Annotated in this window: 55 protein-coding genes and 1 pseudogene (1 of these 56 running past the window's edge); 11 read left to right on the forward strand and 45 right to left on the reverse strand. The window is 64.8% G+C overall.

From position 1 onward, the window contains the following. The 12 genes and pseudogenes from O3684_RS05885 to O3684_RS05940 all read right to left on the reverse strand — a co-directional run. Positions 1 to 356, reverse strand: a pseudogene (locus tag O3684_RS05885) (hypothetical protein); the annotation flags it as partial. A gap of 411 nt (positions 357 to 767) precedes the next feature. Further along, positions 768 to 1,898 (reverse strand): hypothetical protein, encoded by a 1,131-nt coding sequence (locus O3684_RS05890; protein ID WP_500065726.1) that lies wholly within the window; start codon positions 1,896 to 1,898, stop codon positions 768 to 770. Positions 1,899 to 2,096: 198 nt separating this feature from the next. Further along, positions 2,097 to 3,233: a zinc ribbon domain-containing protein gene (locus tag O3684_RS05895; protein ID WP_500065607.1), complete on the reverse strand. Its 1,137-nt coding sequence runs from the start codon at positions 3,231 to 3,233 to the stop codon at positions 2,097 to 2,099. Between the two features lie 189 nt (positions 3,234 to 3,422). Next, entirely contained in the window at positions 3,423 to 3,614 is a 192-nt protein-coding gene (locus O3684_RS05900; RefSeq protein ID WP_500062415.1) for a hypothetical protein, read from the reverse strand. A gap of 78 nt (positions 3,615 to 3,692) precedes the next feature. Continuing rightward, complete coding sequence (gene thiL / locus O3684_RS05905; RefSeq protein WP_500065609.1) at positions 3,693 to 4,688, reverse strand: thiamine-phosphate kinase; 996 nt, start codon at positions 4,686 to 4,688, stop codon at positions 3,693 to 3,695. A 46-nt stretch (positions 4,689 to 4,734) separates the two neighbouring features. Then, positions 4,735 to 5,583 carry a TrmH family RNA methyltransferase gene (locus O3684_RS05910; protein ID WP_500065611.1) on the reverse strand — a complete coding sequence of 283 codons (849 nt, stop codon included), beginning with the start codon at positions 5,581 to 5,583 and terminating at the stop codon, positions 4,735 to 4,737. A 3-nt stretch (positions 5,584 to 5,586) separates the two neighbouring features. Further along, positions 5,587 to 5,967 carry a 50S ribosomal protein L20 gene (gene rplT, locus O3684_RS05915; protein WP_007587751.1) on the reverse strand — a complete coding sequence of 127 codons (381 nt, stop codon included), beginning with the start codon at positions 5,965 to 5,967 and terminating at the stop codon, positions 5,587 to 5,589. A 27-nt stretch (positions 5,968 to 5,994) separates the two neighbouring features. Then, positions 5,995 to 6,189 (reverse strand): 50S ribosomal protein L35, encoded by a 195-nt coding sequence (gene rpmI / locus O3684_RS05920; protein ID WP_005871559.1) that lies wholly within the window; start codon positions 6,187 to 6,189, stop codon positions 5,995 to 5,997. 36 nt (positions 6,190 to 6,225) lie between these two features. Continuing rightward, positions 6,226 to 6,891, reverse strand: coding sequence for a translation initiation factor IF-3 (infC, locus tag O3684_RS05925; protein ID WP_082157705.1), 666 nt, complete (start codon positions 6,889 to 6,891; stop codon positions 6,226 to 6,228). Positions 6,892 to 7,164: 273 nt separating this feature from the next. Continuing rightward, positions 7,165 to 7,932: an SseB family protein gene (locus O3684_RS05930; protein WP_500065613.1), complete on the reverse strand. Its 768-nt coding sequence runs from the start codon at positions 7,930 to 7,932 to the stop codon at positions 7,165 to 7,167. Beyond that, positions 7,929 to 8,654, reverse strand: a complete 726-nt coding sequence (locus O3684_RS05935) for a HisA/HisF-related TIM barrel protein (protein WP_500065615.1) — start codon at positions 8,652 to 8,654, stop codon at positions 7,929 to 7,931. The genes O3684_RS05930 and O3684_RS05935 overlap by 4 nt, the downstream gene beginning before the upstream one ends. Next, on the reverse strand, positions 8,651 to 9,298 hold the full coding sequence (locus O3684_RS05940; protein ID WP_500065617.1) for a hypothetical protein: 648 nt from the start codon (positions 9,296 to 9,298) through the stop codon (positions 8,651 to 8,653). The genes O3684_RS05935 and O3684_RS05940 overlap by 4 nt, the downstream gene beginning before the upstream one ends. Before the next feature lie 94 nt (positions 9,299 to 9,392). On the opposite strand from O3684_RS05940, the gene O3684_RS05945 reads away from it, so the two are divergent. Beyond that, positions 9,393 to 9,623: an RNA-binding S4 domain-containing protein gene (locus O3684_RS05945; protein WP_500065619.1), complete on the forward strand. Its 231-nt coding sequence runs from the start codon at positions 9,393 to 9,395 to the stop codon at positions 9,621 to 9,623. A 54-nt stretch (positions 9,624 to 9,677) separates the two neighbouring features. On the opposite strand, the gene dnaE is transcribed toward O3684_RS05945, so the two are convergent. From dnaE to mraZ, 19 genes are all read right to left on the reverse strand, one after another. After that, positions 9,678 to 13,220, reverse strand: coding sequence for a DNA polymerase III subunit alpha (gene dnaE / locus O3684_RS05950; RefSeq protein ID WP_500065621.1), 3,543 nt, complete (start codon positions 13,218 to 13,220; stop codon positions 9,678 to 9,680). Between the two features lie 129 nt (positions 13,221 to 13,349). Next, entirely contained in the window at positions 13,350 to 14,255 is a 906-nt protein-coding gene (locus tag O3684_RS05955; RefSeq protein WP_500065727.1) for an RluA family pseudouridine synthase, read from the reverse strand. An 8-nt stretch (positions 14,256 to 14,263) separates the two neighbouring features. Beyond that, entirely contained in the window at positions 14,264 to 14,767 is a 504-nt protein-coding gene (lspA, locus tag O3684_RS05960) for a signal peptidase II (protein WP_500062423.1), read from the reverse strand. 68 nt (positions 14,768 to 14,835) lie between these two features. Next, positions 14,836 to 15,414, reverse strand: coding sequence for a DivIVA domain-containing protein (locus O3684_RS05965; protein ID WP_500062424.1), 579 nt, complete (start codon positions 15,412 to 15,414; stop codon positions 14,836 to 14,838). Positions 15,415 to 15,586: 172 nt separating this feature from the next. Further along, a complete protein-coding gene (locus tag O3684_RS05970) occupies positions 15,587 to 15,898 on the reverse strand; it encodes a YggT family protein (protein WP_500065623.1) in 312 nt (103 codons plus the stop codon). An 8-nt stretch (positions 15,899 to 15,906) separates the two neighbouring features. Beyond that, positions 15,907 to 16,359: a cell division protein SepF gene (locus O3684_RS05975; RefSeq protein WP_500065625.1), complete on the reverse strand. Its 453-nt coding sequence runs from the start codon at positions 16,357 to 16,359 to the stop codon at positions 15,907 to 15,909. Positions 16,360 to 16,535: 176 nt separating this feature from the next. Further along, entirely contained in the window at positions 16,536 to 17,294 is a 759-nt protein-coding gene (locus tag O3684_RS05980) for a purine nucleoside phosphorylase YfiH/LACC1 family protein (protein WP_500065627.1), read from the reverse strand. Then, the gene (gene ftsZ / locus O3684_RS05985) at positions 17,294 to 18,547 is read right to left on the reverse strand and encodes a cell division protein FtsZ (RefSeq protein WP_500062428.1); all 1,254 of its coding nucleotides are present in this window, start codon (positions 18,545 to 18,547) and stop codon (positions 17,294 to 17,296) included. Before ftsZ ends, O3684_RS05980 begins: the two co-directional genes overlap by 1 nt. Before the next feature lie 127 nt (positions 18,548 to 18,674). Continuing rightward, positions 18,675 to 19,649: a cell division protein FtsQ/DivIB gene (locus O3684_RS05990; protein ID WP_500065629.1), complete on the reverse strand. Its 975-nt coding sequence runs from the start codon at positions 19,647 to 19,649 to the stop codon at positions 18,675 to 18,677. Continuing rightward, a complete protein-coding gene (murC, locus tag O3684_RS05995; RefSeq protein WP_500065631.1) occupies positions 19,646 to 21,037 on the reverse strand; it encodes a UDP-N-acetylmuramate--L-alanine ligase in 1,392 nt (463 codons plus the stop codon). The genes O3684_RS05990 and murC overlap by 4 nt, the downstream gene beginning before the upstream one ends. Next, on the reverse strand, positions 21,030 to 22,154 hold the full coding sequence (murG, locus tag O3684_RS06000; protein WP_500065633.1) for an undecaprenyldiphospho-muramoylpentapeptide beta-N-acetylglucosaminyltransferase: 1,125 nt from the start codon (positions 22,152 to 22,154) through the stop codon (positions 21,030 to 21,032). Before murG ends, murC begins: the two co-directional genes overlap by 8 nt. Before the next feature lie 32 nt (positions 22,155 to 22,186). After that, a complete protein-coding gene (locus O3684_RS06005; RefSeq protein WP_500065634.1) occupies positions 22,187 to 23,482 on the reverse strand; it encodes an FtsW/RodA/SpoVE family cell cycle protein in 1,296 nt (431 codons plus the stop codon). Continuing rightward, positions 23,430 to 24,875 carry a UDP-N-acetylmuramoyl-L-alanine--D-glutamate ligase gene (gene murD / locus O3684_RS06010; RefSeq protein WP_500065636.1) on the reverse strand — a complete coding sequence of 482 codons (1,446 nt, stop codon included), beginning with the start codon at positions 24,873 to 24,875 and terminating at the stop codon, positions 23,430 to 23,432. The genes O3684_RS06005 and murD overlap by 53 nt, the downstream gene beginning before the upstream one ends. After that, positions 24,872 to 25,957, reverse strand: a complete 1,086-nt coding sequence (gene mraY, locus O3684_RS06015) for a phospho-N-acetylmuramoyl-pentapeptide-transferase (protein WP_500065639.1) — start codon at positions 25,955 to 25,957, stop codon at positions 24,872 to 24,874. Before mraY ends, murD begins: the two co-directional genes overlap by 4 nt. After that, positions 25,954 to 27,351: a UDP-N-acetylmuramoyl-tripeptide--D-alanyl-D-alanine ligase gene (locus O3684_RS06020; protein ID WP_500065641.1), complete on the reverse strand. Its 1,398-nt coding sequence runs from the start codon at positions 27,349 to 27,351 to the stop codon at positions 25,954 to 25,956. Before O3684_RS06020 ends, mraY begins: the two co-directional genes overlap by 4 nt. 17 nt (positions 27,352 to 27,368) lie before the next feature. After that, positions 27,369 to 29,102, reverse strand: coding sequence for a peptidoglycan D,D-transpeptidase FtsI family protein (locus tag O3684_RS06025; RefSeq protein WP_500065643.1), 1,734 nt, complete (start codon positions 29,100 to 29,102; stop codon positions 27,369 to 27,371). A gap of 18 nt (positions 29,103 to 29,120) precedes the next feature. Beyond that, the gene (gene ftsL, locus O3684_RS06030) at positions 29,121 to 29,513 is read right to left on the reverse strand and encodes a cell division protein FtsL (RefSeq protein WP_016461898.1); all 393 of its coding nucleotides are present in this window, start codon (positions 29,511 to 29,513) and stop codon (positions 29,121 to 29,123) included. After that, positions 29,510 to 30,517: a 16S rRNA (cytosine(1402)-N(4))-methyltransferase RsmH gene (rsmH, locus tag O3684_RS06035; protein WP_500065645.1), complete on the reverse strand. Its 1,008-nt coding sequence runs from the start codon at positions 30,515 to 30,517 to the stop codon at positions 29,510 to 29,512. The genes ftsL and rsmH overlap by 4 nt, the downstream gene beginning before the upstream one ends. Positions 30,518 to 30,644: 127 nt before the next feature. Continuing rightward, complete coding sequence (gene mraZ, locus O3684_RS06040; protein ID WP_500062439.1) at positions 30,645 to 31,076, reverse strand: division/cell wall cluster transcriptional repressor MraZ; 432 nt, start codon at positions 31,074 to 31,076, stop codon at positions 30,645 to 30,647. Positions 31,077 to 31,835: 759 nt separating this feature from the next. Here mraZ and O3684_RS06045 point away from each other — a divergent pair. Both O3684_RS06045 and O3684_RS06050 read left to right on the forward strand, forming a co-directional pair. Beyond that, positions 31,836 to 32,708, forward strand: a complete 873-nt coding sequence (locus O3684_RS06045) for a DUF6318 family protein (protein ID WP_500065647.1) — start codon at positions 31,836 to 31,838, stop codon at positions 32,706 to 32,708. Between the two features lie 430 nt (positions 32,709 to 33,138). After that, positions 33,139 to 33,612 (forward strand): hypothetical protein, encoded by a 474-nt coding sequence (locus O3684_RS06050; RefSeq protein ID WP_500065649.1) that lies wholly within the window; start codon positions 33,139 to 33,141, stop codon positions 33,610 to 33,612. Between the two features lie 140 nt (positions 33,613 to 33,752). Here O3684_RS06050 and O3684_RS06055 read toward each other — a convergent pair whose 3' ends face one another. Then, complete coding sequence (locus tag O3684_RS06055; protein WP_500062442.1) at positions 33,753 to 34,169, reverse strand: DUF3040 domain-containing protein; 417 nt, start codon at positions 34,167 to 34,169, stop codon at positions 33,753 to 33,755. A gap of 68 nt (positions 34,170 to 34,237) precedes the next feature. Continuing rightward, the gene (dinB, locus tag O3684_RS06060; protein ID WP_500065651.1) at positions 34,238 to 35,584 is read right to left on the reverse strand and encodes a DNA polymerase IV; all 1,347 of its coding nucleotides are present in this window, start codon (positions 35,582 to 35,584) and stop codon (positions 34,238 to 34,240) included. 47 nt (positions 35,585 to 35,631) lie between these two features. Between dinB and O3684_RS06065 the strand changes: the two genes are divergently transcribed. Continuing rightward, positions 35,632 to 36,453: a spermidine synthase gene (locus O3684_RS06065; protein WP_500065653.1), complete on the forward strand. Its 822-nt coding sequence runs from the start codon at positions 35,632 to 35,634 to the stop codon at positions 36,451 to 36,453. Between the two features lie 72 nt (positions 36,454 to 36,525). Here the strand turns inward: O3684_RS06065 and O3684_RS06070 are convergent, their stop codons facing one another. After that, on the reverse strand, positions 36,526 to 37,602 hold the full coding sequence (locus tag O3684_RS06070) for a PAC2 family protein (RefSeq protein WP_500065654.1): 1,077 nt from the start codon (positions 37,600 to 37,602) through the stop codon (positions 36,526 to 36,528). 175 nt (positions 37,603 to 37,777) lie between these two features. On the opposite strand from O3684_RS06070, the gene O3684_RS06075 reads away from it, so the two are divergent. From O3684_RS06075 to O3684_RS06085, 3 genes are all read left to right on the forward strand, one after another. Next, the gene (locus tag O3684_RS06075) at positions 37,778 to 40,051 is read left to right on the forward strand and encodes a HelD family protein (RefSeq protein ID WP_500065656.1); all 2,274 of its coding nucleotides are present in this window, start codon (positions 37,778 to 37,780) and stop codon (positions 40,049 to 40,051) included. Positions 40,052 to 40,110: 59 nt separating this feature from the next. Further along, positions 40,111 to 41,316, forward strand: coding sequence for a phosphoglycerate dehydrogenase (serA, locus tag O3684_RS06080; protein WP_500065658.1), 1,206 nt, complete (start codon positions 40,111 to 40,113; stop codon positions 41,314 to 41,316). 84 nt (positions 41,317 to 41,400) lie between these two features. Beyond that, positions 41,401 to 43,464: an AMP-binding protein gene (locus O3684_RS06085; protein ID WP_500065659.1), complete on the forward strand. Its 2,064-nt coding sequence runs from the start codon at positions 41,401 to 41,403 to the stop codon at positions 43,462 to 43,464. 73 nt (positions 43,465 to 43,537) lie between these two features. Here O3684_RS06085 and nrdR read toward each other — a convergent pair whose 3' ends face one another. Together nrdR and O3684_RS06095 are read right to left on the reverse strand one after the other, a co-directional pair. After that, a complete protein-coding gene (gene nrdR / locus O3684_RS06090; protein WP_500065660.1) occupies positions 43,538 to 44,128 on the reverse strand; it encodes a transcriptional regulator NrdR in 591 nt (196 codons plus the stop codon). Between the two features lie 56 nt (positions 44,129 to 44,184). Then, entirely contained in the window at positions 44,185 to 44,649 is a 465-nt protein-coding gene (locus O3684_RS06095) for a LysM peptidoglycan-binding domain-containing protein (RefSeq protein ID WP_500065661.1), read from the reverse strand. A 187-nt stretch (positions 44,650 to 44,836) separates the two neighbouring features. Here O3684_RS06095 and lexA point away from each other — a divergent pair, with 187 nt between their 5' ends. Further along, complete coding sequence (lexA, locus tag O3684_RS06100; protein ID WP_500065663.1) at positions 44,837 to 45,517, forward strand: transcriptional repressor LexA; 681 nt, start codon at positions 44,837 to 44,839, stop codon at positions 45,515 to 45,517. Between the two features lie 64 nt (positions 45,518 to 45,581). Here lexA and O3684_RS06105 read toward each other — a convergent pair whose 3' ends face one another. The 3 genes from O3684_RS06105 to hflX all read right to left on the reverse strand — a co-directional run bounded on the left by O3684_RS06105 (position 45,582) and on the right by hflX (position 50,143). Next, positions 45,582 to 46,571, reverse strand: coding sequence for an L-lactate dehydrogenase (locus O3684_RS06105; protein WP_500062452.1), 990 nt, complete (start codon positions 46,569 to 46,571; stop codon positions 45,582 to 45,584). A gap of 96 nt (positions 46,572 to 46,667) precedes the next feature. Then, positions 46,668 to 48,614: an ATP-dependent DNA helicase gene (locus tag O3684_RS06110; protein WP_500065665.1), complete on the reverse strand. Its 1,947-nt coding sequence runs from the start codon at positions 48,612 to 48,614 to the stop codon at positions 46,668 to 46,670. Continuing rightward, positions 48,611 to 50,143 (reverse strand): GTPase HflX, encoded by a 1,533-nt coding sequence (gene hflX, locus O3684_RS06115; protein WP_500065667.1) that lies wholly within the window; start codon positions 50,141 to 50,143, stop codon positions 48,611 to 48,613. The genes O3684_RS06110 and hflX overlap by 4 nt, the downstream gene beginning before the upstream one ends. An 85-nt stretch (positions 50,144 to 50,228) precedes the next feature. Here hflX and O3684_RS06120 point away from each other — a divergent pair, with 85 nt between their 5' ends. Then, complete coding sequence (locus tag O3684_RS06120; protein WP_500065729.1) at positions 50,229 to 50,843, forward strand: class I SAM-dependent methyltransferase; 615 nt, start codon at positions 50,229 to 50,231, stop codon at positions 50,841 to 50,843. 69 nt (positions 50,844 to 50,912) lie between these two features. On the opposite strand, the gene dapF is transcribed toward O3684_RS06120, so the two are convergent. Both dapF and miaA read right to left on the reverse strand, forming a co-directional pair. Beyond that, a complete protein-coding gene (gene dapF / locus O3684_RS06125; RefSeq protein ID WP_500065669.1) occupies positions 50,913 to 51,836 on the reverse strand; it encodes a diaminopimelate epimerase in 924 nt (307 codons plus the stop codon). Positions 51,837 to 51,883: 47 nt separating this feature from the next. Further along, positions 51,884 to 52,873: a tRNA (adenosine(37)-N6)-dimethylallyltransferase MiaA gene (gene miaA / locus O3684_RS06130; protein WP_500065671.1), complete on the reverse strand. Its 990-nt coding sequence runs from the start codon at positions 52,871 to 52,873 to the stop codon at positions 51,884 to 51,886. A 60-nt stretch (positions 52,874 to 52,933) separates the two neighbouring features. On the opposite strand from miaA, the gene O3684_RS06135 reads away from it, so the two are divergent. Further along, positions 52,934 to 53,380 (forward strand): histidine kinase, encoded by a 447-nt coding sequence (locus O3684_RS06135; RefSeq protein WP_500065673.1) that lies wholly within the window; start codon positions 52,934 to 52,936, stop codon positions 53,378 to 53,380. Further along, a complete protein-coding gene (locus tag O3684_RS06140; RefSeq protein WP_016461921.1) occupies positions 53,373 to 53,915 on the forward strand; it encodes a YbjN domain-containing protein in 543 nt (180 codons plus the stop codon). Before O3684_RS06135 ends, O3684_RS06140 begins: the two co-directional genes overlap by 8 nt. A gap of 384 nt (positions 53,916 to 54,299) precedes the next feature. On the opposite strand, the gene miaB is transcribed toward O3684_RS06140, so the two are convergent. The 4 genes in view from miaB to recA are tightly spaced (at most 11 nt apart) and all read right to left on the reverse strand, a layout consistent with a single transcriptional unit that may run on beyond the window. Beyond that, the gene (miaB, locus tag O3684_RS06145) at positions 54,300 to 55,838 is read right to left on the reverse strand and encodes a tRNA (N6-isopentenyl adenosine(37)-C2)-methylthiotransferase MiaB (protein ID WP_500065676.1); all 1,539 of its coding nucleotides are present in this window, start codon (positions 55,836 to 55,838) and stop codon (positions 54,300 to 54,302) included. Positions 55,839 to 55,849: 11 nt separating this feature from the next. After that, entirely contained in the window at positions 55,850 to 56,362 is a 513-nt protein-coding gene (locus tag O3684_RS06150; protein WP_500065678.1) for a CinA family protein, read from the reverse strand. After that, complete coding sequence (locus tag O3684_RS06155; protein ID WP_500065680.1) at positions 56,350 to 56,976, reverse strand: regulatory protein RecX; 627 nt, start codon at positions 56,974 to 56,976, stop codon at positions 56,350 to 56,352. The genes O3684_RS06150 and O3684_RS06155 overlap by 13 nt, the downstream gene beginning before the upstream one ends. Before the next feature lie 3 nt (positions 56,977 to 56,979). Continuing rightward, positions 56,980 to 57,671: the 3' portion of a recombinase RecA gene (gene recA / locus O3684_RS06160; protein WP_500065682.1), read on the reverse strand. 400 nt of this gene lie beyond the right edge of the window; 692 of the gene's 1,092 nt are visible here — the last part of the coding sequence; the start codon falls outside the window, past its right edge; it ends in the stop codon at positions 56,980 to 56,982.

Genomic DNA, 57,671 nt, shown 5'->3' on the forward strand with positions numbered 1-57,671 from the left:
AAGGAACGGGTGAAACGCTCGCCGTCGAGGCGCATCGTCGCCGTCACGACGCGTTCCTTCGCGTGCTCCGCATCATCGGCAGTCACGTCCTCGACCTCGATGCGGGCCCTCGCCGAGGCCATGACCTGGTCAGAGAGGAATCCGCGCTGGTCATTGGGCAGACCGGGATCAACCATGGCAGTTGCTGCGCTCGCCTTCCCCTCGGCGAGCAGCTCGAGATACTGGCGGACCTGTGCCTCGGGAGTGCGCGTCCAGTTCGCGATCGCCAGGGCGACGCTTCCCGCAACCACGAGGACGACGAGTGCCACAACGCCGATCACGATGCCCTTAATGCGGCGGCGGCTCTTGGTGGACATCGGGGTGAAGGTCACGCCCGTCTGGGGCACGACGGGCGCCTGAACGGCCATGTACTGAGGGTTGGCGGGGGCATGGGGAGGGGTCAGGTTGGACGAGGGGCCCGGGGGTGGTGGCACCTGCGGATTAGGTTCAGGAGCGGCAGGTGGGACGCTCATCCCCTGCCTCACATCGTTAGCGTGCGGTTCCATCGCCTCTCCTCACTGTGCTGGCGTCGCCGATCTGCGCGTCTGGGATATAACGCAGGGACCAACGGATACGAACTCGACAATATCCCATAGCGTCATGGCACCTCAAGGACGCGCGCTCATCGCACCGGACACCGAGACCCAGTCGGCATCGGATAACAGACGTGTGGTGCCCGTCCACACCAGCGGACAAGCACCACACGGATAGTGTGCGACGGCCAACTATCAGAGGGCGAAGGACACCCTAAAGTCAGGCTTGCCGTCCTGATCGACCTTCAGGAGCCCGTTGCTGTCGAACTGCACATCGAGAACCAGCGCGGTATCCACGTCGCGCGTTCCCTCCATGTAGTACTTGTTCGAGTACGTTGCCGTGAAGGTGACGTGTCCTTGGAAAGCTCCCGGGTCGCTCGCCAGCGGCTCCATGGACGCGGGCATGGTCTTCACCGAGACCGCGGTGAGCGCATCGCTCTGAATCGCTAAGGGACACACGGAGTTCTGGTTGCCCGGGATGGATGCGCACGAGTCAATGACCTCCTTGCCAGCTTCGAGCGCCGCATCCTTCAGATTATTGTTGTAAGTAGCCACCAGGGACACGTCGCTCGCATCGCCGCCGGTATTGCCGCGATGGACGACATCGAGCACGGCAACGGTCTCGGGAGTGGCATCGACGTATTCGCTCGGCGCGACCGGCGTAAACGTGTATACGCCCGGATAGAAGAAGAACGTTGTCCCTTCCCCCATGAGTTGCTTCTTAGGGGCATCGGCGCTCACGTCGCCGACCGTAAATTGGGCGTATCCCTGAGCGTCGACACTCACCTCGGACACCAGAGCATCCTTGACCCTCCAGTTGCCCAGAACGCCCATCGTGGGCTTCGCTTTCGTCACTGTGAACTGGTGCGTGAAACGCTCACCGTTGACCTGCATAGTCGCGGTCACCGAGCGCGTGCTCGATTCATCGTTCTTATCGGCAACGACATCTTCGACGACCAAGCGAGACTGGGCCGAGGCCATGACGCCGTCAGTGAGGAAGGTTCGCTGATCGTTCGGAACGCCCGGATCGACCATCGCAGTTGCGGCGCTGGCATTACCTGCCGCCAACAGATCCAGATACTTGCGCACCTCGGCCTCGGGCGTGCGCGAACTATTGGCAACCTTGATCGCCACCACGCCAGCAATCACCACCACGAGGAGGACACCGACCACGATCCCAATCAGCTTCACACGCTTCTTACTCGCCGCAGACATCGGCGTGAAAGCCACCCCACCGTTGCCAGCAACCGCCGGGCTCGCCCCCGCCGGCCCCGCCGGCGGAACCGGAATCGGCGCATCCATCGACTCGTTCTTCTCAGTGCCCATCATGTGCTCCTCACACCCATTGACAATCCGTGACCGAGCCAGCAGCACACCCCGTGTGTCCGGACAATCGGCCATTTAGGCGTGCTCAGTATCACGCCACAGATGCCCACAGTCAAAGAGCGCTCACACTGCGGATAAACCGTGCCCGTCCGCTTCACGCGGACGGGCACTGCGCAGGAAGCTCACGAGGTGTGCGCGTTAGCGCGTAAAACCTACCGAGAAGTCGGGCTTCCCATCCTCATCCAAAATGAGCACGTCGTTGTCATCCAACTGCGCGATGATCTCTATCTTGGCTTCAACGTCGCGAGTACCCTCCATGTAGTACTTGTTCGAGTACGTTGCCGTGAAGGTGACAGCAGCCCGGAAGAATGTCGGCTGATCCGGAGATACCGGCCCGAGGGCCTTCGGCATGGCACCGGAGACCGCAGTGACCGCGTCGCTCTGAATTGCGAAGGGACACACGGCGTTCTGGTTGCCCGGGATGGACGCGCACGAGTCGACGACCTCCTTGCCAGCATCGAGCGCCGCCGCCGTGAGCTTCGTGTTGTAGGTGGCTGTCATCGAGACGGAGGTACCGTCTCCACTCCACGAATCACCGAGGATCGACACGGTTTCCGGGTTGGATTCGGCATACTCGCTCGGTGCGACCGGTGTGAACGTGTACACGCCCGGGTAGAAGAGGAAAGTCGCATCGTCGCCGTCCTGGCCCGTCCGATGGGCGTCGGCGCTCACGTCGCCGACGGTGAACTGGTTGTATCCTCGGGCGTCGACGCTCACCTTGGATACCAGAGCATCCTTGACCTGCCAGTTGTCCAAGACACCCATCGTGGGCTTCGTCTTCGTCACCGTAAACTCGTGAACGAAACGCTCACCGTTGACCTGCATGGTCGCGGTCACCGTACGCGTATCAGACTCGCTTTTCTTACCGTCGTTATCGCCCTCACCAACGCTGATGTCTTCAACAACCAGCAGCGACTGAGCTGACGACATCACCGAATCCGTCAAAAATACGCGCTCGTCGTTGGCTACGCCCGGGTCGACCATCGCAGTTGCGGCGCTGGCATTACCTGCCGCCAGCAGATCCAGATACTTGCGCACCTCGGCCTCGGGCGTCCGCGAACTATTGGCGACCTTGATCGCGACCACGCCAGCGATCACCAGCACGAGGAGGACACCGACGATGATCCCGATCAGTTTGATGCGTTTCTTACTCGCCGCGGACATCGGCGTGAAAGTCACCCCTCCATCGCCACCAGCCGCCGGGCTCGCCCCCGCGGGACCCGCCTGCGGAACCGGAATCGGCGCGTCCATCGGTTCATTTTTCTCTGTGCCCATCATGTGCTCCTCACACCCATTGACAATCCGTGACCGAGCCAGCGACACACCTCGTATGCCTGGACAACCGGTCATTCAGGCGTGCTCAGTATCACGCCACAGATGCCCATAGTCAAAGAGCGATCACACTACGGATATGGGGTGCCCGTGGGCAGACACGGACGGGCACCGGGTGTATAGGACCCTGTGTCAGTCGTCGCTATCAGTTTCCATCTCAACGACGGGCAGCGCCTTCGTCGGCGGCACGCAAGCATCACCGCGCAGCGCGGGCAGGGACAGTCCGGCGGTCGCTGGAATCTCCTCCGACGACTCCGCGAGTTTACGCGCCACGCGCGACATCGGTCGGGACGATGCCTCGTGGCCTTCGGTCGTTCGCTTCATCCTTACGCTCTTCCTCTCAGATTCCTGCGCTGAGCACGCCGCCATCCAGCGGCCCCACGCTCAGCGGCCCACATCACACTAGTCTACGGAATCCGTCTGGAAATGGTCCCACGCCCCGCGCAGGACCTCTCCATCGAACATTGCGCAGGGTTCCTCACCCGACTCACATGCGCGGGCTCGGCCGAGCACTCGGAATCCCTCCGGTAGCCGCGCGTCCTGCGGGAATACGGCGAGCATGCCGTGCTCCTCGCCTCCCTGGAGCACCCACCTCACCGGATCTGCTCGGCAGATCAGAGCCGGTGCCTGCAGGTGCCAGGCCTCCTCCTCGATCGCGGGCCGATCAAACTCAATGACGACTCCCGAGGCCTTGGCGATACGCGTGGCGTCCGCTGCCGGCCCATCTGACAGATCCATCATGGCCCGCGCGCCCGCAGCGGCGGCAGCCACGCCTGATCCGAGCGGAGGGGATGGCGCGCGGTAGGTCTCAACAAAGGGAGCCAGGTCACCGAGCTGCTCAACGCCTCGAGCCGACGGATCGACGTGTCCACCCTCCAAGAGATCGAGGCCGGCGTAGGAATAGCCGAGAGTACCGCTCACCGCCACGACATCTCCGGGGCGCGTGCCATCGCGTCGCACCACCGGCCCCGGACAATAGCCGAAGGCCGTAATCGAAATAACGAGCTTCTCCCCCGCGCTCAGGTCTCCACCGACGACGCCCGCGTCGGCCTGACGCGCGCGGTCCCCCAGGCCTCGTACGACGTCCAGGAATACGTCAGCGTCCATGTTCCGGGGAGCCACCACCGATGCGACCAGAGCTGAGGGCCGTCCGCCCATCGCATCAATATCCGCGAGATTCTGGGCGGCAACGCGGGCACCGACCTCGTAGCCGGTTGACCACGAGAGGTGAAAATGCTGGTCCTCCACCATGACATCCGTCGTCACGATAAACGAGCCTTCGGGAGCTGCGACCTCGGCGCAGTCGTCGCCGATGCCAATGATCGTGCGCTCGCCACGCGGGAAAGACTCGCGGAAATGGGACACCAACTGGGCCTCGGACAGGTCACCTAACTTCATGAAAGACAGCCTAGTCGCGTGCGCCTCGCTGCGCCGCGAGGGCAACTTACCTTTCCAGGCCTCGCACGGTCTGCGAGGCGAAGAGGCACGTCGCTGCCGCGCTGGCCACGTTCAAGGACTCCGCGTCCCCCGTCATCGGAATCGACACGAGCGCGTCGCACAGGCGCATCTCGTCCCCCGACAGGCCTCGCGCCTCGTTCCCAAACACCCAGGCGTGGGACTGAGACAGGCGGGAGCGAGCGGATACCCCTTGCACGAGGAGGTCAGACAAGCTCAGTGAACCCGCACCGCCGCTGGTGCCCAGGAGAGCAGCGCTACGGCCGTGAATGAGGGCGCGGGCTTCGGCAAAGGACGGAACAACGCACACGGGAATATGGAAAACAGAACCGGCACTCGAGCGCACGACCTTCGGACTCGCGGTATCCACCGTTCCCGCGACGGCCACGACACCAACCGCGCCGAACGCGTCCGCCGTGCGAATGATCGTACCGACGTTACCGGGATCGCGTCCCTGGGCAAGCACGACGATCGTCTCGCCCACGCTCGGCTCAGGCAGCTCTCGCGAGAGGGCATCCAACGAAGCAACCGCACAGATTCCCTGGGAATCCCCCGAGAGCACAGCCGATACCTCAGGAGTGACCGGGTGAACCCAGCGCGTCACGCGTCGGGCGGCCTCCACGACGTCCGCGTGGACCTCCCACGCGTCCTGCCGCACATACACGTCACGCACGCACGCGCCGCGGTGCGTGACAAGTTCGCGCACGGCCTGAGGCCCCTCGACGAGCATCAGGCCGCAGCGCGAACGCGCCGAGCGCCCGACCAGACCCGACACCCTGCGCACGCGATCGGCGCGGGGATTATCGAGAAGGGTCAGGCGCTCGGCGGAAGAGCTCACCTATCAGGCCTTGGGGGCGTTGATGTCGGCGGGCAGCGCGTCCTTGGCGACCTTCACCAGGGCGTTGAACGCGTTGATGTCGTTCACGGCCAGCTCGGCCAGCATGCGACGGTCGACCTCAACGCCGGCCAGGTTCAGGCCCTGGATGAGGCGGTTGTAGGTCAGGCCCTGGGCGCGGGACGCAGCGTTAATGCGCTGGATCCACAGACGACGGAAGTCGCCCTTCTTGGCCTTGCGGTCGCGGTAGGAGTAGACGAAGGAGTGAGTGACCTGCTCCTTGGCCTTACGGTACATGCGCGAGCGCTGGCCGCGGTAGCCGGAGGCCTGCTCGAGTACGGTACGACGCTTCTTCTTGGCGTTGACAGAACGCTTAACACGTGCCATTTTCTACTGTTCTCCTCTAACTCGAGCTCACTTGCCCAGCAGACGCTTGACGCGCTTGACGTCAGCGGTCTCCAGGACCTGGTCGGTCGCCAGACGACGGGTCTTGCGGCTGGACTTGTGCTCCAGCAGGTGGCGGGCGCCGGCCTGCTCGCGCATGATCTTGCCCGAGCCGGTCGTGCGGAAGCGCTTCTTAGCACCGGAATGAGTCTTGTTCTTCGGCATTTCTATTCCTTCGTTGTGAGGCGATGGGTATCGCCGTCAGTCCTGTTCGTCAGCCTTGTCGGCTGCCACTCGGGCCTGGTCCTTGCTGGCGCGCTCCGCGCGCTTGCCCCGGCGCTCAGCGCGCTCGGCCTCGCGGCGCTTGCGCTGCTCAGTCAGGGCGTCAGCCTTGCGCTTGGTGGGTGCCAGCACCATCGTCATGTTGCGCCCGTCCTGACGGGGCATCGACTCGACGGTGGCAAGCTCACCGATTTCCTCGGCGAGGCGCTGCAGGAGGCGAACGCCAGCCTCGGGGCGAGACTGCTCTCGACCGCGGAACATGATCATGACCTTGACCTTGTCGCCGGCGGACAGGAAGCGCTCCACGTGGCCCTTCTTGACACCGAAGTCATGATCGTCGATCTTCAGTCGGAAGCGGATTTCCTTCAGCTGCGTGTTCGCCTGGTTACGGCGAGCATCGCGGGCCTTCTGGGCGGCTTCGTACTTGTACTTGCCGTAATCCATGAGCTTTGCGACGGGCGGCTTAGCGTTCGGCGCAACCTCAACCAGGTCAAGTCCGGCCTCTTCGGCCAGACGCAGCGCGTCCTCAACTCGAACGACGCCGACCTGTTCACCTCCGGGTCCCACGAGGCGAACCTCGGGGACTCGAATACGCTCATTGATGCGAGTCTCGCTGATGAGCGGCTCCTTCCACAGAATCCTTATGCGCGAAACGAAAAGCCTCCGTTACGCGACGCGCACGGAGGCTTCCATAGGGTCAACACGCACGGGTGCTGACCGCCGAACCCGATCCCCTGCGCGACACCCTGATGGGCGGCATCCTCTCAGATGAGAGGCGGGTATCCAGGTGGGATTTCTCCGCTTGCGTTCCGGGCTTTCGCCCAGACGGTCATAGTTACTATACCAGAAATGGCGGGAGAGTGCCAGATCAGCGATCATTGCGCGCCTCACGCGTCGGTGGGCACTCGCCGAGTATGCTCAGCGCAGGACGGGAGCGATCTCCACTCGGTCCGCCGAGGCAATGAGGCGCGGGTTCGTCCCCACAGCGTTCAGAGCCGCAGACAGCTCAGCTTTCATCGATGAGGCCTCCTCCCCCCGCGCGAATCGCGCGCGGTCGACGGACACGACGACGCGCGTCAGTCCATCCCCCGCGTAGACGATGCCCAGGTCGACGATGGCACGGCATGCGGCGCTGGCCTCGGCGAGCAGGAGCTCACGCAGAGCCTCGTCACGCCATGCAGGCAGCCACTCATCCCCCTGCGCGAGGGCAGCGACGGCGGGGCGGGGCAGCAGCACGGCGTCAGTGCCCGGGTTGACGACGATGCGTCCACCGGTCTCGACGAGGGCGGTCAGCCCGATCGTGCGGAAGTCGAGGGCCATCGGACGGTCCCCCGGTCGGTGGGCGGACAGCGCATCGGCTGACGAATAGATGGCGAGGGCCTCACCCGCAGGGGTCTGTGCCCGCACGAAGTCAATCGGGTTGTGCCCGTTTTCTCCGGCGTGGATACCCGTCACGCGCGGGTCGGGTTCAACATCAATAGGCACGATCACGCGCTCGAAAACGAGCGCGTCAACGAGCGCCTCGAGCTGAGCTGCTCCCGCGTCGTTCCCCCGGCCCAACGCGAGCGCCCGGGTGGTACGGGGAAGCCCCTGCCCGACATCCGCGCGGTCGTGGCTCATCATCGACAGGCGCTGCGCCAGTCGATTCTTCTGTTCCTCCGTGAGGGAAGGCGGCGTGGGGGTCATGACTGCTCCTCGTATCCGGCGACGTCCAACGCGTCTGCCAGGGTAAATGCGCCCTGATAGAGTGCCTTTCCGACAATCGCACCCTCGATGCCGAGACTGCGCAACGCTTCGATGTCGGCCAGGGAGTTCACCCCACCGGAGGCGATGATGCGGGCGGGAGTGCGGTCCGCGACCCGGGCCAACAGGTCCCTGTTCGAGCCGTTCATCTGGCCATCTCGCGTCACGTCGGTGACGACCAGGCGAGCCACCCCCGCCTCGTTCAAGGCGTGCAGCGCCTCCCAGACGTTTCCGCCCTCGCTACTACCTCCGCGCGCGGCCAGGTGATCGCCGCGCACGTCCAGGCAGACGGCGACGCGCTCGCCGTAGGTATCAATCGCTTCGCACACGGCGTCAATGTTTCCGAGCGCCTGCGTCGCGATATTGACGCGCTCGGGTCCCATCGCTAAACCAGCCTCGATGGCGTCCCTGTTCGTGATGCCTCCCGACAGTTCGACACGCACAGGAACCTCATGGATGACTCGCGCGAGCAACTCAGAGTTCTCACCGCGATCAAACGCCAGGTCCAGGTCGACGAGGTGCACCCAGCGGGCCCCGGCCTCGTGAAAGGAGTGGGCGACATCGATCGGACTCCCCCACGATCCGTCGTCGATCGATCCCGAGGACAGTCGCACAGCCTGCCCGCCCGTCACGTCGATCGCTGGCAGCAGCTGAAGAACCGTCATGATTGCTTGCGTCGCAGCCAGCCGAAGGGGCCGCCACCCTGGCAGCTGCCATCGGCGGCCACGGAATCCTTGTAGTCGGCCGGCGTCGTGCGCCCCAGGAGCAGATCCTCCGTCGCCGCGGGCATGGCACCGAGCAGAAGGCCGGCGGGAATCGTCTCCTCCGGTTCTCCGCTCACGTAGCGCTGGGCGGAAATACGACCCGAGACCCCGGGCTCCACGCCGTCCCCCTCCACGAGCCAGCTCATGAGGGCAACTGCCCCATACTTCGACAGGTTCGACACCGCACGGGCGACTCGGTCCACGGCGTCGGGCATCGGGCGCTGGCCGGTGAGCAGCGCATCGAGCTCCTCCTCATCAGTCGGAGTCGTCTCAACACGCAGCCAGACGGCAGTCCACGGCTTGAGACGTACGATCGACTCGCGCACGCCCGACAGTGCGAGCAGCGAATGCAGCGCCTCCGGATAGGAAATCGGGGCGAGCACGAGGGCAACCGAGAGACGGCCGCCATCCAGGTGCAAAGACTCGTCGACGGGCGTATCGTCCGGGTCGAGGGGCGGCAGGGAATCGCCCGCATCGGGCGATGCACCCAGCGATGCAACCAGCGACTGGAACTCAGCATCGATATCGTCGTTGTGAGCGCTCACCGCTCCTCCTAACACTGTGTATCTCTCTCCAAGGATACTGTTGATCCACGAGCGCGCGCGTGATGCGCTCTCCCCTCAGCGAAAGGACCTCACGATGACCACCCCGACGATCCCCGTGCGCGGGGAGATCAAGCTCGGCCAATTCGTCAAGCTCGCCTCCCTCGCCGAGGACGGTGCCCAAGCCCGCGAACTCATTCAGGCCGGCGACGTGACCGTCAACGGCGAGGTAGAGACGCGCCGCGGCCACCACCTGAGCATCGGTGATCTCGTCGAGGTCGATGCCCCCTGGGGCCGGGCAGCCGCGGTCGTCGGGTCCGCCTCCTAGCCGCCGCAGCAAGCGGCGCGAGCCGAGTCCCATCGGGGCCCGGCTCGCATCATGTCAGGACGAGGTCACGACCCCGCCCGCGCCGACGACGGCCTTGATGTGGCTGAAGAAGGCGCTCGTTTGCTCGACGCGCAGCTTCGGATCCAGCTCGACAATTGTCGTGCGACCCGGTTCCGTCAGGTGCAGGCGCACCGGGGAACCACCCGGGTAGGACTCGAGAACGCCACGCAGATCGGTGAGGAGCTCGGGTGTGCACCGCGCGGCGGGCAGGCGCAGGTCGAGCGGCAGGTCCGCCCCACCCGACAGATCCAGGAGGGTCATCGACTGGCCATAGATGGTCATGCCCTCCTCACGCACGTTCACCTTGCCCTCGATCTGGACGATGATGTCCTGGGCGAGGTAGGTCTGAATCGACTCGTAGGAACGCGGGAAGAAGAGCACGTCCACGGAACCCGACAGGTCCTCGATCGTCGCAATCGCCCACGCGTTACCTTGCTTCGTCACCTTCGTCGTCACACCGGACACGAGGCCCGCGATCTTCACGATGCGATCCGCCATCGCCCCATCGGAGCCGACGACCTGAGCAATCTCGTAATCCTGGTGGCGAGCCAGCGCCGCCTCCACACCGCGCAGCGGGTGGTCCGAAACGTACAGGCCCAGCATCTCACGCTCGGCCGCCAGCTTCGTCTTGCGGTCGAACTCGGGCAGGTCCGGGATGTCGATCGTCAGGCCCGAGCCCGTGTCCTCGTCCTCCCCGAGCGCACCGAAGAGGTCGAACTGCCCGATCGCCTCGTTGCGCTTCACATCGATGATCGCGTCCACGGCCTCGTCGCAGCGCGCGAGGAGGGCGCGACGCGTGTGCCCCATCGAGTCGAACGCGCCCGCACGAATGAGGGACTGGATCGTACGCTTGTTGCACACCACCTGGGGCACCTTGTCCAGGAAATCCTGGAACGAGGAGAAACGCCCCTTCTTGGCACGAGTCTCCACGATCGCATCGACGACCGGGCCACCCACGTTCTGGATGGCGTTCAGGCCGAAGCGGATCGCCTCACCGTCAGGCGCAAAGTTACCCATCGACGCGTTCACGTCCGGGGGCAGGACCGTGATATCCATGTGGCGACACTCCGCCAGGTAGAGCGCACGGCGATCCTTGTTGTCCTTCGTCGAGGTCAGCAGGGCCGCCATGTACTCCGTCGGGTAGTTCGCCTTCAGGAACGCCGTCCAGTAGGAGACGAGGCCATAGGCCGCCGAGTGCGCCTTGTTGAAAGCGTACGCGGAGAAGGGAACGACGACGTCCCACAGGGCCTTGATCGACTCCTCGGAGTAGCCGTTATCGACCATGCCCTGGCGGAAGCCCTTGAACTGCTGGTCCAGGACCTCCTTCTTCTTCTTACCCATCGCCTTACGCAAGATGTCTGCCTGGCCCAGCGAGTAACCCGCCAGCTTCTGCGCGATCTGCATGACCTGCTCCTGGTACACGATCAGACCGAAGGTAGTTCCCAGGATGTCCTCGAGCGGCTCCGCCAGCTCCGGGTGGATAGGAGTAATCTCCTGACGCCCGTTCTTACGCAGCGCGTAGTTCGTGTGCGAGTTCGCACCCATCGGGCCCGGACGGTACAGGGCGCCGACGGCGGAGATGTCTTCGAAGTTGTCGGGCTTCATGAGCTTGAGGAGGTCGCGCATGCCACCACCATCGAGCTGGAAGACGCCGAGGGTCTCGCCTCGTCCCAGCAGCTCATACGTCTTCTTATCGTCGAAGGCCAGGTGATCGAGGTCCGGGTCCGGCTTGCCGTTGAGCGCGATGTTTTCAAGCGCATCCGACACAACCGTGAGGTTACGCAGGCCCAGGAAGTCCATCTTGAGCAGGCCCAGCGTCTCGCACGTCGGGTAGTCGAACTGCGTGATGATCGCGCCGTCCTGCGGGCGCTTCATAATCGGGATGATGTCGGTGAGCGTGTGGGAGCTCATGATGACCGCACACGCGTGCACGCCCCACTGGCGCGTGAGCCCCTCCAAGCCGAGCGCGTACTGGACGACCTCGTGCGTGTCGGGATTCTCCTCGTAGAACTTACGGAACTCCGAGGCCTCGGCGTAGCGCTTGTCCTTCTCGTCGAAGATGCCGTGGACCGTGATGTCCTTGCCCATGATCGCCGGGGGCAGAGCCTTGGTGAGCTGCTCGCCGACTTTGAAGTCCTTGCCCAGAATGCGCGCGGAGTCCTTCAGGGCCTGCTTGGTCTTAATCGTGCCGTAGGTGACGACCTGGCTAATGCGGTCCTCGCCGTACTTGCGCTTGACGTAGGCGATGACCTCGTCGCGCCTACGTTCGTCGAAGTCGACGTCGAAGTCAGGCATCGAGATTCGCTCGGGGTTGAGGAATCGCTCGAAAATCAGGCCGTGATCGAGGGGGTTCAGCTCGGTGATCTTCATGGCGTAGGCGACCATCGATCCGGCACCCGAGCCACGGCCCGGCCCCACGCGGATGCCCTGCGACTTCGCCCAGTTGATGTAGTCGGCGACGGTGAGGAAGTAGCCGGGGAATCCCATCGAAATAATGACGTCTTCCTCGTACTGGGCCTGCTTGCGCACGTCGTCCGGGATACCGTTCGGGAAGCGATCACGCAGGCCTCGTTCGACCTCCTTGATGAACCACGAGGTCTTATCCTCCCCCTCGGGGACCGGGAAGTCGGGCATGTAGTTCGCGCCCTCCTTCGTGGTCGTGAAATGCACGTCGCAGCGCTCCGCGATCTCGAGGGTCGAGTCGCAGGCACCGGGCAGTTCGCTCCACAGCGAACGCATCTCGTCCGACGAGCGGATGTAGTAGCCGTCGCCGTCGAACTTAAAGCGATCAGGATCGTTGATGCGCGAACCGGAGTTGATGCACAGGAGCGCGTCCTGGATCTTGCGGTCGTCGCGCTTGACGTAGTGCGCGTCGTTGGTGGCCACCAGGGGCGCGTTCATGAGCTTGGCGATCTCGAGGACCTGCTGGTGAGTGCGCCGCTCGATGTCGATGCCGTGGTCCATGACCTCGACGTAGAAGTTCTCCGCGCCGAAAATGTCGCGAAGCTCCGCGGCCTCAGCCACGGCCTCGTCCCACTGCCCCAGGCGCAGACGCGTCTGCACGGCACCCGAGGGGCAGCCCGTGAACACGATGAGGCCCTCGTGGAACTGGTTGAGCAGCTCCTTGTCGGCGCGCGGCCACTTGCCGAACTGGCCGTCCGTCGAGGCGTAGGACCCCAAGCGAAAGAGGTTGTGCATGCCCGTCGTGTTGTAGGCGATCAGGGTCAGGTGGTTGTAGGAGCCGCCGGCGCTCACGTCGTCGGCGCGCTGCCACGGCTCACCCCACAAAACCTTCTGGCGATCAAAACGCGAGGTTCCCGGCGTGACGTAGGCCTCCAGGCCGATGATCGGCTTCACGCCAGCGTTCTTGCAGTTCGTGTAGAAATCGAAGGCACCGAACAGGTAGCCATGATCCGTCAGGCCGATCGCCGGCTGCCCGAGGCGCGCAGCCTCCTGGGCCATCGCTTTCGTCTTCGCAGCTCCGTCGAGCATCGAGTACTCGGAGTGATTGTGAAGGTGCACGAAGGAATCAGCCATGCGTCGATTCTACTGTCCGAGGCCCGCGCGAGGACGACGGACGCCCCGCGTCAAGCGGTCGTTCATCTCACGGCGTGACCCGGCCGCGACGAGGCCGGGGCGCCCGGGCACTCATCCAGCCTCGACAGGTCAGTTGCGGGGGTGTCGCAGCTCCTCGAGCGCGGCCTCGAGATCGGCCGGGTACGGACTGGACACACTCATCGGCATCCCCGTGCGCGGGTGAGTGAAGCCGAGGCGCACCGCGTGCAGCCACTGACGGGTCAGCCCCAGGCGCTCGGCCTGCGTGGGATCGGCACCGTAGAACGTATCTCCGACACACGGATGTCCGACGGCTGCCATGTGCACGCGGATCTGGTGGGTGCGCCCCGTCTCAAGGTGCACCTCGGTGAGCTGAGCACCCGCCATGAGCTCCAGCGTGTCGTAGTGAGTGACCGCGCGCTTACCGCTGTCGATCACAGCCATGCGCCATTCGCGCGACGGATGACGCCCGATCGGGGCATCAATCGTGCCCGAGGCCGGGTCAAGGTGACCAGCCACAACCGCGTGATACATCTTCTCGATCGTGCGCTCCTTGAAAGCACGCTTCATGACCGTGTAGGCGAGCTCGGACTTGGCAACCATCATCGCGCCCGACGTCCCCACGTCGAGTCGGTGAACGATGCCCTGACGCTCGGGAGGGCCGTAGCTGGTGATGCGGTACCCCGCGGCCTCCAAGTTACCCAGGACCGTGGGGCCTTCCCATCCCGGGCCGGTGTGGGCGGCGACGCCCACAGGCTTATCGACGACGACGATGTCCTCGTCGTCGTACAGGATCGTCATATCGGTGACCGGGGTCGGCTTATTCTCAGGCTCCGGGATCGTCACCTCGATAATGTCGAGGGCACCGAGGCGATCCGATTTCCCCGCGGCAACACCGTTAATGAGGACGTGCCCCTCCCCCGCCAGCTCCGCGCAGCGCGAACGCGACAGCCCAAGCATGCGCGCCAGGGCAGCATCGACCCTCTCGCCCACCAGGGCGTCGGGAACGGGAAGCATACGCGAGCTCACTGCGCCTCCTCCTTCGAAGGCTCCCGGGAGAGCGCGAGCGCGAGCAGCGGCGCCCCAAGAACGATCCAGATATCAGCGACATTGCCGACGAACCAGGTGCCGTATGCGATGAAATCGGTGACGTGGCCGACGCCGAAGCCGGGTTCGGCCGTCAGCCGGTCGATGAGGTTACCGACCGCCCCACCCGCCAGCAGCGCGATCGCCAGCAGCGTCGAAGCGCGATGCACGCGACGGGCGAGAACCGCGAGCACGCCGATGATCACCACGGTGAAAATCGTCAGAATCCAGGTCTTCCCAGCCGCAAAAGAGAACGCGGCACCCGAGTTGTGGACAAGCCTGAGCGACAGCCACTGCCCGATCAGGGGGATGGGCTCCGAAGCATCGAGGACGGCGCGCGCCCACATCTTCGACGCCTGATCGGTGATAATCGCGACCGCGAACACGAGGCCCGCGTAGATCCACGTCGAACGAGTGCGGATCGGGTGGGAGGAGTCAGCCATGGTTCCCTATCTTAAACGAGCGGCGGCGGCGCACCACGAAGTGCACCGCCGCCGATTGACGATTGCGATCAGTTCTCGCCGTTGCCAACCTCGTTGAGCAGGGTCTCGAGGTGGCTGCGCAGGTTCGTGCGGTACTCGGCCTCGAAGGTACGCAGACCGTTGATCTTGTTCTCGAGCAGCTCGCGCTCCTGGTCGAGCTGGGAGAGCAGCGAATCCTTCTGTGTCTGAGCGTCGGCGATGATCTTCTCGCGCTCGGCGTTGGCCTCGGCGATGATCTTTGCACTCTGCTCTTCGCCGTCGCGCACGTACTCGTCGTGGACGCGCTGAGCGAGGGCCAGCATCGAGGTGGCGGACTCCGCATCCTGCGGACCGGTGAGGGCAGCAGCAGGAGCCGGGGTCTCGACGGCCGGGGCCGCAACGGGGGCGGGGGTCTCGGCGGGGGTGTAGTCGGAGTTGGACAGCTCGGCAACGCGGCGCTCCGCAGCCTCAAGCTTCTCCTTCAGATCCTGGTTCTCCATCTGCAGGGAGTAGATGGTGGAGACAACCTCATCGAGGAACTCATCAACCTCGTCCTGGTCGTATCCCTCGCGGAACTTGACGTACTGGAACTTCTTGTTGAGGACATCCTCGGTAGTGAGCAGGGCCATTTCTTCGCCTCTCGGTCGTTTCGATTGGACGCGCGGAACCCGCACGCCTGGACGACCGGGAAGGCCGCCCGCTATCACGTCACGAAAATAATAACTGAAATTGTCACACTAGCAACATCCATCACGAGAAGAGGTCCATTTTTGTGGGGCCTCTCATCTCGAGATTTGATGGCTACAGACTCATGAAGTAGAGAACATTCGCCAAGCGCTGCGCAACGATAAGGACCAGGAACAACACCATGAAACCAACATCGATTGCCATGCCACCGCCGACGCGCAGGGGTGGAATAAAGCGCCCAATCCAACGGATCGGAGGGTCTGTGAGCGTGTACAGCGCATTCGCGACAACAAGCAGGATCCCGCTGGGACGCCATCCGCGCGCGAAAAACTGAATCCAGTCCAGAATGACGCGCGCGAACAGCACCATCATGTACAGGTTGATGAGGACACTCAGCCCCCACCCGAACCAGCCGAGGACGACCACGAAGCCTCTCAGCCCTGGTTGTAGAGGGAACCGCGGCGTCCCGACGTGTTATCACCCTGAACCTCGACCGAGGCCGGGGACAGGAGGAAGACGCGGTTCGTCACGCGCTCAATCACGCCGCGCAGGCCGAAGGTCAGACCGGCTGCAAAGTCCACGAGACGACGGGCCTCTTCCTCACCCATGTCGGTGAGGTTGATAATGACGGGCGTGCCATCGCGGAACGCCTCGCCGATCGTGACGGCATCAGAGTATGCGGTCGGGTGGATCGTCACGATGCGCGTGAGATCCTCGACGGGCTCCTCCCGACGAATACTCGTCAGGGTCGGACGAGACACAGGAGTAATGTCGGCCACGGGTGCCACCTCTTCAACCTCATCGAATTCTTCGAATTCGTCGATGGGCTCCTCGGGTGAGTACCAGCCCATGAACTTACGTGCGCGTGCACCGAACGACTCGCTCATTGTTCCTCCTTCAGCCGATGCATAGCCACAAGCTACAGGCGCTTGACGACGAGGCGGCGCAGCGGCGTCGGCGCGTCGCAAGGAACGGGGCGGCGAGGCGCGTCATGCGGGGTTCCACGCGCACAAAACCAACCGAGGCGACGGTTTGCCGCCGCGCGCTGGGCACCCGCTCGCTCTCAGGCAGGCACGATAATGAGCGCTTGACGTCCGCACGAGGAGTCAGCGCGATAGGAAAACAAGCCAGAGTCTTCGAGCGTGCACCGGTCATCGACATCGACCCGAACACCCAGCTCGATGAGAGATGCGGCGGCGGCGCGAGGAAGATCGAGAGCCGGTGTTCCCCACGACGTCAGGCTGCGGATCCCCGGCATCGAGCGCTCACTCGCCGCGGCCATGTCCGCGGGCACCTCGTAGCATCGTCCGCAGATAGCCGGACCGATGAGGGCATCCACAGGACCGTCAACGACAGCACGTATGCGCTGCGCGGCACGAGTGAGTATCCCTCCGAGGAGCCCACGCCTGCCCGCGTGGACAGCAGCGACAATCCGCCCGGATGCGGCAGAGAAAACGACCGGCAAACAGTCCGCGGTCTGCACGGCGAGACCAGGAGCATCCGCCCGCCCGCGGGCGTCAATGATGATCCCGTCAGCATCGACGGGTCCCCACTCCCCCGCTGCTGGCTGCTCAAGCGCATCGCCGCGCTCCACGCTCCAGGGAACGCCACCGCACATCCGCAGGAACTCGACCCGAGTCGAGTGCGTCTGATCCATCCAAACGACGTCGCGTCCCAGCGCCTCCGCAAGAGCGCGCCGTCGTTCGCGTACGAGGGACGGATCATCCCCCACATGCAATCCGACATTGCCACAAAGCGCACCGGTGCCCGGGTCCACCTCGGTGAGGTGAACCCGGGCACCGGCCCAAGCAATGTCAGTCATCAGCGCAGGAAGGGCGGAATATCCAGCTCTTCCTTCTCGGGGGCCTCGGGGTAGATGCGAGGCACCTCAAAGGAGTGCTCAGACTCAGACTCCTCGTACTCCACCGCGGCGGGCGCCTCAACAGGAGCCGGTGCGGCCTCGCGCACAGGAGCGGCGACGTTCGCGCGATGCTGGGGACGGCGCGTCGACACCTGGCTAATGCGTGTCGTCTCAGCGGCGGGCGCCTTTGCCTCGGGGGCGGCGGGACGCTGCTGAGCAACGGGGGCTGCAACGCGGGCGGCGGAAGGACGCGACATCTGAGCATCGGCCACGTCGTCGAAGCCAGCGGCGATAACGGTGACACGAATCTCATCGCCGAGAGCATCGTCGATGACATTACCAAAGATGATGTTCGCCTCGGGGTGCGCGGCCTCACGCACAAGCTGCGAGGACGCGAAGACTTCCTGGAGGCTGAGGTCCGAGCCACCCTGGAAGAACATGAGGACGCCATGCGCACCGTCGATCGAAGCCTCAAGCAGCGGCGAGGAGATCGCGCTCTCGACGGCGCGCAGAGCACGATCTTCGCCGGTCGCGGCGCCAATACCCATGAGAGCCGAACCCGCATCCTTCATGACGGACTTGACATCGTTGAAGTCCACGTTAATGAGACCCGGAGTCGTAATCAGCTCAGTGATGCCCTGAACGCCCGACAGGAGAACCTGGTCGGCAGCACGGAAGGCATCGAGAACGGAGATGTTCGCGTCGGAGATTTCCAGAAGACGGTCGTTCGGGATGACGATCAGGGTGTCGACCTCTTCGCGCAGGGTCGTGACACCACCCTCGGCCTGAGCCGCACGGCGGTTACCCTCGAAGGAGAAGGGGCGGGTCACGACACCGACGGTCAGGGCACCCGCGTCGCGAGCGATCTTGGCAACAACAGGGGCCGCACCCGTACCCGTGCCACCGCCCTCACCAGCGGTCACGAAAACCATGTCCGCGCCCTCAAGCGCAGCAGTGATTTCCTCGATGTGGTCCTCGGCAGCCTTACGGCCGACTGCGGGGTCCGCGCCGGCTCCGAGGCCGTGCGTGAGTTCGCGGCCGATGTCGAGCTTCGTCTCTGCGTCAGACATGAGCAGAGCCTGCGCGTCAGTGTTGACCGCGATGAACTCAACGCCCTTGAGGCCGACCTCGATCATTCGGTTCACGGCGTTAACTCCGCCGCCGCCGACGCCGACGACCTTGATCACTGCCAGGTGGTTTTGCGGTGTCGCCATGGATGTCTCCCTTGCATCAGACCCTCAACCTTTAGTTGAAGGTTGATGTTTAACGTGCTTCGTGTCGGAAAGAAATTAGGGGTCCACGCGCGATCCTTCAAGCCAACACGCGGACAATAATGAAGGCTTAACTGGTCACAGGGTGATTCGGCGATGACACGTCGTAGGTCGTCGCCTTCACATTCGCCAGCAAAGTAGCGAGCACGCGAGCCTTCTGAGGGGCATCCGCATTCGTTCCCCACTTGACACTCTGCCCACCCTTCAGCGTGAAACTCACCTGCGCCCCCGTCGACGTGGCAGTCGCTACCTGCGAGCGTGTTTCGTCGTCCAGAGCGCCGAGCGCCGACGCGATATCGGCGGCACCGACGCTGCGGTCTTCGGGCAGGGTCACCAACGGATAGGATCCCGCATCGGCGACCTGTTGGAACGCCACGCCCTGATCGTCCACCAACTGGTAGCCGCCGGAAACAGCCTCCACGGCCAGCGGGGTGCGCATAGTCACCGAGATGCGCAGGCTTGTCGGCCAGCGCCTCGTCACGGTCGCCGAGCGCACTGCGACGTTCGATTCGACGGCGCGGGCAACTGCAGACGTGTTCAGTCGCGTCAGCGGCACTCCCTCGAATGACGCAATCGATGAGCGCACAGAGTCAGCTGTGACGAGTGTCCCGTCTTCGCCCGAAACCACGACCGCGGAAGAAGAGAAGGCGAAGACCGGTGAGAAGAACGCGACCCACACGGCACCGCCAGCGACGGCAAGCGTCACGACTGTGAGCGCGATACGACGCACGAGGAGCATGCGACGCGCACGGTGACGCTCACGGAGCCTGTCCCCCAGGTCCGTTGCCTCCTCGCCTCCGAGCAATGACGCGGCATCAGCGACGGGCATGGGCCGATCAACCGCCGAGTGAGCGTGACGGCGCTCCACGAGCGACACGGGACGTCGCTTCGCTGCCTCGGCCTCGCTCGTGCCCTCGTCCTCGGGCGTCGGAGCGATGATCTCGTCGAAAGACGAGGCGCGCGAGGAACCCACCCTCCCCGCGCGCGGCGAGCGCTCTTCACGAGATCGAGCACCCCCCGGACGCCTCGGCGAAGGCGGCCTCATGCCTCCATTCGCTTCCACTCATCCAGCACATCGGATGCGCAGCGAGTGATCGAACCGGCGCCCATCGTGACGCACACACCGCCCTCAGGGGTCAGTGACGCAGCCAGGCGGGCAGCCTCGTGCATGTCCTCGACGTAGGACGCACCCTCGATGCGCGACGAAATCAACGAGGAGTCAACACCGGGCTGCGGGTCCTCGCGAGCACCGTAGATACCCGCCAGGACGACATGATCCGCGCCCGACAATGCCTGTGCGAAGCGCTGCGCGAAAATGCGCGTGCGCGAGTACAGATGCGGCTGGAAGACCACACTCACCTCGCCATCGCCGGCGACGACGTGTGCCTCGCGAATCGCGGCCTCCACCTCGGTCGGGTGATGCGCGTAGTCATCGAAGAGACGGCGCGTACCAACCTGGCCGCGGGCCTCGAAACGACGGGCCGCACCCGTGAACTCGCCCAGGCCGTCGGCAATGGCCTGGGGCTCCAGCCCACACTCGATGCCTGCCACCCACGCGGCCGTCGCATTGAGCACATTATGTTCGCCGGGGACGCTCAGCGCCAGTGACGCACTGCGCGGCCCCCACGTCACGGACGCACCGGCCCCGTGAGCCTCAACGCGCACGTCCGAAATCACGACATCAGGATCGCGTAGCGAGCGATCCGCACGCCCGTAGGTCACGACGCGCAGCCCCTCGGCGAGGGCCGCGTCCGCGAGGCGACACGCACCCTCATCCTCGGCGCACGTTACCAACAGGCCCCCGGGAACCATACGGCGCGCGAACTCAACGAAGATCTGCTCGAACTCCTCGCGCGAATGGTAGCGATCCAGGTGATCGGGCTCAACGTTCGTCACGATCTCGATCGCCGGAGAATAGTTCAGGAACGAGCCATCCGACTCGTCGGCCTCAGCGACGAAAATATCGCCGCCACCCAGGTGCGCGCCGGTCCCCAGCTGGGGCAGAACGCCACCCACCGCTACGGACGGATCCAGCCCACAGGCCGACAGTCCGATCGCCAGCATGCCGGACGTCGTCGTCTTCCCGTGCGCTCCGGCCACGCCGATGAAACGCATACCGGTAGCCGCCAGCGCGAGAGCCTGCGAACGGTGAATCACCAGCTGACCGCGCTCACGAGCAATCGCCAGCTCAGGGTTGTTCTCGCGGATAGCAGTCGACACGACGACCACCGAGGTCGGATCCACGTGCGAAGCATCGTGCCCGACGAACGCGCGCACGCCGACGGAACGCAGGTGCTCAAGAACCGCAGAATCCTCGCGGTCTGAGCCTTCCACGATCGCGCCACGCGATGCCAGCAGCTCGGCGACGACGCTCATGCCGGCGCCTCCGATACCAATCAGATGGAAACGATCCTGCAGCGTCGGCTCACTCACGGCCGCTCTCCTTCACCTGTTCCAGGGCCACATCAGCCAGTGCACGCGCAGCACCCGCACGTCCCAGCAACTGCGAAGCAGCCGCCATGTCTGCCAGGCGGGCAGAACCCAGCAGGGGGAAGACATTGGAACGCACGAAGTCCGCCGTAAAGTCCTTGTCGTCGATCAGCTGCGCCCCACCCGCAGCGACGTGATCCGCTGCGTTGAGACGCTGCTCGCCGTTACCAATCGGCAGCGGCACGTAGATGCAGGGAAGCCCAAGGGCTTCCATCTCCGCCACTGTTCCCGCGCCCGACCGACACACGACGAGGTCCGCAACCGCCAGCGCATCCTCCATCGTCGTGAGGTAATCGATGACGTGCCAGCGATCCGAGCACCCCGCAGCCTCAACAGCGGCGCGCACAGGCTCGTCCTTCCCACGGCCCGTCAGGTGCACGACCTGCGCGCCCTCAGGCAGAGCGTCTGCAGCGCCGGTCATCGACTCGTTCACGTGCAGCGCGCCCAGCGAGCCACCCGTGACGAGGAGCGTCGGAGCATCGGGGTTCACCCCTAGGCGCTCAGCGGCCTCACGGCGCGCCTGCGCGGCACCAGCCGCATCCCCGCGACGGCTCGCCAAGTCAGCAATCGCCGCACGCAGCGGGAGCCCAGTCACAACCGTCTCACCGCGGCGAGCCTGAAGCGGCGTCGACGGGAACGTCAAGGCCACAACTGCAGCATTGCGAGCACCCACCTTATTCGCGAGGCCGGGGCGGGCATTCTGCTCGTGAATGACGATCGGAACGCCTGCGCGCTTGGCAGCAATGTATGCGGGCGTCGACACGTAGCCACCAAAGCCCACGAGGACGTCGGTGCCCTCCAAAGCCAAAGCACACCGCTTCACCGCATCAGAGAACCGCGACGGCAGCGTGAAGAACGCGAGGGAAGGGCGACGCGGCAACGGCACGCGAGGAATCTCCACCAACGGGAAACCGGCAGCCGGAACCAAATCCGATTCCAAACCAGCCGCTGTCCCCAAAACCACGACCTCCGCACCGCTCTCACGCAGCTGTGCCGCCGTCGCCAGCAGAGGATTCACGTGACCGGCGGTCCCGCCGCCAGCCATCACAACCTTGACCATAAGCGCCTCCTTTACGCGTGCCTAGCCCCAGTTTAGCGAGCCGCGCGCCTGCGGGGCGCCACGCGGGGGTCACGCCCCGCCGATGCCTCGTCCGGTCGACCGATCATCCGCATACCGGCGCGGGCGCGCGCGAACGACGCCACAACAGCGACAGCGGTGATAGTAAACAGGAAGGACGATCCGCCGTAGGACACGAGCGGCAGTGGAACACCGATGACCGGGCCAAGGCCCGTCACCGATAGAACGTTAATGATCGTCTGCACCCCAATCCACGAGGCGACGCCCGAGGACACGGCGACGACGAACAGGTCCGAGGTCCCCCGTGCGACTCGGATCATGCCCCACACCAGCAGACCCAGGCACACGAGGACGGCGAGCGTACCGAACAGGCCGAATTCCTCGCCGACGATCGCGAAAATAAAGTCCGTGTGCGCCGCCTGCAGGTAATTCCACTTCTCGCGCGACGCGCCCGGGCCGAGGCCTGTCAGGCCGCCCGAACCCAGCGCCCACAGCGAGTGGTCAATCTGTTCGGGAGCGGACTCGTCCGGTCCCTTCGACGTGCCCGGCAGGATCGCAAGGATACGACGAATACGGGTCGGATTCGACAGAACCAAGAGCACCAACGTTGGGACCGCGATCATGACGAGGCCGCCGAACCAGCGCTTGGGCAAGCCTGCAACCCACATAGCCCCCAGAGCACCCACCGCAACAACCATCGCGGTACCCATGTCTCGACCGAGCATGACCGCACCCAGCGCAACGAGAATCGGCAGGCCAACGGCAACCGCCATCGTACGCAGGTCGCAGCGCTTCGACGCTGACTTCGAGACCATCAGCGCCAAGAAGACAATAAGCGCAAGCTTCAGGAATTCCGACGGCTGGGCCATGATCGGCCCAAGCTTCACCCAGTTCGCGTTACCGCCCTCCGACCGGCCAAGCGGACTGAGCACCAGCGTTTGGAAGCCAAGTGCACCCACGAACATCACCGGTGCGATGAAGACAAACCACCGCTGCGGCACCAGCTGCACGACCATCGCGATCAGCAGCGAGACAACGATAATCAGCAGAGGACGGGCATACGCCGTGTAGGGGTTCTCCCCCTGCGCGATCGACGTGACCGTCTGCGCGGAAAACCCCATGACGAGGCCGAAAACCGACAGGACGATAGCCGGCAGGACGACCAGATAGTACGTCATCACCGGGCTTTCTTCCCGCTCCTGACCGGAGCCGAAGCGGATCCGAGGCAGCGTGACGGTAGGAATGTGCCATCCGCGCTTATTCGTCGGCACCGGTGCTCCCCCACTGGGCGGCCAGGCGCGAGACCGCATCCGCGAACGCTTCGCCGCGCTGGCCGTAGTTATCGAACTGATCCCAGGACGCGCACGCAGGGGCAAGCACAACAGTGTCACCCGGCATGGACAGCGCCACGGCCTCGTTCACGACCGAGAACATCCAATCCTCGTGTCCATCGACCTCCACGAACGGGACCTGCGGTGCCTCGGCGGACAGCGCGGCGACCAGGGCACGGCGATCCTCGCCGATGACGACGACACCGCGCAGGATCGGCTCAACCTGCTTGATGAGCTCCGTGAAATCCTGCCCCTTTGCGTCTCCACCGACAATCCAGATCGCGCTGCGCGGAGGCAGGCCTGCGAGCGAGGCCCGCGCAGCATGCGCGTTCGTCGCCTTCGAGTCGTCCACCCAGGTCAGATCCGCCGCATGGGCGATGACCGCGCGGCGGTGCCCAGCAGGATGGAAGGAGCGAAGCCCCGCCTCCACGGCCTCGGGCTCGACGCCGTACGCTCGCGCGAGAGCGGCAGCGGCCAGCGCATCACTCAAAGCAGCAGCCGACGGGTGGGGCCCGTAGGCACCCGACAGGTCAGAGACGTGTGCGAGGGCAACCGCCTGACGAGCGCGATTCTCCACAAACGCGCGGTCGACGAGAAGTCCCTCAACAACGCCAAACTGCGACACCGACGGGGCACCGAGCGTCACACCGATGGCGCGCGCACCCTCAACGACGTCGGCGTTCTCCACCATGGCCTCGACCGTGCGATCGGATGCCGGATAGACGCAGGCCTTCACCGTGTTCTCGTACACGCGAGCCTTATCCGCCGCGTAGGCCTCGACGCTACCATGCCAGTCCAAGTGATCCGCATCCACGTTGAGACACACCGACGCCAGGGGTGAGACCGTGTAGGCCGTGTGTAGCTGGAAGCTGGACAGCTCGACGGCAAACACCTCGGCATCGGAGTCGATCGCGCGCGTGATCGGAGTGCCGATGTTACCGACCTCTTCGACCTTCACGCCCGCGCTGCGCAGGATCTCACCGAGCATACCCACGGTGGTGGTCTTGCCGTTCGTGCCGGTCACCGTCAACCACGGGCGACCCGCGTGCGGCCCCTCCTCCTGCAGACGCCAGGCGAGTTCCACCTCTCCCCACAGGTCGATACCAGCATCCTCGCAGGCTCGGAATACCGGGTGGTGAGCGGGTATACCCGGCGACACGACGACGAGGTCGGGGCCAGCCTCGACGATCGCACTGGCCAGGGCGTTCGGATCCTCCTGAACACAGACCTCAACGTCAGCGACATCATCGAAGAACAGCGACTGTCCACCGCGCGCATCAAACGCGCGCACCTGCCAGTCGCGGGCGAGCAACGCGCCCGCCGCACCCTGACCGGACTTACCCCAACCGACAACAGCAGCGAGACGACTCATCGACGCGACACCCACTCCGCGTAGAAGATACCCGCACCGGCAACCGCAACAATCGCGGCAATGAGCCAGAAACGGATCACGATCGTGACTTCCTTCCAACCAAGCAGCTCAAAGTGATGGTGGAGGGGTGCCATCCGGAAGACACGTTTACCGGTGGCTTTGAAGACGCCAATCTGGATGACATCCGAGAGAACAACGGCGACAAACAGGCCGCCGACAATGACGGCGAGCAGCTCCGTCTGCGTGAGCATCGACAGGCCGGCGACAGCGCCACCGAGCGCGAGAGCACCCGTGTCGCCCATGAAGATCTGAGCAGGCGAGGCATTCCACCACAGGAAACCCGCCAGAGCGCCAATCAGAGCGGCACAGAAAATCGCAAGGTCAAGGGGGTCACGCGTCGAGTAGCAATTCGATTGATTCGCCCCGAGCTGCGTGCACGCCTGAATTCGCTGGAAGTACGTGATGAATGTGTAGGCACCGAACACGAAGATGGACACACCCGCAGCCAGACCGTCCAGGCCATCCGTCAGGTTCGTCGCATTCGACCATGCCGTCACGATGAGGTTCGTCCAGATCAGATACAGGACGACACCCACGCCGAGCCCCGCAAAGCCCAACGTCAGAGCTGTGGGGCGCGCAAAGGAAATCTCGAGTGTTCCGGCGTATTCGCCGAACTCGTTCGGCATGATGAGAGTGCCCAGCGCGAAGAGCGATGCAACGGCAACCTGACCGATGATCTTGCCCGACGGATGCAGACCGAGAGAACGCTGGCGCATAATCTTGATGCCGTCATCGAGCAAGCCAATAACGCCCAAGCCCACAAACAGGAACACGAGGAGCAGGCCGGACCACGACGGTCCGGCACCGGCGACCAGCGAACCAATCAGCCAGGCCACCACAGTCGCCAGGATGATGACGACACCGCCCATTGTGGGCGTGCCGCGCTTGGTCAGGTGCTGGGTCGGACCGTCCTGGCGGATGAACTGGCCGTACTGGTGCAACACCAGGAAGCGGATGAGCAGCGGCGTACACATCACCGACAGCGCCATGGCGATGATGAACGCCGAGATAAGTCCAATCACCGGTTCGTTCCCTTCTCTCGCAGGATATCTGCGACCTGCCACGAATGTGACCCGTAGGAGCCTTTGACCAGGATGACGGCACCATCCTCGGCATGTTCGATCGCCAGGCGCGCAGCCTGCTCAGGATCCGACGCGACCTCACGGTGGGCCACACCCGGGGCACCCTCCAAATAGTAGTGGGCGTCCGCCCCCAGGCCAATGAGTGTGTCCACGCCCGCGTCCTCGATCATGGTTCCCACCTGCTCGTGCAGTGACTGCGAGTCATCGCCCAGCTCCAGCATTTCACCGAGAATGGCAATGGTTTGCACGTCCGAGCCGATCGAGGCCAGCGCGGTGATCCCGGCACGCATCGAGTCCAGGTTCGCGTTGTAGGAATCGTCGATGAGGGTGATTGCCGTGCTCTCAACCGTGAGCTCATGAACGTCCATGCGGTGGGGACTCAGCGCACGCGCATTCGACAGAACGGTAGCCACCTTCTCCAAGCTGACGCCGAGCGTCAGGGCACCGGCGGCAGCCGCCAAAGCGTTGGCCACGTGGTGGCGACCCACGATCTTCAGGTCAACGTGGGCCTCGCCCTGCGGTGCCACGAGGGTGAAGGAAGCGCGGTCAGCGCGGTCAAGCTGCACGTCGATCGCCCGCACATCGGCGCGGGGATCACCCGAGGCGGAGAAGCGGATGACCTCACCCGTCGCCAGCGGCGCCATGGCCTCGACGTTCGGATCGTCAGCGTTGAGAATGACGGGGCCTCCCGGACGCATCCCCTTGATGAGTTCCGCCTTCGCGGCGGCAACACCTTCAAAACCACCGAAGCCGCCCACGTGCGCGTGTCCGACGCACAGCTCGATGGCAACGTCCGGGGAGACGATATTGGTCAGATAGGTGATGTGACCGGGACCAGATGCGCCCATCTCGAGGACGAGGTGGCGCGTCGATTCATCGGCCAGAAGCACCGTCAGCGGCAGGCCAACCTCGTTGTTGAATGAGAGCTTGGGAGCCACCGTCGGCCCGTCCTCGCTCATGATCTGCGCCAGCAGGTCCTTCGTCGTCGTCTTACCCACGGAGCCCGTCATCGCGATGACGTCGAGGTCTCCCCCTCTGCGCAGCTTCTCGACGTGCGCGTGTGCCAGAGCACCGAGCGCCACGGTCGAATCATCCACGACGATCTGGGCCACTGCCTCGTCGACCTCGTGTTCGACAATAACGGCAACAGCACCGCGTGCCACCGCCCCCGAAACGAACGTATGCCCGTCGGCGGCCTCACCGCGACGTGCGATGTAGAGCGATCCCTCGGCTGCTTCGCGCGAGTCGGTGACCACCGGGCCTGTCACGAGTACATCGGGGCCGACCAGGCGACCCGACACTGCCTCAGCAATCCATTGTGCTGTCGTCTGCATGTTCTACTCCTTCAGACTCACGGCGTCGTCGGATACAGGTTAGCGGACGACGTGGAGGCGGGGATACCCAGGTTGCCGACAGCGGTGCGCGCAATGTCGCCAAACAGCGGTGCCGAGGAATCAGATGAGACCGACGCCACCCTCGGGTTGTACAGCACGACGGCGATCGCGAGGCGCGGCGCATCCGCGGGAATAATGCCCGCAGTCGTGGAGACGAGGCCGGACGCACCATCGATGATCGTCTCAGCGGTACCGGTCTTCACACCCACGCGGTAGCCGGGCACCTTCGCGGCACCAGCGGTACCCAGATCGTCCTCGACGACGGATTCCATCATCGTGACCAGCTGCGAGGCCGCCGACGCATCCATGGCCTGGACAGGCTGACTACCCTGTGGCACCTCAACTGTTCCATCCGCGTTCGTCCACGACTTCACAATGTGAGGCGCGATGCGCACTCCCCCGTTCGCGATCGTGGCGAGCGCCGAGGCCTCCTGCATCGCGGTAATCGCGTACGCCTGACCGAACATCGTCACATAGCGGTCACGGCCCTGCCACTGATCCGCACTGCGCAGCAGACCGGCGGACTCGCCGGGCAGCTCGACGCCCGTCTCCTCGCCGAACCCGAGAGCGCGCATCATCGCGTAACGCTGGTCGTCGCTCATCGTCTGGCCGATCAGGACAGTACCCGTGTTCGACGACTCCGCCAGAACGCCCGTCGCCGTCAGAGTCTCGCCGCCATGCTCGTGAAAGTCGGTGATAGGACCACCCGCGTCGGGAAGATCCAGCGCGTAGGGCACCTGGAAGACACTCGTCGGCGTGATCGTCCCCTGATTGAGGGCCGCCCCCACGGTCACGAGCTTGCCCACGGAGCCGGGCTCGAATGCGTCCTGAACCGCGTGCACCTTCTGAGGGTTCGCGTTGTCAGGCTCCTTGGAGTTCGAATCCGCCATCACCAGCACATGACCTGTCGCCACGTCCTCGATGACGACTGCACCCCAGTCGGCCTGGTGTTTCGTCACTCGCGCATCCAGCAGTTCCTGGACCTGATGTTGCAGGTCAGCGTGGAGTGTAAGCTCCACATTGCCGCCGTTCTTCGGCTCAACAGTGGTCTTCTTACCGCCCGGCATCACGGCACCGTTAGGCGCGATCTCGAAGGCTTGTGCGCCCGGGGTACCCGTCAGCAGTGCGTCGAACTGCGCCTCCATGCCCGAAGACCCCTGTCCCTCGGCGTTGACCGTCCCAATGACGGGCGCAGCGACATTGCCATTGGGGTACTCACGTTCGAAGACAGACTCCCACTCGATCCCGTAAATATCGAGCTTGCGAATCTCACGGTAGGACACGGCATCCACGTTGCGCTTGATGTACACGTAGGTGGAATCGCCCAGCATCATGCCGCCAAGCTCCGCCTCATTCATACCAAGGATGGGGGCCAGAAGGCGCGCGGCCTCCGCGGGCCCACGGCCGACCTCGTTACCATCATCATCACGGTGGACGAAAGAGCGGATATTCACCTGGTTCACCGCGATGTCGTACGTCTGGATGGAGTTCGCCAGGACGACACCCGTGGCATCGGTAATCGTGCCACGCGCAGCGGCGACCTCCGTCGAAGAGGTACGCACGCGCTGCCCCTGGGCCGCCAATGATGGTCCCTCGATAATCTGCAGCTGAACCAGACGCACGCCACAGATACACAGGGCACCAACGAGGATGCCCACGATCCATCGCGAACGCGTGATGACGGTATCCATAGGTACTCGCCTTCCGAGTTACTTCGCGGGAGTCCCAGCCTCGACGCTGCCGGTTTCGAGGGTAATAAAGCCCGACTTGCCCGCGGGCACCATGCCGTTCGCCTTCGCGGCCTTCTCTAGCTCCGTCGGCGAGGCCTTACGATCCAGTTCCGCTCGCATCGTCCACGACTGCGCCTCCAGCTCATTGAGAACCAGCTGCTGCTCACGGATCTCAAACGAGGTCTGGGCCATGCGCGTGTTGAGGACCATCGACGTCACGACGGATGCCAGCGCGACGGCGACGAAGAGCATGAGGATCGCTGCAACCGAGCGGCGAGGACGGGTGCCCTCGACGATACGCAGCTCGTGGGCCTCCTCGCGGCGCAGTTCGGGGCGCGCTGCGGGACGTGCCTTCGCGGTTGCTGCACTCATGAGAGGTCCTTCCATTCGCGGATGAGCTCCGCGCCGCGCAGTCGCACGGAAGCGGATCGGGGGTTGTGGTCTTGTTCGGCCTGGTCGGCCCTGTTCGCGCCCTTTGTCAGCAGGCGCAGGCTGGGAGCCATCTCGTCAGGGATGATCGGCAGACCGGGTGGAGCACTGCTGGTCGACCCGCGACGCAGCACGTCCTTGACTATCCGGTCCTCGAGACTCTGGTAGGACTCCACCACCAGGCGCCCGCCCACCCTCAAGCTGGCGAGGGCTCTCGGCAGAGCGCGTTCTAAGATTGTCAGCTCGTCATTGACAGCCACACGCAGCGCCTGGAACGTACGCTTCGCCGGGTTGCCACCGGTACGTCGCGCGGGGGCCGGGATAGCCTCACGGATGATGTCCACGAGTTCACCAGTGCGGGTGATGGGCGCGGTGTCGCGGCGTCGGATGATGAGCCGGGCGATACGCGGCGCGAATTTCTCTTCGCCGTACGTGCGCAGGATCCGGATGAGTTCGCCTTCCGAGGCCGTGGCGAGCAGGTCAGCGGCGCTCGGTCCGGTGGTCGAATCCATTCGCATGTCGAGCGGCGCATCTTTGGAGTACGCGAACCCGCGCTCAGCCTCGTCCAGCTGCAGGGAGGACACTCCCAGGTCCATGAGGACGCCGTCGACGCGCGCCCCCGGCCCCAGCTGGTCTGTCACCGCCTCGTCGATGTTGTCGTAGGTGGTGTGGACCGCACGGAAGCGTGTCCCGAAACGCTCGAGGCGCTCGGAGGCGAGGTCAATCGCCTGAGGGTCTCGATCAATACCAATAACCGTCAGATCCTCGAAGCGCTCAAGCGCCCCTTCCGTGTGACCACCCATGCCCAGCGTGCCATCCACGAGGACCGCGCCGGGGTGCTGGATCGCGGGAGCCAGCATGTCGAGGCACTCGGCGAGGAGCACAGGTACGTGCCGCTCGCTTGCGGGGCGCGACGAATCGTGCACCGCCTGCGATGTGTCCACCATGTCGTGCCTCCTTTCGCGTGCCGACTGTCGTGTTCTGGGTGTTCAATCCGTGCTTCCAGGTCCCCCACCGTGCTCCGCCACCGGGGAAGTGATGTCGGAACAGCGGGCGGAGACCTGAGAGCACGGGTCAGAACATCCCGGGGATGATCTCTTCTGCTGTATTGGAGAAGACCTCTTCCTGGACGGCGAGGTACTCGCGCCAGGCCGAGGCATCCCAGATTTCAGCTCGCGATCCCGCACCGATGACGGCGAGTTCGCGACCCAGACCGGCGTATGCACGCAAGTCCGCGGGAACACTGATGCGCCCCTGCTTGTCCGGGATCTCCTTGTAGGCTCCCGAGAGCATCACGCGGATCCAGTCACGCGCCTGCTTGGACGACAGGGGCGCGCGGCGCAGTTCCGCGGTCATGCTCTCGAATTCCGCGGCAGGGAACGCATAGATGCAGTGCTCTTGACCGCGAGTGAGGACGATGCCGCCCTCCATGTCCTCGCGAAAGCGCGCGGGCAGAAACATGCGGCCCTTGTCGTCGAGCTTGGGCTCGTACGTACCGAGGAACATGTCACCACCCTCCCTTGTTCGGAACTTTCCCCCACTTTAACCCACCACCCCCCATGTTTACACAGGAACTTCCGGCGTGGCGTAAAAAACAGAGGCGTCAAACGGCTTCTTTTCAAGGAAAATATCGAGTGGAGAAAAGTGGGGGAAATCTTGCACACATCCGGAGCCATACGTTCCCACCCACTGCCCACACCGCGAGCCAACCACCCGCGTCTCCCACGCATTTTCATTGGAATTTCAACGCTTATCGAGCACTTGAAACGAAGGGGGCGGCAACAAGCAACACCCAGTGGAGCACCGTGGGGAGGACGGTGGGGAACGCCAGGGAGGGGCGTAGGGAGGAAGGTGGGGAACGCCGGGGAGGGGCGTAGAGAGGAAGGTGGGGAACGCCGGGGAGGGGCGTAGAGAGGAAGGTGAGGAACCCCGGGGAGGAGGGTGGGGAGCGCCCGAGGAGCAGGGCGGGGAGAACCGCAGAGCCTCCCAAGGATCTCCGTAGAGTTGCGCCAAACCATCATTCAGATCGGTTCCGGTCGTTCCGAAACGCTCACCAATCGCATCAACCACATACTGGGCAGCTCTACCCCCAGCTCGCATGCACGTTCGTGCGGTTTCGGGAATGTGGGTGGGAGGATGTGCGTGATGGTTGCGCAGCATTCTTAGTGTTTCGTGCTGGTTCTGCGCGTACCCTGAAACAGTAGGGCGCGCCTCCAAGGACGGGGGTACGCTGCAGGGCACCTCACCGTGGAGGAGTACAACGCCATGACGGTTCCACCATTATTCGACCACCTCGACACCGAGGACGAGGATCAGCTGCGGCGCGACGCCGCACTGCAGGAATCAGGGCTCGAGGCCGATACTGAGCACCAGGCCACGCGCGCGCATCCCAGAGGCATGCGGGAGCGCGCCCAGGCCTGGCTGCACGTCGAGCCGTTCTATTGGACGATGCGCGTGGTCTACGTGTGCCTCGCCGCAGGAGCCATCTTCGCTGTCTACATCAACGGCGTCGCCGAAGGCTGGTGGAGGGCCTGGGGCGAGAAACCCAGCGTCGCGGCCACGACCCCCGCCACTCAGCCCGCACCCACCGCGTCCCCGTCGGCCTCGGGCGAGGCAGCAATGTCGGGTGGCTACCAGATCGGCCCCGACGGCGTCCTCGTGCGGCCAGCTCAGTTTGCGGCAGACACCTACACCAAGCCTGAGCTGCCTGAGGAAGCAAAGGAAAACACCGAACGAGGAGCAGAAGCAGCCGCAGAACACTACCTCGCGCTCATGGTTTATGCGTGGAATACAGGAGATACACGGCCACTGGTAGATATGTCTGATAGTGACTCAAAGTTCGCACATGAGGTTACGCAGAGGATCAGCGATATCTACGGTGATGGATGGGTATTTAACAATAGTTCCGTCGTGGAGCACGTTCTCAAGCTTGAGCCCACGGAATTAGCAGGTGACGAGAATGTACCTGGCACAGTGACAGTTGTGTTAGCTATCAACTCGTCGGATGGAACGATTTGCCAGAATAAGAACATTTATGTTCACGATCAGCAATACCATTCCATTTTTGCACTAGTGATGACATGGAATAATGACCAATGGGTTGTAACCCAGGCGGGAATGGAAAAGACAAATGCGTGAGAAATTCTTTCAATTTATCATATCGGCAACTATCGCTCCACTCCTGTTTACAGTCGGTGCGCACACAGCGCACGCGGAGGAAGTTACTCCCCCTCCCTTCTATGACACAGATGCGCATGATGACGCGATTGATTTTCTCCTTAAGCAGGTCATCAGACAATATAGCGGAAGTACTCAGCCTAGTAATGAGTCACCAGCTGATGACACAATTCGGCAATCAAATTCTGCCATTGCGAGTCCTGATGCAGTGACTGCCATGGCAGATAGAAATTGTGACGGAAAAGGACACGAGGGCATTCAGTCAGACGGAAGTACCGCACTATATGCATGTCGTCCTGTCTTCCCCAAAACTGGTGAATCGGGGTGGACGCCAACCACGCGCGAGATTCTGTACTACGCAGCCACGACGATCCACGCTGACGGTGCGGGTTTGCATAAGCGGCCGTCGAAGGTGTCGTTCACGAACAAGTACATTCCCACGATCGTGGCAGCCACCCACCCCACACAGACCCACACGATCAACCTGCTGGGCCACGACATCACCATCACCCTGAAAGCCACCAACTACGAATGGGACTGGGGTGACGGCACCCCACACACCATCACCGCCTACCAGGGAATGCCATACGAGAAGGGCATGGACCTGAACAAGGACCCTAGGCTCATCCGCCACTACTACACCCCGCCCAACGGGTGGCGCTCACGCTTTGACGGCCCCTACCCCGACGCCACCCGCACCATCACCCTGACCACCACGTGGAGCGGCACGGCCACCAACCCCTTCACCGGAGAAACCCAAACCATCAACGGCCTCGTCACCACAACGGAAACGACCGGCCCCTTCTACCTCGACCACCTCACCGTCTCAAACACCGACACCTGGGAAGAAAAACAAGGCCACTAAACACGCTGCGCGGCAACAACCCCGCACGCTCTTTCGCTGCGAACCCACATTCATAGCGTGTCGCGCATGCGATGCACAGAGGGGCGGGGCGCGCCGGATCCCCGGCGCGCCCCTCCCCGGGCAGTCTTGGATCGACGACGTCAGTCGTCGTCCTTGCGGTTATCCCAGCGTCGCTCCTGATCCTGGATGAAAGAATCCCAGCCGCCGCCCTTATTCTTCTTCGCCGAGCGGGACTCATCTGCGCCTCGCCCCTGAGCAGAAGGCCTCGAGAACGCGTAGAGCACTCCGGCTACCGTCACAGCGAAACCGACGACCCCCAGGAGAATCGACACGACGGAGTACCCCAGGGACACAGCAGCAACCAGCACAATCATGCCCAGGACAGCACCCGTCAGGCCAAGGGCAATACGGCGAGGAGCGCGAGGACCTTCAGCCGCCTTCGACTCAGGCTCTTCGGAGACGGGAGCGGACATCTGTGAGGCCAACGCCGGGTCTTCCTCGCGCAAAGATGCTTCCATCTGCTCGAGGATCTTCTTCTCATACTCGGTGAGAGCCATTGGGTGCCCCTTTCACATGGGTAGTACGAACAGCTTAGCGCGTCCGGTATGTCAGAGACGAACTGGCCTTACAGGAGGGTCCCCTGGCGCGCCTCGCTGCCGCCACCATCCAACCCTTGCCCACCCCGGCCTCGTCGCTTCGACGAAACCACCGCCCCAGTAGCCTCGCCTTCGCCAGCCCCGAAGGAACGCCGGTCGGGCGTCTTCTTACCGAGCAGCGTGGCCGGAGCGAGCGCACCTGCACCAAACTTCGTGCGGATCTGATCCATCGCGCGCTCCGAGGCGGCCGGCCGCTCGTCCCGATCCAACGTGACCGCCACTCCCCCGGAGCGCGCCTGCAGACCCTCCACGCGCACACCGAAGAGGCGCACCCCGCCGATTGGCATGTCCTCGCGCGAAAAGAGCTCGCGCGCGGCCTTGGCGATGTCTCGCCCCGTGTCCGTGGGTGCCACGAGGCTCACGCTGCGCGTGATCGTATGAAAGTCAGCGCCGCGCATCTTGATGCCGACGGTCCACCCGACGACCCCGCCTGCTCGCAGTCGGCGCGCGCAATCGTGAGAGGCCGCCAGGATGAATTCCTCAATCTGAACCCGCGAGCGCACGTCCTCCTCGAAGGTGCGTTCCATGCCGACCGATTTTTCGGCGCGCGCGGGGCTCACGGCCCGCGGATCAATCCCCCACGCAAGATCGTGCAGGTGATGGGCCGCGGCGACTCCGAGGAGCTTCGTCAGGCGCGCGATAGGCGCGTGCGCGAGGTCGCCAATCGTATCGATACCCTCGCGATCGAGAACGGCCGCGGTCCGACCGCCCACTCCCCACAGGGCCCCCACCGGCAGCCCGTGGAGGAAGTCGACCGTGGCCTGGTGAGGGATAAGGAGAAGCCCATCGGGTTTGGCGTGCGAGGAAGCGATTTTTGCGACCGATTTCGTGGATGCGATGCCAACGGATGCGGGCAAGCCGACGCTCTCGCGGATTCTCGAGCGGATGAGGGTCGCGATCGTCAGGGGTGATCCGAGGCGACGGCGAGCACCGGACACGTCCAGGAACGCTTCATCGATGGAGACCTGTTCGAGCGCGGGCGTAATCGTCGCGAGGATCCTCATGACCTCCTGAGAGTATCGGCGATACAGGCCGTGACTGCCGGGGACGAACGCCGCGTGCGGACACAGGGCTCGGGCACGCGATGTCGGCATGCCGGCGCGTACACCCAGGGCTCGGGCCTCGTAGGTGGCGGAGGTGACGACGCCACGCCCCGAGGTCCCCCCAACGATGATGGGACGCCCGACGAGGCTCGGATCCTCGCGCATTTCGACCTGAGCGAAGAAGGAGTCCATGTCGACGTGAAGGATCGGGGTGGCTGAGTCATCCGATCCCCAGTCGCGCTTCGCGCGCGTATCCCTGGGAGCGTTTGACATGTCACCTCCTGTGCCCGTGTGTGGTCTTCGTGGTTACAGTGTCCACCATGGCACGCTCATCTTCGTCACGCGACATCTCTTTCGATACGGATTTCGGCTCGGCGCGTATCCGGTGGGATGGGCCGCGTGCGACGCTCTTCCTGGGTGACGTCGAATCATCCGCGGTTGACACGTCGGACCCCACCTACCTGGAGTTCGAGTACATGCAGCACATGAACGCTGTCGTGTCTTCCCTGTGGGGCGCTCAGGATCGTTTTCGCGCGCTGCATGTGGGTGGTGCGGCGTGCGCGCTCGCCTGCGCATGGGCGGCGTCACACCCGCAGTCCCGTCACGTGGCCGTCGAGGTTGATCGTCTCCTCGCTGAGCAGGTACGTGAGCACTTCCCGATCCCGAAGTCACCCCAGGTCAAGATCCGAGTGGGCGATGGGCGCGTGGTCCTCGACGGGACGCGCGAGGGAAGTTTCGACGTGATCGTGCGCGACGCGTTCGCGTCCGGGGTGACTCCCGATCATCTGCGCACCGTGGAGTACGCGCAGCGGGTACGCGCTGCGCTGACGGCACGGGGTGTGTACCTGGTGAACTGCGCGCATGGTGGCGCTGCTAATGCCCGTCAGGACGTAGCCGCCCTGTGCGAGGTCTTCCCCTTCGTCGCGTCCGTTCAGGATCCGAAGGTGGGACGAGGCGGCAGACGCGGTAACGTCGTCGCCCTGGCCTGCGCGGATGGCGTCGTTGACGTGGACGAGATCGATCGCGCGCTGCGTATGCTGGCACTGCCCGCCCGCATTACGCGGCCGCGGGACCTGGAACGATGGATGGCGGGAACGCCCGCTCTCAGGGACGCGCAGGTCGGATATCCTCAGGCCGATTAACGAGGCCGTGGCGCGCGGGCAGGAGCACCGCGCCCAGGAGTTGGGCTCGGCGCCGCCTCACGCACGGATCGCTCAGGCGCGGTGGCGCGGCGACGAGGGACCGGGTCCCTGCCCCCTGCGACGCGCCTCGACGCGCGCGAGTACATCCTCGATAGTGTCGGACTTGGCGGGTTCGGCGGACTCCTCGGTGCGCGGTGCCCGCTGAACGGACTCGATTTCCTCATCCTGGGCACGGGAGACCTGCGCGAGGTAGGCCTCGATCACGTCGCCAATATCCTTCGGTGCTTTCTCGTCGCCGCTGGTCATCGGAGGTTGTCCCATGCCAGGCAGCGGAATCGCACCCGTTCCGCCGGTCCACGCATCGAAGTGCTCCTCAAGAGCGGACACCGTATGCGAGATCTCCGGATTGCCTTCGACGAGCTTGGCGATGTTCTCCTGATCCTGCGCAGCACCTTGCTCGAGGTCGCCGACGGGCAGCGAAAGGTCCGCGAACTTGGCGAATGAGGTCAACAGAGCAGAGGACGCGGCCGGGTAACCAGTGTCCGCCATGTAGTACGGAACCGCGCCGAGGAGCGCGAGCCCACCGATCCCCTGCTGTCCCATACGAATCTGCATGAACGTGGACAGCGGCGAGGGGAACTGCATGTGATTCGAGATCGCGCCAGACCCCGGGGGCAACAGCGACTCGTCGGTCGCCTGCACGTGGACGGGCGTGGGACGCGTGTGAGGAACCCCCGAGGGGACGCCGTGCAATGAGAAGGTAATTTCCACGCCCGCGCGTTCGCAGATCTCTCGGATCGCGGCGGTAAACGACTCCCAGTGGGCGTCGGGTTCGGCACCGTGCAGGACCAGGATCGGGTTCCCCATGTCGTCTTCGACGAGGTCGAGGACGGTTTCGGGCATCACCATGTCCGGGGAGGACACCCAGTTGTCAACGGTCACAATAGGCCGATGGGAACGGTAGTCCATGAGGGTATCGGCGTCGAACGTGGCGACCCGCTCGTTGTGCAGGGAACGCAGCAGCTGGCCAATCGCCATGCGCCCAGCGGCACCAGCGTCAATCGCCCCATCGAAGTGGATGAGGAGAATCTTCGCCTTCGCACCCGCGGCAGGACCGTCGGCATACAGGTCAGTGGCCTTCATACTCACGTCTCCTCCTCATGCGTATGCTTCTACCTCGTGTCTAACGTACCCGCGTCGCCCCCGCCTCGTCACTCGGGAGCCGTTTTTGAGCTTGGGGCGAAGTCCGCACACGCCCGACGTACTGGAAGCGCCGAAGGCAAAAGTAGGGGACAATAGAGGGCCACAGAATCGAGGAGGAGCCATGGCCACGAACACTCATGATGAGTCGTCGACCGACCTTCCACTGCCCGAACAGGACTTCGTCGACCGCGCGTATGAGCGCCTGGACGCATTGCGGGCCTCCTACCGCGAGCGCCAGGGGCGCGTCCACGCCACGCACGGCGTCGGTAACGCACAGGGCTGGACTGAACGCGAGGCCCTGTCCGCGCACCTGGGTGAAATGGCCGCCCGCCTCGAAGGCGTGGAAGAGCGCCTCGTCTTCGGCCGTCTCGACATGGTGGATCGCTCGGTGCGTCACGTGGGTCGCCTGTCCCTGTCGCAGGAGGACGGCACTCCCCTCCTCGTGGACTGGCGCGCTCCGGCCGCACGCCCCTTCTACCAGGCCACGTCGGCTGAGCCGGACGGTGTCGTTCGGCGCCGCCACATTTCGACGCGTGACCGCCGAGTGACCGGCCTGGAGGACGAACTGTTGGATGCGTCGCACGCATCGGGGTTGGAGCTCCAGGGCGAGGGCGCGCTCATGCACGCCCTGAGCGAAGCCCGCGACGGCCGTATGGGCGACATCGTCGCCACCATCCAGTCGGAGCAGGACCGCATCATTCGCGCGTCCGACAAGGGCCTCATGGTCGTTCAGGGCGGCCCGGGTACCGGTAAGACAGCTGTCGCGCTGCACCGCATCGCCTACCTCCTGTATGCCCACCGTGAGCGCCTCGAACGCTCGGGTGTCCTCCTCGTCGGCCCGTCGCGGCTGTTCCTGCGTTATATCGAGCAGGTTCTCCCCTCCCTAGGCGAGACGGGTGTCGTGTCCATAACGCTGGGCGACCTGGTGCCGGGCGTGCATGCTCGCGCCGAAGACCACGAGGCCGTGGCGCGGATCAAGGGGCTTCCGGCGTGGGCGAAAATCGTCAAGGAGGCAGTGCGAGCGCTCGCGAAGCTGCCCGAGGGCGACCAGGTGCTACGCGTGTGGAACCGCGAGGTGACGCTCTCGCGCTCCGACGTGGAGACGGCGCGGCGCCGGGCGAAGCGCTCGGGTCGCGCACATAACGTGGCGCGCGAGTCCTTTGCACGCGAGCTCATGGATGTGTTGGCCCTCCGTCTTGCGCGCGAGGCCGGGGATGCCAATTCCGAGGGCGGCGTCGATCCGGAAGTGAAGCGCTCGTGGCTCATCGAGATCCGCGATTCGGCGGATTGTAGGCGCGCGATCAACACGGCGTGGATGCCGACGAGCGCTCAGACGCTATTGCGTCGACTCTATGCGCGTCCGGAGGTGTTGGCAGCGGCGAACCGCAAGGCCGGTTCGCCACTGCGCCCCGACGAACTCGCTGCACTCGTGAGGCCGCGATCGGCGCCGTGGACGGTGTCGGACGTGCCGATCTTGGACGAATGCGAAGAACTTCTGGGTCCCATGCCCACCGCCTCCACGACGTCGCGGGGGACGGATGACGGTGCGGTTGCACGCGCCCGCGAAGCGATCGAAGCGCAAAACCTGGGCGGCGGCATCGTGACAGCGCAGATGCTCGCTGACCAGGTCACGGGACAGGATTCGTGGACGCCCCTGTCCGAGCGCGCCGCGAAAGATCGGACGTGGGCATACGGCCATATTGTGGTCGACGAAGCGCAGGAGCTCTCTCCGATGGCATGGCGTGCCCTGCTGCGCCGCTGCCCCTCCCGTTCGTTCACGGTCGTGGGAGACCTCGACCAGCGGCGTGGTAACAAGCGTCCGCCCACGTGGGAGAAAGCTCTCGGCCCGGCAGCTCGTGCCCTCGCAGCTGAGTACGCTCTGACGGTCTCGTACCGCACGCCCGCGACCCTCACGACCCTCGCTGAAGGCGTGGTCGCCCGCGCCGGCGTGCCCGTGCTGTACCCGATGACTGCGGTACGCGACGTTGAGGACTGCTACCGCGTCACCCACGTGGACGCACCCGAGGAGGCTCCGGCCTCGTCGCGGGAAAATAACCCACTATGGTGCGCCGTCGCCCAGGCCCAGCGCGAAGCCGAGGAGCGCCTCGACCGCGAGGCGGGCACCTCCCGTGGCCGCATCGCCATCATTGTCGGCAACGAGCGCGCCCGAGCGTGGGGAGCCGACGTGGCCGGCGAGACTGCGCTCTCCGAGCGTGTCTCCCTCCTGTCTGCCGTTGCCTCCAAGGGCCTCGAATTCGACACTGTCGTCCTCGTCGAACCCGCCGAGGTCATGAACGACGGCGTCGGAGACCTCTTCGTGGCGCTCACGCGTGCCACCCACGACGTCCACGTCGTCCACAGCGCACCTCTGCCCGCCGGTATGGAAGAGTGGTAGGAGCAACCACACCCTGACACCGTGTCCCGCTTCGCGCCCGTGTCTGCGATGATGGGGGCATGACACGCGCACTGCTCCTGGAAAACCCGCACGACGTCGCCGACGATATTTTCGCCAAGTTCGGCATTGAGGTAAGGCGCATCAAGGGTGCGCTGTCCGAAGATGACCTGATCGAGGCTCTCGAGGGCGTGGACTACCTGGGTCTGCGTTCCAAGACCGAAGTCACCGAGCGCGTGCTGCGTGCGCGCCCCGAGCTCAAAGCCATCGGTGCCTTTTGCATCGGCACGAACCAAATCGACCTGGCCACGGCCACCGAGATGGGCGTCGCCGTCTTTAACGCGCCCTACTCCAATACGCGCTCCGTCGTCGAGCTCGCGATCGGCGAGATCATCGACCTCTCGCGCCGCGTCACGGTGAAGAATTCGCGCCTGCACCGCGGCGTGTGGGACAAGAGCTCAGACGGCGCCCACGAGGTGCGCGGCCACACACTGGGCATCATCGGCTACGGGAATATCGGAACCCAGCTTTCTGTTCTCGCCGAGGCCATGGGCCTCAACGTCATCTTCTACGACGCCGCCGAGCGCCTCGCCCTCGGTAACGCGACGCAGATGCCGACGATGGAAGCCGTCCTGCGCGAAGCCGACATTATTTCAGTGCACGTGGACGGCCAGGAGTCCAACACGAACCTCATCGGGCACGTCGAGTTCGAGCTCATGAAGCCCGGCGCCCTCTTCATCAACCTGTCGCGCGGCCACGTCGTCGACGTCGACGCGCTGCACGCCGCGCTCGTCTCCGGACACCTGGGCGGCGCCGCCATTGACGTGTTCCCGGAGGAACCGCGCGCCAACGGCGACCCGTTCGCCTCTCCCCTGGCAACCCTTGACAACGTCATCCTCACGCCCCACATCGGCGGCTCGACGGAGGAAGCCCAATACGATATCGGTCGTTTCGTCGCCGCGAAGATCGGCGAATACCAGGTCAGCGGCTCCACCGACATGAGCGTGAACCTGCCGAACCTGACGATGAACGTGGGCAAGCGCTCGCGCTACCGCGTGCGCCTCATCCACCGCAACGTTCCGGGCGTCATGGCGCGCGTCAACCAGATTTTCGCATCCTCCGAGGCCAACGTCGACGCCCAGATCCTCGCCACCCTCGACGAGGTCGGCTACGTGCTCACCGACATCTCGGCGGGCCTCGGACGCGAGGCCCTCGAGGAGCTCAGCCACCTGCCCGAGACCATTCGTTTGATCGCCACGCCGCTGTAAACTGTCGCGTTCATCGCGTTTCCACCTGGTTAATGGGCAGCGTGGTTACGGTATCGTAGGTATACCGTTCCCAAAGGAGGACAGATGGACCTCACGTCGCAGCTGCGCGCTCTGTACGCGCCCGGCGTTGCCTACGAGATCGCGACCCCCGGCCAGCCCATCCCCGAGATGGTCCTGGAGGTTGCCTCGCGCTACCCGAAGCGCGCAGCCATCGACTTTTTCGCTCGCCAGCTCACGTACGCGGAGCTCGCCGATGAGATGCGCCGATGCGCCGGCGCCCTCCACCAGGCGGGTGTGCGCCCGGGTGATCGCGTCGCTCTTGTCATGCCGAATTGTCCGCAGCACGCGGTCGCCGTTCTCGGCACGATGCTGCTCGGCGCGGTCGTCGTCGAGCACAATCCCCTGGCACCCGCAGGCGAGTTGGAAGGCGAGTACGAGCGACACGGCGCACGCGTGACGATCGCGTGGTCCAAAGCCCTCGAGAAGCTCACCTTCCTCGGGCGCGGCCACACCACCTTCTCCATGGACCTGACGTCGGCGCTGCCCACGGCCTCGCGCCTGGCGCTGAAGCTGCCCGTGAAGGCGGCACGCGAGAAGCGCGAGCAGCTCACAAGCCCGCGTCCCGGCTGGGCACGCTCCTGGACGCGCGCAATGCGCTCGGCCACCCCCTGGCAGGGCAGCTGCCCGTGCTCCATGGATGACGTGGCTCTCCTTATCCACACGGGTGGAACGACGGGCGTCCCAAAGGCCGCCGCACTCACGCACGCCAACCTCATGGCCAATGTCGAAGAATCGATCGCGTGGGTACCGGTCCTCCACGAGGGGGCCGAGGTCTTCTACTGTATCCTTCCCCTGTTCCATGCCTTCGGCTTCACGATTGGCTTCCTGGCGGGCCTGCGTTTGGGTGCGACGATCGCGATGTTTCCGAAGTTCGACACGGCCCTGGTCCTGGCTGCCCAACGCCGCCTACCGTGCACGTTCTTCCTCGGCGTTCCCCCCATGTACGAGCGCCTCCTCAAGGCGGCCGAAGGCACAAACGTCGACCTGTCGTCGATCCGCTTCTCGCTGTCGGGAGCCATGCCTCTCTCGGCTGCACTTGCCGATCAGTGGGAACAAGCCACCGGCGGCCTCATGATCGAAGGCTACGGCATGACCGAGGCTTCCCCGATCATCCTTGGTTCTCCTCTCGCTTCCTCGCGCGCACGCGGAGCCCTGGGCATTCCCTACCCTTCCACTCAGGTCCGCATCGTCGATCCCGAAAACCCCTCGCGCGAGGTGGCCGATGGCGAGGTCGGCGAGCTCATCGCACGCGGCCCACAGGTGTTTTCCGGCTACTGGAACCAGGACGACGAGACCGCCGAAGTCTTCACGGCGGATGGCTGGCTACGCACCGGCGACCTCGTGCAGGTACGTGACGGCTTCATCTACATGGCTGACCGACGCAAGGAGATGATCAACTCCTCCGGCTTTAACGTCTACCCGACACAGGTGGAGAACGCCGTGCGTTCAATGCCGGGCGTTGTGGATGTTGCGGCAGTTGGTGTACCCGCTGGGGAGTCCGGTGAAGACGTCGTCGCAGCCGTCGTCCTCGAGGCAGGTGCCTCCGTCACCCTCGCAGACCTACGCAAATGGGCGGAAAAGTCCCTGGCCCACTATGCACTCCCCCGCCAGATCGTCGTCATGAGCGAGCTGCCCCGCTCGCAGCTGGGCAAGGTCATGCGCAAGAAGGTGCGCGAGCAGATCATGGGCGCTCAAGCAGCAGCCACGGATGCTGTTGTCGGCGCGCGCGAGGCCGTCGCAGGCGCGCGCGAGGCGATGAGCGAGAGGGTTGCCGAGGCACGCGACGCGGCCTCCGAGGCTGTCGCGGAGGCGCGCGAGGCCGTGGCCGACGCACGAGGCGCAATGTCCGAGGCTATGGCTGAGGCTCGTGAGTCCGTGTCTGAGAAGGTCGCCGGGGCACGAGAGACCGCCTCTGAGGCAATGGCCGGTGCGCGCGATTCTGTCGCCGAGGCAGTGGCAGGTGCACGCGAGTCTGTCTCCGAAGCTGTGGCGGGAGTGCGCGGATTGTCTACCGGCGATCAAGGATCGACGCCCACCGCCCGAGACGATACACCGAAACCAGGGGCTGATGAGACGACGAAGAAGTAGTTACCACGCGACGGCCCGCCGATGAGTAGTGCCCGGTCCTCGACGAGGACCGGGCACTACTCACGGATGAGAGTCAGTCGTCTCCGAGCAGTGTAGGTGTACCCGAGACCGCTCGCTTACGCGTTGACCGCGCCTTACGAGGCTTCTTCGCAGGGGCCGGCGCACACTGGGCGGCATCTTCCGCGGTCTCGGGGGCGCCGGCACCGGAAGCGGTGCTGCGCGAGCGCTCCCGCAGCGCGTGAATGGCCTGTTCGAAGTCGTCGAGGTTATCAAACTGGCGATAGACGGATGCGAAGCGCAGATATGCGACGACATCCAGATCGCGTAGGAACGGAAGGATCGCCTTTCCAACCTCGTCCGTCGACACGTTGGAGACCCCCGTCGAGCGCAGCTGCTCCTCCACCTGCTGAGCAAGAATTGCAAGCTGATCATCCGACACAGGCCGCCCCTGGCAGGCCTTTTTCACTCCCGACACCACCTTGTTACGGGAGAAGGACTCAACCACACCGGAGCGCTTGACGACCTGGAATGACGAGGTCTCAAGCGTCGTAAAACGCTTCTTGCAATGCGTGCACTCACGACGACGCCGAATCGAAGCGCCGTCGTCCGCGATGCGCGTATCGACGACGCGTGAATCCGGGTTATGACAGAAAGGGCAGTGCACCCTTCAACGGTACACGCAAAGACACCCGTCTGTCACAGGAGTCCCACGTGCCACCGTCAGCGAACAGGGACAATGATCCTCTGGCCAGGCTGCAGGGCACCGCGCACGTCGTTCATGCGTTCAATGTCGGCGACGACCTGCTCCAGCGGACGGTCCGTCTTCACGCCCTGGGCAAGCGACCACACAGAGTCACCGCTGACGACAGCCTTCGTGACGGTCGGACCATCGTATGCGTCCGGCTGAATGGCCAGACCAAGGGCACCAGCGCCAACCGACAGGACGAGCGTCGCCAGCACGCCAGCGAGCAAACCGCGACGCGACGACTGAGTCCGACGACGAGGAGCAGCAGGCGCGCGCAGGTACGAGGGATCATCAATGCGCTGAGCCTCAACACGACGACGTACAGAGGGGGCCGTAGAGATGTCACGAACAGTCGCGAGCGGCGCTTCCTCCATGACACGAAGCGGGGAGCGGCGCGCAGGGAACGAGACGGCAACCTTCCTCACAACGGGAACACTCATGAGAACCTCCAGAAACCTTAATCGAACATCTGTTCGTCGAACACCTGTACGATAGCATGTAATCCACACAATGTCGAGACCCGCTCGAACATATGTTTCATTTCGTCTGCGATCGTCATATCCTTGACGTATCCAGTGGACGACCACCCATGCACATCTGCGTCCACCCACAGGAGAGGCAGACCCCATGACCGAGCGACCGATCAGCGATCGCCACCGCGCGATCCTGCGTGTTATCAACGAAAAGTTGGCATCAAGCGGCTTTCCCCCATCTGTGCGCGAGATCGCATCCGCGGTTGGATTGGCATCACCGTCGACCGTGAAACACCACCTCGACGCCCTTGAAGCCGACGGGTACCTTGTGCGCGAACCCGGACTGCCGCGTGCCCTTGACCTCACGGATCGTGCACGCGACGAGCTCGGCATCACGCCCTCCTCACAGCCCTCTGAAAAGGTCGTTCGTATCGAAGTGCCCGTCTCCCACGTGGAGGAAGAAGGCACCGCTATCCCGCTCGTCGGTCGCATTGCCGCCGGTGCCCCCATCACTGCTGAGCAGCATGTGGAGGATGTGTTCCACCTTCCAACGTCCATGACTGGGCACGGCGACCTCTTCATGCTCGAGGTCAGCGGCGAGTCCATGGTCGATGCGGGTATCTTCGACGGCGACTACGTCGTTATCCGTTCTCAGAACGAGGCTCGCAACGGAGAGTTTGTCGCCGCCATGATCGACGGCGAGGCCACAGTCAAGGAACTGTCCGTCACGGGTGGCCACGTCTGGTTGCTCCCACACAACCCGGACTACTCCCCCATTCCTGGCGACGAGGCCACCATCCTCGGCAAGGTCGTGACCGTCATTCGTTCGCTCTGACGCACTGCAATAAAGAGTGGCGCCACCCAAGAGGGTGGCGCCACTCGCTATCTGTCGGTGAGGATCAGAAGCCCAGGTCGCGGGCAACCTGACGCAGGCGCTCGGCCGAGGCAGTCAGACCATCGCGCTCGTTGAGCGTGAGCGGCGGGTTGAGGACTCGTCCGGCACCGTCGCGGCCCACGATGGTCGGGGCGGCCATGACGACGTCCGAGATACCTTCCCAGTCCTCAAGCAGGGTCGAGATGGTCAGGACTCGCTGCTCGTCACGCAGGACAGCACCCGCGATATTCGCAGCAGACAGGCCGATCGCGTAGTTCGTCGCACCCTTGCCCTCAATGATCTTGTAGGCGCTCTGGACGACCTCCTGTGCAATGGAGTTGCGCAGAGCCGAGTCGAAGACACCACCGGACAGGGTCGGGCCCCACTGCGACAGCGGAACGTTGCCGATCTCAGCGCTGGACCACAGGGCGACCTCGGAGTCGCCGTGCTCGCCCGCCACGTACGCGTGGATGTTCTGGGTGGCAACGCCGGTCTCGCGCGAGACAAGGTAGCGCAGGCGGGAGGTGTCGAGCACCGTGCCCGAACCGAAGACCTGGTTGCGGGGCAGTCCCGTGAGCTTGAGCGCCACGTATGTGACGACGTCAACGGGGTTCGTGACGAACATGAAGCGGGCGTCAGGGGCCACGTTCTGCAGGTTCGGCACGATCTTCTTCATAAGGTTGACGGTCGAACCGGCCAGCTCAAGGCGCGACTGTCCGGGCTGCTGCTTCGCGCCAGCAGTCACGATGATCAGGTCGGAACCACGAACGATCTCAACGTCGTCGGAGCCCTCAATTGAGCCGGCGGGCGTGAACTGAATGCCGTGAGCCATATCAAGGGCCTCGGCCTCCACCTTCGCCTTATTGATGTCCTGGAGGACGATCGAGCGGGCATCGCCGCGCATCGCGCATGCATACGCGACAGCGGTACCAACCGCACCGGCGCCGATAATGGCGATCTTAGAGGGACGTCCGGAGGACTTTGACGGGTACAGGGTCTGGGCTTTATTTTCCACGAGTGTCTCCTAGAGTCTGCGGGCACGTCTATTCTCTCAGATGGAAGCCTCCCCGCGCCCGTTAACTGTGCGACGTTTTACACGCTCACGGGCTACTTACCCCTCGTGGTCGCTCCCCTGCGCGAGGCGACGCAGGGCACCACGAACGACCTGCGGATCCGTCGTCGGCCACATGGCAGGCAGGGAGCGCATGATGAAACTGCCATAGCGCTTCGTCACCACGCGTGGATCGAGGATCGCGACGACACCCCGGTCGTCGGTCGAGCGCAGAAGGCGCCCCACGCCCTGGGCCATCATGAGCGCCGCGTGCGTGAGAGAGACGGATACGAAGCCGTTGCCGCCACGGCGTTCCACGTCCATGGATCGGGCGCGGGACACGGGATCGTCGGGGCGCGGGAACGGAATCTTGTCGATGACGACGAGTCGACAGGCCTGCCCGGCGACGTCGACACCCTGCCACAGGGACATCGTGCCCACGAGGCAGGAGTCGCGTTCCTCCCGGAAGCGCTGGATCAGCTGAGCCAACGTTTCTTCGCCCTGCAGGTAGACGGTCAAGTCCGTACGCTCACGCAGGGCCTGCGCTCCGGCCATCGCCCCGCGCTTCGACGCGAAGAGGGCAAGCATCCCTCCGCCCGAGGCCTGCGCGAGTTCGACGAGCTCGTCGAGCAGTTCCTCGCAGGGACCGTCGCGCCCGGGCAGGGGCAAGTGGGTCGCCACGTAGCGGATGCCCTGGCGCGCATGGTCGAAGGGTGATCCCACATCGATGCCGTGCCAGGGCACGCCCGACACAGCCATGCCGGATTGCGCGGCCATGAAGTCGAAGTTCCCGCCGAGCGCGAGCGTCGCGGACGTGAGGATCGCGGGGCGCTCACCGATACCGGTTCCACCGATGGCTGCGGACACGTCAAGGGGCCCAACGGTGAGGCGCGCATTATCGGACTCATCCTTCGTGATGTAGGCGATCGACTGGTCGGGGTCCCTCCCCCACGCTTCGAGCGCCGCGATCAGCTCATCAATGGCGGCACGGGCTAAGAGTTTGGCGGCGGGCTCTCCCTGCGCGTCCGACACCTCGTGGCTGGCGCGCCGAGCCGCGCCATCGAGGACGACCATCGCGTCGATGAGGGCGCTCGGCCGGTATTCGAGGAGGCCCGCCTCCAGGGGAGCCAGAGCAGCGCCCAGCCCAGCCCCGGCCTCGTCGAGGTCCGTGGAATCGATCGAGAGATTCGAGCGCAGGGAGCGCGCCACGCGACTCACGCGGGCCACCGTCAGGTCGGCGGCCGCCTGGGAACGCACACGGTCGGCCAGCTCGTGGGCCTCGTCGATGACGACGGCGTCGTACTCGCCGAAGAGCTCGCCCTCCCCGCACGCGTTGATTCCGAACAACGAATGGTTCGTGACGACGACATCCGCGTCCGCGGCCTCCAGACGGGCCGCCTGCGCGAAACACTCGTCGATGAGCGGGCAATGCTTGCCCAGGCACTCGGGCTTTGCGACCGACGCGTGGTGCCAGGCCCGGTCCGAGACGCCGGGCACCAGATCGTCACGGTCCCCCGTCGTGGTGTCGCTGATCCACTCGCGGATGCGCAGGATCTCCTTGCCGAGTTCACCCGTCGGTCCAACGCTCATATCCCGGTCTTCAAAAAGAGTTCCCTCGGTGGGATACCCTCCGTCGAGCTTATGCAGGCACGCATAGTTCGACCAGCCCTTGAGCACCGCGACCTTCAGACGCGTCCCCGTCACGGAAGCGACCGCGTCAATAGCAACCGGCGCGTCCTTGACGAGAATCTGACGCTGCAGCGCGAGCGTGGCCGTCGAGACCACGCCTCGCACACCGCTCGTCGCACAGTATGTCAGCAGGGGCACCAGGTAGCCAAGCGACTTACCAGTGCCCGTTCCCGCCTGTACGAGGAGGTGGTGACGGTCCTCGAGCGCAGCGGCTCCTTCGGCGACCATCGAGGCCTGGCCCTCGCGCGCGGACCCGCCCATCTGGGCAACGACCGCATCGAGGACGCGACCCGAGGCCTCGACCAGGTCCTCGCTCACGAAGCGGTCACCGCCGCGTCGCCCACGGTGCCACCCACCGCCTCATGAGCAATGAGGGCGGCCAGGGCCTCGTCGACGCGCGCGACGATACGCGTGCCCGTCTCCACGTACTCCTCGCGCTCAACGTCGCCCTCCTCGTGGATCCGATGGACGAGGGAGCCCGCCGAATACGGCAGGATCGCGTCGACGGCCACCCGAGGCCGGGGCAGCATGTCCTCGAGGGCCACGCGCAGCGCGTCCACGCCCCAGCCCGTGTGAGCGCTGAGAGGGACGGCATTCGGAAAGACTGTGCGCAGCAGCGCAATCTGCTCGGGCGAGGCCAGATCGGCCTTATTCAGGGCGATAAGCTCGGGAATCTCCGAGGCACCCTCGATCGTGTCGATCACCGCACGCACGGCCTGCACCTGTGAGACCGGGTCCGGGTGCGCGGCATCCACGACGTGCAAGATGACGTCGGCCTGGCCGACCTCTTCCAGGGTCGAGCGGAAGGCCTCGACCAGCTGGGTGGGCAGGTTGCGCACGAAACCGACCGTATCGGTGAGGGTGTATTCGCGCCCGTCTGCGGCGCGCGCACGGCGCACCGTCGGGTCCAGCGTGGCGAACAGCGCGTCCTGGACGAGGACTCCCGCGTCCGTTAGACGATTGAGTAGCGTCGACTTGCCGGCGTTCGTGTACCCAGCGATGGCCACCGAGGGGACTCCCCCACGACGGCGAGAGTTGCGCTGCGTGCGTCGAGCGGGCTCCATGCGCGCGATATCCGCGCGGAGCTTCGCCATGCGCGTGCGGATGCGACGACGATCCAGCTCGATCTTGGTCTCACCGGGACCCCTGGAACCGATACCCGCGCCGCCGGCGACGCGGCCGCCAGCCTGACGGGACATCGACTCACCCCAGCCGCGCAGACGCGGCAGCAGGTACTCGAGCTGAGCCAGCTCCACCTGCGCCTTACCCTCACGGGACTTGGCGTGCTGGGCGAAAATGTCGAGGATCAGGGCCGTGCGGTCGACGACCTTGGCGTCAACGACGTCCTCCAGCCCGCGGCGCTGCGAGGGGGCCAGCTCCTCGTCGACGATGACGGTGTCGGCCTCAACGCTACGTACGATCTCGGCCAGCTCGCGGGCCTTGCCGGACCCCAGGTAGGTTGCGGGGTCGGGCTTCATGCGGCGCTGGATGATGCCGTCGAGGACGCGCGAACCGGCGGTCTCCGCGAGCGCGGCGAGCTCGCGCAGCGAGTTTTCGGCTTCCTCTTCGCTCTGCGTGGTGCGCAGGCCCACGAGCACGACCTTTTCGAGTCGCACCTGGCGGTATTCGACCTCGGAAATGTCCTCACGGTCGGAGGCACCGGTGTCGACGCGGCGCGTGCCCGCTCGAGCCTCGCGCTCAAGAGCACCCGCGTCCTGGGACGTGTCCTGACCCGTCGTCGATGCTAGCGCTGTTCCCGAGCGCGCGAGGATACGCGCGACAACGTCGTTGACGCGCTGGTCGCGCTCTTCTGTCGAAGAGTCCGCACCTGTGTGGGTCGTGTCCATAACCATCCTTTTTGTGGGGACTTCTAGTGTCGCACGCCCCGTCCTCATCTGCGCCGTCGCGCGCGGGCGCGATAGGCTTTCTTCCGTGGACGAACAGTATTTCACCGACTCTTCCCCAGCGACCGCCGACGAGGTCCGCACGATCGAGGTGAGCGCACGCGGCTTCGACCTGTCGATGCGCGTGTCGTCGCGCGTGTTTTCGGGTTCCAAGCTCGATCTGGGCACGCGTCAGCTCCTGGAGATCGCCCCGGACCTGCCCGAGGACGGGACTTTCCTGGACCTGGGGTGCGGGTGGGGCCCGATCGCCACGATCATGTCGTTGGAGTCCCCGAAGGCTGCCGTGTGGGCTGTGGACGTGAACTCTCGCGCGGTGGATCTGACGCAGCGCAACGCCCAGGCTAACGGTGCGTCCGCAGTGCGCGCGCTGAAGGCCGAGGAGGCGCTCGCCTCGTCTCAGGAGTCGGATACCCGATTCGACGTCATCTGGTCGAACCCGCCCGTGCGCATCGGCAAGGATGCGATGCACGAGATGCTCCTGGCGTGGCTGTCTCGCCTCGCGCCAAGCGGCGTCGCCTACCTCGTCGTCCAGCGCAACCTGGGCGCCGATTCGCTCATCGCATGGCTGAACGGGCAGGGGTATCAGGCCTCGAAGTACGCGTCCAAGAAGGGCTTCCGCATCATCGAGGTCCGTCCCGCCTAACGTCCTGCGTTCGGTCGACGAGGCCGGGGCCGCCTCGCGCTCTCCAGCACCGTTTCCTCGGAGGCTGGTTCAGGGCAGGCGGATCTCGGCGACTCGCGTCGCGGGTCCCGTGAGGAACACCGAGGCGTCCGTGATGCGGGGGCTCTCCCCCGTCCAGTCGATGACTCCGTCGAGGCCGACGATGACCGTTCCACCCGGGATGTCGACGACCCACTGGGTGGGCGCTTCAGGTCCACGACGCAGGGCGGTGGCAAGGGCCGCCGCGCAACACCCGGTGCCGCACGCCTGGGTCTCTCCCACACCGCGCTCCAGCACGCGCATCGCGATATGTCCGCGCGTCGCACCGGGTTCCGTCAGGTCGACGACCAGCTCGAGATTCGTGCCTGCTTCTGGCTCCGGATCGTAGGAGGGACGCTGGGCCTGCGGGATCTGCGAGACGTCCACGGTGGGCAGGAACACGCCGCGCAGGGTCTCCTCGTCGGTAAGCTCGACAACCGTGTGCGGGTTGGGCATGTCCACCCAGATACCCCGCAGGACAGCGTCGATCCCGGGAACGCGCACCTCGATTGTTTCACGTGCAGGAGAGGCAGCGGGCCCCATGTCGACGCGGTAACTCGCGCCGCGCCCCTCATCCTCGGACTCCGGGGTGACGCGCTTGATGCCGCCGCGCGTAGCCACGTCCAGGGTCTGGCCCACCGGCAGATCGACGAGGCCCTCGCGGCGCAGGTGATCGACGAAGACGCGCACGCCGTTGCCGCACATCTCAGCCTTCGAGCCATCCGCGTTGCGGTAATCCATGAACCACATTCCGTCGCGCTCGACGGCCCGAATGAAGCCGTCGGCACCAATCCCGAAAGCCGGCGAGCACAGCGTCGCGACCTCGACCTCGCTGGGATCGTAATCGTCGAAGCGATCCGTGGCGACGACGAAGGAATTACCGGCACCGTGCGCCTTGACGACGCGGGCGTGAGCGGGCAGCTGCGTGTGTGTCATGGATCCACCGTAGCCCCCGGCTCCCGGGCGCGCAGCCACCGACCGTGTTACGAGCGTCCCAGGGCGGCCTCTGCCTCGCGCTGCGTCAGCTCGACAACCCTGCTCACCAGGGCCTCGTTCGAGTCGAACTCCCCCACGTCCAGCCAATGCACGCGAGGGTCCGGACGCAGCCATTTGACCTGGCGGCGCGCGAGCTGCCGGGTGGCAAGCGCGATGGATTCCACGGCCTCGTCCTCACTCATCTGCCCATCGATGACAGCGAGCGCCTGGGAGTAGCCCGTCGCACGGGACGCCGTCTTCGCCTCCCGCAGGCCAACGTCGATGAGCGCGCGCACCTCCTCGATGAGCCCGCCGTCCATCATGGCGCGCGTACGCACCGCGATACGCTCGTCGAGCTCCTCCATCGGGCGACGCAGCGCCACCATGAGCGCTGGAGCCACGAACTCGTGGCGCGGCATGGACGCCGAATAGGGGCACCCGGTCAGCTCGATGACCTCGAGCGCCCGAATGATCCGACGGGCGTTGTGCGGGTCGATACGCTGCGCCGACACCGGGTCCAGCTGACAGAGTCGATCATGGAGGCCCCGCGAGCCCATCGGCCCCTCAGCTTCTTCTTCGAGGCGGGCGCGCACGGCCGGGTCCGTACCCGGGAACTCGATGACATCCAGGAGGGCGCGCTGGTACAGGCCGGAGCCTCCCGCGACCACGGCGACACCCCCGCGCTCGTGAATGCCCGCCACGTCGACGCGCGCATGCCTCTGATAAGCGGCAACCGAGGCCTCGTCGCGCACGTCAAGCACATCGATCTGGTGGTGGGCGATTCCCCGGCGCTCCTCCACCGGGGTCTTCGCCGTTCCCACGTCCATGCCGCGGTAGAGCTGCAGGGCATCCGCGGAGACGATCTCACCCTCGCCGCTCGCACCCAGCGCACCCGGAAGCACGCCGGCCAGCGCCAGGGCCAGATCCGATTTGCCCGAGGCCGTGGGCCCCACAACCGCGCACACGACGTCCGACGCGCGCCTCACCGATGTCTCCATGGCCACCAGTGTACGGGTGCCTCCCACAGATACCACCCAACAACGGCTAGGCTTAAGACCATGAGCACAACTGACACTCCCCCGGTCACCCTCGACCGGGTCATCGAAGCGGTCGAGGCCGTCGGACTCATTCCGTTCATCTCCTTCACCGGGCAGGTCGCCGCGATCTTGCCGAACCGCACCGTCCGCATCGCGGTGCCCGAGGGCCACCCGGTTCAGGGAGTCGCGGACTACCCACGATTCTTCGACCCCTCGCACGCCGACGCCATTGCTTCCGCAGTGCGCCGCCTGAACGCGTCCACCTACCTGCCGAAGATCACCTCCGGCACGACCGAGACCGGTGCCATCGCCCTGCACCTGCAGCACACCTTCAACTGGGTCGTGGGCGCCACCGACGCACAGGTGCACGCCGAGGTCTCCCAGTTCATCATGGCCGCTGTCGCCATGATGAACCAGCTCGACATCATGTTCCCCGACCAGTGGACGAAGGAGGGCGCCAATGCCTGAATGGAAGAGCTTCACCTTTGGTGATGACGGCGAGGCCAAGCCCGAGGCTATGCCCGCCCCCGCCACCCCCTCCCCCGCGATGGAAGCCGACGAATACGCCGCCAAGTGGGGCACCGAGGTGTCCGAGCTGACGATCGAACGCATCGAGAAGGTGCTTGAGGGCGACGGTCTGCCGCACGGCTCGAACGAGTTCATCGCCGTCACCCAGCTGGAGGACGTGCAGTTCCAGATTCATCGCGAACCCGTCGACGCCCCCTGGGCGCAAATCGAGACACGCATCGCGGTGCCCGGCGAGGGCCATACTGAGGTCTCGCTGCAGGAGAAGGCGAACGAATGGAACAACGCCCACCTGCAGCCGACGGTCTTCCCCATCGAAGACGGTGACGGCTGGGTCCTCATGGCTGCGTCGCGTTTCTTCGTCGGCGAGGGCCTGTCGGACCGCCAGATCCACGCGATGCTTCGCCGCGGCCTGATTATCGGTCTGTCGGCCGCTCAGGAAATCCCCGCGCTCTTCGCGCACGGCTCCGACGAGTAAACCCACTCCTCTGGCCACATACATGGTGCCCCGCTCCTCCAGCTGGAGGAGCGGGGCACTCTCGGTGGAGTGTGCGCCGACTACATGCGAAGGCGCGGCAGGCACCGCGTGCGCGGGAAAACCACGGGTCGCATAGGGGGGCTCGAATCGACCCGCACTACCGAGAGTGCTCCCGCATGCCGATCGCCTCATCATCGTGACGATCGCCACGAAACAAAAGTAACTCAGGAGTAGCGCGTCACACATTCGTTTGGGGGCGACGTTTTCCCATTTTTCGTTTGTGCGACCGATCAAATGTGCAGTATCGTCTGCGCAGAGTTTCCGGTCACGCGTGGGCCTCTCCGGACACATGCCCGAAGAGGCCCACATTAGTGCAGGTCAGCGTCAGCGCGGGGCACCCACGCGCAGCGTGGGAATGCCCAGAGACACCGTGGTGTCCGGCTCATCCTTAGCCTGACGGGCCTCCCACGCGTCCCCAGCGCGCGTACGACGCACCTCGAACAGACCACCCTGCGTGCCCGAGTCTGCAATCAGGTGGTGAGGCGCCCCATACGTGACGGTCGCGCGGATCATGTCACCCGGACGAGGGCGATCGGCCTCGGACAGCCCCTGCGGCAGAGCGACGTGCACGAGGCGATTGTCGCGCGCGCGGCCCGAGATGCGGTGCGTGGCGCCGTCCTTACGGCCATCACCCTCGGAAACGAGAACCTCAACCTCGGTCCCGGCCAACGCGGCGTTGTCCTCGGCGCAGATGCGTTCCTGAAGCTTAATCAGGCGCTGATAGCGCTCGAGCGCCACGTCGTCAGGCACCTGATCCTCGCGATCCGCGGCGGGCGTGCCCGGCCGCGGGGAATACAGGAACGTGAAAGCCGAGGAGAAGCGTGCCTGCTCGACGACATCAAGGGTTGCCTGGAAGTCCTCTTCGGTCTCCCCCGGGAAGCCAACGATGATGTCCGTCGTGATGGCGGCGTGCGGGATAGCTGCGCGCACACGCTCGAGGATGCCCATGAAACGTTCGCGGCGGTAGGAGCGGCGCATCTGACGCAGGACCGCATCGGACCCGGACTGCAGGGGCATGTGCAGGCTCGGCATGACCGTGGGAGTTTCCGCCATCGCAGCAATCACATCGTCGGTGAAAGCGGCCGGATGGGGCGAGGTGAAGCGCACGCGCTCAATCCCCTCCACGCGCCCAACGGCGCGCAGCAGGTCTGCGAATGCGCCGCGCTCGCCGAAGCCCACGCCGTAGGAGTTCACGTTCTGACCCAGCAGGGTCACCTCGATGGCTCCCTGCGAGGCGACGGCCTCAACCTCGGCGAGGATATCGCCGGGTCGACGGTCGCGTTCCTTACCCCGCAGATGCGGGACGATGCAGAACGTGCAGGTATTGTTGCAACCCACCGAGATCGACACCCAGGCGGCATAGGCGCTCTCGCGGTGCGTGGGCAGCGTCGAGGGAAAGACCTTCAGGGACTCCTCGATCTCAACGGCCGCCTCACGGTTGTGCTCGGCGCGGCGCAGCAGAGCGGGGAGGACGTCGATGTTGTGCGTCCCGAAGACGGCATCCACCCACGGGGCCTTCTCAACGATGCCGTCTCGCATCTGCTGGGCGAGGCAACCCCCGACCGCGATCTGCATTCCGGGACGCTTGCGCTTCACGGCGGCGAGCTGCCCGAGGTTGCCAAAGAGACGGGTCGCGGCATTTTCGCGGACGGAACAGGTATTGATCACGATGACATCGGCACCCATGTCCCCCGCATCGGTCGCGCGAGCGGCTGCCTCGGGGACCTGCTCGACGGGGACAAGGCCGGCCTGCTCCAGCAGACCCGCCATGCGTTCTGAGTCATGTTCGTTCATCTGGCAGCCGAGCGTGCGCACCGCGTAGGTGCGGGGCGTAGCAGCGCCATCCTGCGTCATCGTATTCATCGCAGTGAAGTTTAGTCGCCCGCCTGCGCACCGGCGCAGTCGAGCACGTCACGCACGAGAACAAGAGCTGCGTCAATGGCACCCGCGCGCACCGCCGCACGATCACCCTCAAGGTGCAAGAGTCGATGCTCCTCCCCCGCCGGGTGCGCGCAGGCGATGTGAACAGTACCGGCGGGGAAACCGTCGGCGGGGCCCGGACCAGCGACCCCGGTCGTCGATAAGCCAATGTCTGCGTGGAACAGCTCGCGCGCCCCTCGGGCCATCTGGCGAGCAACCTGCTCATCCACCGGACCCGTCAACGCCAACTGGCTCTCCGAGACCCCCAACACCGAGGCCTTGGTATCGACCGCGTAGGTGCACGCACCCCCGCGCACGACGTGAGAGGCGCCGGGTACGTCCACGAGGCGCGCGACGAGGCCTCCCCCCGTCAGCGATTCTGCCGTCGCGATCGTCAGGCCGCGCTGCGTCAGATCCGCTATCAGGTCGGCAAGCACCTCATCACTTACTGCGGTCACAGTCCCCACTGCCAGGCCTCCTCAGCGCCACTCTCCTCGTCGCCCCACGTGTCGAGGGCGTCGCGCACGGCCGCAGACGCGACAGACGGCGAATACCCCTTGCGTGCGAGCATGGAACTCAGTCTACGGTAAGCCGTCTCGCGCGGAACGCCCGCGAGGGAGCGCCTTTTGCGGGCCACCAGCTGAGCAGCACGCTCGGCCTCGTCATCACGATCGATCTGGGACAGCGCGTGCTCGATCGTCGAAGAGTCCAACCCCTTGCGTACGAGAACCTCGCGCAGCGCGCGGCCCGAGGCACCCGTGCCGGAAAAACGCGAGCGAACAAGCGCATCGGCGTAGGCCTGATCGTCGACGAGGCCAACGGCCTCAAGACGGTCGACGACGCGGGCGGCGATCTCGGCGCTGAAGCCTCGCCCTTCGATCGCGGTGGTCAACTCCGAGCGGGAACATGCGCGTGCGTCTAGCTTGCGCAGGGCGACCTCGCGCGCGGCCTCGATCGCCGCTGTGCCCGTCAGGGCCGCATTGCGTTCGCGGGCGCGCGCGAGCCTCTCGCCCGGGGAGGAACGCCGACGACGCTCCTCCCCCAGCTCGGGATTATCTTCGGGATCCAGGTAGCGGACCACGGCTCAGAAGCCCGCGTCCTCATCAGGATCAATGTCGGGCACTTCCTGAGACGCCTGGTCCGGGTCCGGGGCCTCGCCGATGCCCAGCAACACGAGGATCTTCTGCTCGATCTCGTTGGCCAGCTCCGGATTGTCGACAAGGAACTGACGCACGTTCTCCTTACCCTGACCGAGCTGGTCATCCCCGTAGGTGAACCAGGAGCCGGACTTACGCACGATGCCGGCCTCGACGCCCATGTCAATGATCGAGCCCTCGCGCGAGATGCCCTTGCCGTAGACGATGTCGAACTCGGCCTGCTTGAAGGGCGGGGCCATCTTGTTCTTCACGACCTTGGCGCGCGTGCGGTTTCCAACGGGCGCACCGGCTTCCTTGAGGGTCTCGATGCGGCGCACGTCGATGCGCACCGACGCGTAGAACTTCAGCGCCTTACCACCCGTCGTGGTCTCCGGGGAACCGAAGAAGACGCCGATCTTTTCACGCAGCTGGTTGATGAAGATCGCGGTGGTGCCGGTCGCGGACAGGGCGCCCGTGATCTTACGCAGAGCCTGGCTCATGAGTCGAGCCTGCAGGCCCACGTGAGAGTCGCCCATCTCACCCTCGATTTCCGCCTTGGGCACGAGTGCCGCGACGGAGTCGATGACGATGATGTCGATGCCGCCCGAGCGGATCAGCATGTCAGCGATCTCGAGGGCCT

The sequence above is a fragment of the Pauljensenia sp. 20925_1_27 genome (assembly GCF_041432835.1).
In the GTDB taxonomy this organism is placed as follows: domain Bacteria; phylum Actinomycetota; class Actinomycetes; order Actinomycetales; family Actinomycetaceae; genus Pauljensenia.

Coding starts and splice junctions, on each gene's coding strand:
- O3684_RS06095 (WP_500065661.1), bottom strand. CDS start 44,649: ATGAGTGTTCCCGTTGTGAGGAAGGTTGCCGTCTCGTTCCCTGCGCGC.
- O3684_RS06065 (WP_500065653.1), top strand. CDS start 35,632: ATGGCACGCTCATCTTCGTCACGCGACATCTCTTTCGATACGGATTTC.
- O3684_RS05955 (WP_500065727.1), bottom strand. CDS start 14,255: ATGCTTCCCGTTCCCGACGCCCTGGTGGGCGAGAGGGTCGATGCTGCC.
- O3684_RS06025 (WP_500065643.1), bottom strand. CDS start 29,102: ATGGATACCGTCATCACGCGTTCGCGATGGATCGTGGGCATCCTCGTT.
- rplT (WP_007587751.1), bottom strand. CDS start 5,967: ATGGCACGTGTTAAGCGTTCTGTCAACGCCAAGAAGAAGCGTCGTACC.
- lspA (WP_500062423.1), bottom strand. CDS start 14,767: ATGGCTGACTCCTCCCACCCGATCCGCACTCGTTCGACGTGGATCTAC.
- ftsZ (WP_500062428.1), bottom strand. CDS start 18,547: ATGGCGACACCGCAAAACCACCTGGCAGTGATCAAGGTCGTCGGCGTC.
- lexA (WP_500065663.1), top strand. CDS start 44,837: ATGACCGAGCGACCGATCAGCGATCGCCACCGCGCGATCCTGCGTGTT.
- O3684_RS06020 (WP_500065641.1), bottom strand. CDS start 27,351: ATGCAGACGACAGCACAATGGATTGCTGAGGCAGTGTCGGGTCGCCTG.
- murD (WP_500065636.1), bottom strand. CDS start 24,875: ATGAGTCGTCTCGCTGCTGTTGTCGGTTGGGGTAAGTCCGGTCAGGGT.
- O3684_RS05895 (WP_500065607.1), bottom strand. CDS start 3,233: ATGGGCACAGAGAAAAATGAACCGATGGACGCGCCGATTCCGGTTCCG.
- O3684_RS06055 (WP_500062442.1), bottom strand. CDS start 34,169: ATGGCTCTCACCGAGTATGAGAAGAAGATCCTCGAGCAGATGGAAGCA.
- O3684_RS06135 (WP_500065673.1), top strand. CDS start 52,934: ATGAGCACAACTGACACTCCCCCGGTCACCCTCGACCGGGTCATCGAA.
- O3684_RS06045 (WP_500065647.1), top strand. CDS start 31,836: ATGACGGTTCCACCATTATTCGACCACCTCGACACCGAGGACGAGGAT.
- O3684_RS05945 (WP_500065619.1), top strand. CDS start 9,393: ATGACCACCCCGACGATCCCCGTGCGCGGGGAGATCAAGCTCGGCCAA.
- miaA (WP_500065671.1), bottom strand. CDS start 52,873: ATGGAGACATCGGTGAGGCGCGCGTCGGACGTCGTGTGCGCGGTTGTG.
- O3684_RS05975 (WP_500065625.1), bottom strand. CDS start 16,359: ATGAGCGAGTCGTTCGGTGCACGCGCACGTAAGTTCATGGGCTGGTAC.
- O3684_RS05900 (WP_500062415.1), bottom strand. CDS start 3,614: ATGAAGCGAACGACCGAAGGCCACGAGGCATCGTCCCGACCGATGTCG.
- O3684_RS06140 (WP_016461921.1), top strand. CDS start 53,373: ATGCCTGAATGGAAGAGCTTCACCTTTGGTGATGACGGCGAGGCCAAG.
- O3684_RS06005 (WP_500065634.1), bottom strand. CDS start 23,482: ATGCGGTCTCGCGCCTGGCCGCCCAGTGGGGGAGCACCGGTGCCGACG.
- dinB (WP_500065651.1), bottom strand. CDS start 35,584: ATGTCAAACGCTCCCAGGGATACGCGCGCGAAGCGCGACTGGGGATCG.
- O3684_RS05990 (WP_500065629.1), bottom strand. CDS start 19,649: ATGAGGCCGCCTTCGCCGAGGCGTCCGGGGGGTGCTCGATCTCGTGAA.
- O3684_RS05980 (WP_500065627.1), bottom strand. CDS start 17,294: ATGACTGACATTGCTTGGGCCGGTGCCCGGGTTCACCTCACCGAGGTG.
- O3684_RS05935 (WP_500065615.1), bottom strand. CDS start 8,654: ATGACGGTTCTTCAGCTGCTGCCAGCGATCGACGTGACGGGCGGGCAG.
- rsmH (WP_500065645.1), bottom strand. CDS start 30,517: ATGGTGGACACATCGCAGGCGGTGCACGATTCGTCGCGCCCCGCAAGC.
- mraZ (WP_500062439.1), bottom strand. CDS start 31,076: ATGTTCCTCGGTACGTACGAGCCCAAGCTCGACGACAAGGGCCGCATG.
- hflX (WP_500065667.1), bottom strand. CDS start 50,143: ATGGACACGACCCACACAGGTGCGGACTCTTCGACAGAAGAGCGCGAC.
- thiL (WP_500065609.1), bottom strand. CDS start 4,688: ATGAAGTTAGGTGACCTGTCCGAGGCCCAGTTGGTGTCCCATTTCCGC.
- O3684_RS05930 (WP_500065613.1), bottom strand. CDS start 7,932: ATGACCCCCACGCCGCCTTCCCTCACGGAGGAACAGAAGAATCGACTG.
- rpmI (WP_005871559.1), bottom strand. CDS start 6,189: ATGCCGAAGAACAAGACTCATTCCGGTGCTAAGAAGCGCTTCCGCACG.
- dnaE (WP_500065621.1), bottom strand. CDS start 13,220: ATGGCTGATTCCTTCGTGCACCTTCACAATCACTCCGAGTACTCGATG.
- dapF (WP_500065669.1), bottom strand. CDS start 51,836: ATGACACACACGCAGCTGCCCGCTCACGCCCGCGTCGTCAAGGCGCAC.
- serA (WP_500065658.1), top strand. CDS start 40,111: ATGACACGCGCACTGCTCCTGGAAAACCCGCACGACGTCGCCGACGAT.
- ftsL (WP_016461898.1), bottom strand. CDS start 29,513: ATGAGTGCAGCAACCGCGAAGGCACGTCCCGCAGCGCGCCCCGAACTG.
- O3684_RS05965 (WP_500062424.1), bottom strand. CDS start 15,414: ATGGCCCTGCTCACTACCGAGGATGTCCTCAACAAGAAGTTCCAGTAC.
- O3684_RS06075 (WP_500065656.1), top strand. CDS start 37,778: ATGGCCACGAACACTCATGATGAGTCGTCGACCGACCTTCCACTGCCC.
- O3684_RS05890 (WP_500065726.1), bottom strand. CDS start 1,898: ATGGGCACTGAGAAGAACGAGTCGATGGATGCGCCGATTCCGGTTCCG.
- miaB (WP_500065676.1), bottom strand. CDS start 55,838: ATGAATACGATGACGCAGGATGGCGCTGCTACGCCCCGCACCTACGCG.
- O3684_RS06085 (WP_500065659.1), top strand. CDS start 41,401: ATGGACCTCACGTCGCAGCTGCGCGCTCTGTACGCGCCCGGCGTTGCC.
- murG (WP_500065633.1), bottom strand. CDS start 22,154: ATGGTCAAGGTTGTGATGGCTGGCGGCGGGACCGCCGGTCACGTGAAT.